Raw genomic sequence first — 57,671 nt, forward strand, 5'->3', positions numbered from 1 at the left:
CGAGCAGCGGACTTGTTTTAAATCAGTTTCTTCGAGATGCCTCACAGCCCTGTCGCTTGTCGCGGACATCTTCACACTCTGGCATATCACTTGCTTAGGGCTGTCCCGGGAAGCATCTGGAGGGCCAAAATCCGTGAAAACTCTTTTAGTGGGCAATGAAGTACCGCGCGTCGACGGCGAGGCGAAAGTCAGAGGCGCAGCCGTATATGGTGACGATATTGTGCTGAGAAACATGCTTTATGGCGTGTGTCGCTACGCCGATATCGCCGCAGGCCAAATCGCCTCGCTGGATATCTCGGAAGCGGAAAAACTACCTGGCGTGGTGAAAATCGCCACCTGGAAGGACATCCCAGGCCAGCGCTGTATCGGCGTGGTTATCCCGGACTATCCGCCTATCGTTGAGAGCGAAATTGCTTTTCGGGGGGACGTCATTGCCGTGATCGCGGCGGAAAGTTATGAAATAGCCTGCCAGGCCGCCGATAAAATCCGCGTAGCCTATACGCCCTGGACACCGATAACATCGGTGAGAGAAGCCATCAGGCCGGGGGCACGGCCCATCCACAGTGACAAAGAAAATAATATTATTAATCATCACCATACGATTAAGGGCGATATTGAGGCGGGCTTTGCGGCCTCCAGCTATATCTTTGAGCGCGATTTTGAGGTCGGCTTTCAGGAGCACGCCTATATTGAGCCGGAGTCGATCACCGTTGGCTACGACGATAATGAACAGATCGTCACGATTTATGGGTCAATACAAAACGCGCATCGCGTGCGCGGCATGGTGGCGAAATATCTGGATCTGCCGCAGTCGAAGGTTAACGTGAAGCGCTCCGTACTGGGCGGCTCTTTCGGCGGCAAAGACGATATTATCGATCATCTTGCCTGCCGCGCGGCGCTGCTGGCCGTACTGACTTCGCGCCCGGTAAAAATGACCTATAACCGCGAACAGTCAATGCGGGAAAGCTATAAACGCCATCCTTATCAGATGCATTACAAAATCGGTCTGGACGATCGGGCGCGTATCCAGGCAATAAAAATAGATATCCTTGCGGATGGCGGCAGCTATGCCGGGCAAACGCCTTTTGTCACCTGGCGTAGCTCCGTACAGGCTGCCGGGCCTTATAATATTCCCAACGTGCGCGTCGATATTACCGGCGTCTACACCAACAATAATTATACCTCCGCCTATCGCGGCTTTGGCGCGCCGCAGGTTATTTTTGCCAACGAATCGCTGATGGACGAGGTCGCGGAAAAAATGGGGCTGTCGCCCGTCGAGCTGCGCCTGAGAAACGTACTGCGCCAGAACGACACCAGCATGGCTGGGCAGGTTCTCAGCGAGCATCAGGTCTCCGCGCAGGAAGTCCTGCAAAAGGCTATCGACAAAACCGAGTTTTTGGCGAAGCGGGAGCACTATCGGCAGCTCAATCAGCTGGGCGGGCCGATTAAATATGGCATTGGGCTGGCGCTCAGTCATCGGGGCTGTTCGCTGGGCGCCGAGGGGCTGGATGCCTCTTCCGCGCTGATACAGATCAATGCCGACGGCAGCCTGAATCTTTCCACCTCCGTGTCTGAAAACGGCCAGGGATTGCAGACCACCATGTCGCTTATTGCAGCGGAAGCGTTTGGTCTGGATCTGACACAGATTCATTTCACCGATCCGCCGACCGCCATGATTGCTGATGGGGGATCTACCGTCGCGTCGCGCGGCACGCTAATGGGCGGACAGGCGGTGCTTAGCGCGGCGAATACCATCAAGCGACGCATGGCTAAAGCGCTGGCGCAAACGCTGGATGTAACCGATCCCGACGATCTGGTATGGGAAAACGGCACCGTATTTCACCGCCGACAACCCTCTAAGCGACTGCCGTTCCGGCAGGTCGTTGACGTGACCAAAGCTGCCGGTGCCAATCTTTCGGCTTACGGCTGGCACGTCGCGCCGGCTATCCACTGGGACGAAGAAAAAGGAAGCGGCAGCCCCTACTTTACCTGGGTTTACGGCTGTCAGGTCGCCGATATCGCGCTGGATACCCGCACCGGAAAAATTACGTTCAACAACGCCACGGCCGTGCATGACGTCGGCAAAGTGATCAACAAAGTCGGCTTTGAAGGGCAGGTCTACGGCGGTCTGGTTCAGGGCATGATCGGCTACGCCATGCTGGAAGAGTTCAATACAGAGCAAGGCGAGGTTAAGTCTGAGAACTTTGATACCTATCTGCTGCCCACGATTAAAGACGTGCCGAATATCGACATCGTCGCGGTAGAAAACCATGACAAGGCTGGCCCCTATGGCGCCAAAGTTATTGGCGAACCCGTGCTGGAGCTTGGCGGCGCGGCGCTAAATAACGCCGTGAGCTTCGCGCTTGGACGTCGCAACTATACGCTGCCGCTGACGCTGGAGCAGGTTCGCCTGGGCTACGCGTTGAAAAAACCGGTCCGCCAGAGCGAGCTACAGGCTGAATCGGGCGGTAAAAAACAGGTTTTACGGCTGAACACGCTACAAATTTACCGCCCGGACACGCTGGATGACGCGCTACGGGCGCTGGCCGACGGCCAGGCCAGGCCGATTGCAGGCGGAACGGATGTGCTGGTACAGGCGCGGCTTAGTACGGTGCCGCTGCCGCTGGTGGATATTTCAGGTTTGAAAGAACTACAGCGTATCGCCCTCTGCGATGAGGGCGTGACCATTGGGGCTGGCGTTTGCTTTAGTGATTTGACGGCTGACCAGCGGCTTCAGGAGCACTATCCGCTATTAATTACCGCCTGCAACACCATTGGTTCACTACAGCTCCGTAATCGGGCGACGCTGGGTGGCAATATCGTTAATGCCGCGCCCTGCGCAGACTCCGTACCGCCGCTGATTATCTATGACGCTATCGTCGTGCTGCAGAGCCAGCAGGCGCAGCGCCGCATGCCGCTGTCGGACTTTATTACCGCAGGCTATCGTACCCGGCTTCAGCCTGGCGAGTTGCTGACAGCGGTGATACTGCCCGCGCCCTATCGCGATCCTGGCCTTGAGCAACGCTATCTACAACTGGGTCGTCGCAATGCGCTGAACATTACCCGTCAGAGCTTTACCGGCCAGTTTACCTTCAATCATGCGGGGATGCTGGTTCGCTGTCGTCTGGTAGATGGCGCGCTGTTGAGTAAACCTCAACGCTTGATTGCGGTAGAGAAAGTTCTGACCGGACAGGCGTTGACGGTCGCACAGATAGAGGCGGGTGCCAGCGCGCTGGAAGCCCTGCTAATGGCGGCGATAGGCAACCGTTGGTCCGCCGCGTACAAGGTGCCGGTAGCGCTGGATATGCTGCGTCAAATGTTGCAGGAAGCCCGTGAAGCCGGGACAAAATAAGGAGCAAAAAAATGAACAGGATCGGGCTGACAGTAAACGGGGTTCAGGTTGAGAAAACGGTTGAGGGTAATCGCCGCCTGCTTGATTTTTTACGGGAGGATTTACAGCTGACCGGCACCAAAGAGGGCTGCTCGGTAGGCGAGTGCGGCGCCTGTACGGTGATCATGAACGGTAAGGCTGTCTGTTCATGCCTGGTGCTGGCGGCGCAGTGCGATGGTGCGACGGTCAGCACTATTGAAGCACTACACCAGGATGAAACCGGTAGAAAACTACAGCAGGAATTTGTGCGCCACGGCGGCGTGCAGTGCGGCTTTTGCACGCCGGGCGTGCTGATGAGCACCAAAGCGCTGCTGGATAAAAACCCTCGCCCGAGTGACCAGCAGATTGCAGAAGCGCTGGAGGGAAATCTTTGCCGCTGTACCGGTTACAAGCCAATTATTAAATCAATTAGGGCGGTGCTGAAGACGGAGTAAAGCCATTATGAAGGAATGTATTATGCTGGCGGCCGGACGCTCATCGCGTATGGGATGTTGGAAAATGCTGCTGCCATGGCAGGATACGACGGTGCTGGACATGGCCATCCGCAATGCGCTGGCGTTCTGCGACAGAGTTATCCTGGTTACAGGCTATCGTGCTGAAGAGCTTCATCAGCGTTACGCCCATTGGCCTGCCGTGGATCTTTGCCACAACGCCGGTTACCAGGCAGGGATGTTCTCTTCGGTACGCTGCGGTGCCGCCGCGCTTTCCGGCGGGCGCTTTTTCGTTGTGCCCGGAGATATGCCCGCGATTGATCCGACCATCTATGCACAGCTGTGGCGGCATCAAAGTCTCTGCTGCCAACTGCCCTGCTACGCGGGCAAAAATGGGCATCCGGTGCTTCTGCCTGCCGGGATGGCGGCGCGAATAACCGCAGCGCCTGAACAAAGTACGCTGCGCAAGCTGATTCAGGAATATGGCTGCATCAGCGTACCGATCGACAGCCCAACCGTTCACTGGGATTTAGACACGCCCGCACAGTATCAGCAACGCCTTAGCAACGCCTGCTGAAGCTCAGGCCTGCAGGCCATATTTTTTTATTTTCCGATACAGCGTCGCTACGCCAATGCCCAGCTCTTCCGCTATCTGCTTCTTATTACGGGTGCGCTGCAGCGCTTCTTCTATCAGGCTTTTTTCTACTGATTTCAGCTTTGCCCCTTCCTCTTCCTCTTTTTCGACCGGGCCGCAAACCGTTTTCGGCGGGTACGCCATCAACGGCACAGAACGAATTGTGGTATGGAACAGCGGAGGCAGTAAGGCGCCGTCTATTATCTCCCCTTCAGGAACGATATTGACCAGATACTCCACCAGATTGCTTAACTCGCGCACGTTGCCTGGCCACAGATAGCGTTGTAACAGCTCTATCGCTTCCCGGCTGATACCCGGATAGGCGCAGCCGATGCGCTGCGAGTGATGATTAAGAAAATAGTGCATCAAAAGTTCGATATCCCCTTCGCGATCGCGCAGCGGCGGCACCTCCAGCGGAATAACGTTCAGGCGATAGTAGAGATCCTCCCGGAACTTTCCCTCCTCAATAAATTGCCGCAGGTTTTGATGCGTAGCGGAAATAATTCGAATATCGACAGACACAGGGCGGCTTGCGCCAACGGGCAGCACCTCGCGGTTTTCTATCGCCCGCAGTAAACGAGCCTGCAGGCTCAGCGGCATATCGCCAATTTCATCCAGAAACAGCGTGCCGCCATTGGCTGACTGGATCAGCCCCGCCCGTCCGCCGGGCGCCGCGCCGGTAAAAGCGCCTTTTACATAGCCGAACAGCTCGCTTTCCAGCAGGTTTTCAGGAATGGCCGCACAGTTTATCGCCACAAACGGCCTGTCGTGCCTTTTGCTGAGCCTGTGGATAGCCCGCGCCACCACCTCTTTTCCGGTGCCGCTTTCCCCCAGTATCATCACGCTGGAAGGGCTGGAGGCGATGCGCATAATCAGCCGTTTCAGTTTGTGGATTGCTTTGGATTTTCCTACCAGCCGTTCAATGCCGGGCGGCTCGTTTTCAGTCAGCAAAGAAGCAGCCAGCGCGTCCTGATGAAAAGCCATTAAAAAGAGTTTTTGCTGACCGATATGATGTAGCTGCCCCGTCAACAGCATCTGCTGGTCGCCCATAATCACGCGGTGCTGGGTATGACCGTGAGCCGCTTTCCGCTGACGGCTGAGCGGCTCAATAGCCAGGGATCTTCCCGTTAAACTTTCGTGAGTGGCATCCAGCTGGCTGAGCGCACGATCGTTAACGGCTTTTACTTTACCGTCCCGATCCAGCAGGATCACCCCTTGATCCATACTGCCTAACAGCGTGTGCCAGACGGCATCGCTTTGCGTTTGCCGTGGCTGAGCGCTGGCGAGATTAGCCACCAGCAGTCGGGAAACGTGCCGCATATACTGCACAAACATATCCGCGTTATCGCTGAGTTTTCGGTGCTGCTCATTATTGACGGCAATAAGGCTGATGACGCCCAGACAACGGTGAGGGGCCAGGATAGGTACGCCGATAAAAGCTCGCTCTTTGCAAAACTGTCGGTGCTGACAGGCTTTGCACAGGGGGTTGTACCGCGAGTCGACGACAACCATTTCCTTTTGCGTTTCGATGACGTTTCTGAGCAGATGGTTATTGCTTTCCGGACTATGTCCGAAGCGATAACTGTAAGGGCCGGTGCCGGCAATGCGAATGAGGTGGCGATCGACAACCTCCACTTCCATTTCCAGCACGTTAGCCAGCAGGCTGCTGAAATTCAGAATGGTCGGCTGTATGGCCATCAGACCAGAGGGTAACGATGGAGCTTCATCCATGACGTGCATCCTTTTGTTCACAATCCCTTCTCTCATCCTGGAGAGTCATGTGCTGAATCTCATTTTGAGAGAAACAGCAGGCTTTATCATTTTGAGCGCTGAGAATCCAACGATCGCGTAACACCATACTCCGTCATGCCCTTGGCTGTCATGCCCGTTACCCTGCTCAAGCCCTCTTCATTAACCACATCGTTTTAAAATTGCTACATATCTCGCAAATTCGGCGACAGATCACGTTTTTCCGCCACCGATAGCCGCGTCTCCCACTCCTGGCACAGAAGTTGATTACAGCGGTCAGGCTTCCTGCCATGTCGTTAGCGGCAGGGATAACGTATCGCTATAAGGAATCGCTTAAATGGAAGAGACAGGCGCACTGCTACGGACCATTGGCCAGAGGAAAACTGGCCTGGCCAGTAAAGATTTTTTGCTTACCTGGGAGCAAACCCGCGAAGAACTTGAGCAAGTGCTGGATATTGCTCAGGTGATGAAAATCATGCGTGAGAAAAACATCGATACCCGGATTTTTAATAGTGGGCTCGGTATTTCAGTTTTCCGCGACAACTCCACCCGTACGCGTTTTTCCTACGCCTCGGCGCTGAATCTGCTGGGGCTGACGCAACAGGATTTGGACGAGGGCAAATCGCAGATCGCGCATGGCGAAACGGTACGTGAAACCGCCAATATGATCTCCTTTTGCGCGGATGCGATCGGCATTCGCGACGACATGTATCTGGGCGCGGGTAACGCCTATATGCGGGAAGTCGGTGCAGCGCTGGATGAGGGCTTTAGCCAGGGCGTTCTGCCCCAGCGGCCTGCCCTGGTCAATCTGCAATGCGATATCGATCACCCCACGCAGTCCATGGCGGATTTGGCCTGGCTTAAAGAACATTTCGGCGGGCTGGACCAGCTGAAAGGCAAAAAAATCGCCATGACCTGGGCCTATTCGCCCAGCTACGGCAAACCGCTTTCGGTACCTCAGGGCATTATTGGATTGATGAGCCGTTTTGGTATGGAAGTCACGCTGGCGCATCCCGAGGGCTACGACCTTATCCCCGACGTGCTGGAAGTGGCCCAGCGCAACGCCAAAGCGTCCGGCGGCAGCTTCCGTCAGGTCAGCACGATGGAAGAGGCGTTCCGTGACGCCGATATCGTCTATCCAAAATCCTGGGCGCCCTGGCAAGTGATGCAGCAAAGAACCATGCTGCTGCGCAATCAGGATACCGCCGGACTAAAAGCCCTTGAGCAGCATTGTCTGCAACAAAATGCGCGTCATCAGCAGTGGCACTGTACGGAAGAGATGATGAAGCTGACCCGCGACGGCAGCGCGCTCTATATGCACTGTCTGCCCGCCGACATCACCGACGTTTCCTGCGAGGCGGGCGAGGTCGCCGCCAGCGTTTTTGAGCGCTATCGCATTGCCACCTATAAAGAGGCCAGCTGGAAACCGTGGATCATCGCCAGCATGATCCTGGCCCGAAAATTTGCCGATCCCGCTGCCGTGCTGACCCGCCGCCTCCAGGAAGCGCAGCCAAGGATTAAATGCTGAAAAAACCACGGTTCCCGATCACTTTTTTGAGGAAAGGTCAGCTATGTCCAGCTTCGAGTTAAAAATGGTTATTGAAGACAACGCGGCATATGCGCCTGAACGTTCCGACCTGTTCAACCGCCGCACCGCCAGGGCCGCACGGGCTTTTCACAGCAAGCTGCCGGGCTATCGTCCGACTCCGCTGCTCTCTTTGCCCGCTCTGGCCGCCGCGCTCGGCGTTGAACAAATCCTGGTTAAGGATGAGTCGCAACGCTTTGGTCTGAACGCTTTCAAAATGCTTGGCGGCGCATGGGCTATTGCCCGCCTGCTCTGCAAAGAAACCGGCAGCGATATTAACGAATTTTCCTTTGCCGCCTTTCGTCAGCAGCAGCGCGTACCCATGACGTTTGCCACCACCACAGATGGCAACCACGGGCGCGGCGTTGCCTGGGCGGCGCGCCAGCTGGGACAACATGCCGTTATCTATATGCCTAAAGGCTCCTCGCCCGCCCGCGTCAAACATATTACCGACCTGGGCGCCGAGTGCATCGTTACCCAAATGAACTACGACGACACGGTGCGTCTGACCATGCGCAATGCCGAAAAGCAGGGCTGGAAAGTCGTGCAGGACACCGCCTGGGAAGGCTATAGCGAGGTACCCACCTGGATTATGCAGGGCTACGCCACGCTGGCGGATGAAGCCGTAGAGCAAATGCAGGCGCTGGGCACTTCGCCGACCCACGTTTTTTTGCAGGCGGGCGTGGGGGCAATGGCTGCTGGCGTGCTCGGCTATTTGTGCGACGTATACGAGGCCGCCAGCCTGCATGCCGTGGTCGTAGAGCCGGACAAAGCCGACTGTCTCTTTCGTTCCGCCAAACGGGGCGAAATGGTCAACGTGGGCGGCGAGATGAATACCATTATGGCCGGGCTGGCCTGCGGCGAGCCAAATCCGCTTGGCTGGCCGCTATTGCGCGGCTGCGCCCGGCAGTTTATCTCCTGCGAAGATCGCGTCGCCGCTTTGGGGATGCGCGTGCTGGGTAATCCGCTGGGCGACGATCCACGCATTATATCCGGCGAATCGGGCGCGGTCAGCGCAGGCGTGCTGGCTGCCGTTCTGCATCATCCTCAGTCGCAGGCGCTAAAAGAAAAATTCAGGCTTACCCCGGCTTCGCGCGTGCTGCTGCTCAGCACCGAAGGCGACACCGATCCTCAGCACTACCGGGAAGTGGTGTGGGAAGGAAAAGACGGCATTACCGCTTAATTAACAGGAGTTAACCATGAAATCCGTTCCGTTCGACGATATTCTTGCTCTGGCAAATAAATACCAGCCGGAAATGACGCGTTTTCTGCGTGAGATGATCGCCATTCCCAGCGAAAGCTGCGATGAAAAGCTTGTGGTCGCGCGCATACGTCAGGAGATGGAAAAAGTAGGGTTCGATAAAATCGAGATCGATCCCATGGGAAATATTTTGGGCTATATCGGTCACGGCCCACGCCTGCTGGCGATGGACGCCCATATCGACACGGTGGGCATCGGCAATCGCAAAAACTGGCGTTTCGATCCTTACGAAGGCATGGAGGATAACGAGCTGATCGGCGGGCGTGGATCCTCGGATCAGGAAGGCGGCATGGCGGCAATGGTTTACGCAGCAAAGATCATCAAGGATCTCCGGCTGGAAGACGACTACACGCTGCTGATTACCGGAACGGTTCAGGAAGAGGACTGTGACGGCCTTTGTTGGCAATATCTTATTGAGCAGATGAATATCCGGCCCGAATTTGTCATCAGTACGGAGCCTACCGACTGTCAAATCTATCGCGGACACCGTGGCCGCATGGAAATACGGGTAGAGGTACAGGGCGTCAGCTGCCACGGCTCTGCGCCGGAACGCGGCGATAACGCGATTTTCAAAATGGCGCCCATCCTGACCGAGCTGCAGGCGCTGTCCGGCAAGCTGGGCAATGACGAATTCCTGGGTAAAGGCACGTTGACCGTTTCGGAAATCTTTTTCACCTCGCCCAGCCGCTGTGCCGTCGCAGACAGCTGCGCCATTTCCATCGATCGTCGTCTCACCTGGGGCGAAACATGGGAAAACGCGCTGGAGGAGATCCGCGCTCTGCCTGCCGTTAAATCGGCTAAGGCAGAAGTCTCGCTTTATACCTACGAGCGCCCTTCCTGGACGGGGCTGGTCTACCCAACCGACTGCTACTTTCCTACCTGGAAAGTGGAGCCTGACCACATCACCGTCAAAACGCTTAGCGCGGCCTATCGGGGCCTGTTTAAACGCGAGCCGGTGGTGGATAAGTGGACCTTTTCCACCAACGGCGTTTCCATTATGGGACGTCATGGCATTCCCGTTATCGGCTTTGGGCCAGGTAAAGAGCCAGAAGCCCACGCGCCGAATGAAAAAACCTGGAAAGCGCATCTGGTCACCTGCGCCGCACTCTATGCCGCCACGCCTTTGACCTGGCTACAGCAGCAGGCCTGACGGCAACCGGCGTCGACAGGAGGACGGGGATGAAAACGTTACTGAAGGGAGGCACCCTGGTAGATGACGCCGGGGAATACCGCCAGGATCTGCTGATCATGCAGGGAAAAATCGTTCGTCGCGCGCCGCAAATCGAGGCGGACGAAACCATGAACATTATCGACGCTCGTGAGCTACTGGTAATGCCGGGCGGTGTGGATGTGCATACCCATTTTAATATCGACGTCGGCATCGCGCAGAGCTGCGACGACTTTTTTGCCGGTACGCGCGCCGCAGCCTGCGGCGGTACCACCACTATTGTCGATCATATGGGCTTTGGCCCGCCAGGCTGCACGCTGCACCACCAGCTGGAGAAATATCATCGCGACGCGGTCGAGGCAGTTATCGATTACAGTTTTCACGGCGTGATCCAGCATGTGACGCCTCAAATTCTGGAGGAGATCGCGCCGATGGCGCAGCATGAGGGGATCAGCAGCTTCAAATTTTATCTGACCTACGATTATATGCTGCATGATGAAGATGTCCTGAACGTGCTGCAGCGCCTTAACGAAGCGGGCGCGCTGGCCACGGTGCACCCGGAGAACGATGCGGCCATACGCTGGCGACGACAGCAGTTTAAGCAACAGGGGAAAACGGCGCCCGTCTGGCACGCTCACAGCCGTCCGCTGGCCTGCGAAGCGGAGGCGATCGCGCGCGCTATCAACCTGGCCAGGCTGGCGGACAATGCGCCTTTATATATCGTTCATCTCTCCAACGGCCTCGGGCTGGATTATGTCCGTATGGCGCGCGCCAGCGGCCAGCCGGTATGGGCAGAAACCTGCCCCCAGTATCTGCTGCTGGACATCAACCGCTACCTGCGGCCTGACGGGCTGAAATACATCCTCAGCCCGCCGCTGCGGCCATGCAGCGAGCGGGATAAATTATGGGTTGGTATCGCCAACGGCGCGATTGATACCCTGGCTACCGACCACTGCAATTTTCCTTACCGGCAACGCCAACAGATGGCGGCCAACGATTTTACCCGCTGCCCCAACGGCCTGCCGGGCGTAGAGAATCGCCTGGCCCTGCTTTTTTCCGAAGGCGTGATGAAAGGGCGTATCAGCCGTTCACGCTTTGTTTCGCTAACCAGCACGATGCCCGCAAAACTGTTTGGTCTGTGGCCGGAAAAAGGCAGCCTACAGCCCGGCGCGGATGCCGATCTGGTGCTTTTCGATCCCCGACGTCAGCAGATTATCCACCATGCCGATCTGCATGATAACGGCGACTATACGCCCTATGAAGGCTTCTGCTGTCAGGGCTGGCCGGTTATGACCCTTTCACGTGGAACAGTGGTCTGTCGGGAAGGCCGCTTTACCGGTCAGGCAGGACACGGCCGCTTTATTTCTCGCAAGCCATTTGTAACAGGGAGTCACCTATGAAAAAGAGGATAGTACTGGCGCTGGGCGGCAACGCGCTTGGCGCGGGGCTGATGGAGCAGATGCAGGCCGTGCAGAATACGGCGGAAACCATTGTGGCGTTGATAGCCGAAGGCCACGAGCTGGTGATCACCCACGGCAACGGCCCACAGGTAGGGATGATCCATCAGGCCTTTGAAGCGGCGGCCCACACGGCGGCGCATTCTCCGGTATTGCCGATGTCGGTATGTGTGGCGCTTAGTCAGGGATATATCGGTTACGATCTGCAAAACGCGCTGCGGGAAGCGCTGCTTAATCAGAACATGGATAAAAACGTGGTATCGCTGATCACGCAGGTGCGCGTGGACGCGCGCGATCCCGCTTTCACTCATCCCGACAAGCCGATCGGCTCTTTTCTGTCAGAAGAGGAGGCGCGCAAGCTGAAATCAACAGGGATGCTGCTGATGGAGGATGCCGGGCGCGGCTGGCGACGGGTAGTTGCCTCGCCCAAACCGTTGGAGATCGTCGAAGCGCGCGCGGTAAAAACCCTGCTGGAAGCCGGTCAGATTGTGATTACCGCTGGCGGCGGCGGCATCCCGGTGGTCGCCCAGGGAAATCATCTACAGGGCGCAAATGCCGTTATTGATAAGGATCTTGCCAGCGCGGTGCTGGCTCAGGATATCGATGCGGATATGCTGATTATTCTGACCGCGGTCGAAAAAGTTGCTATCGATTTCCGTAAGCCGACGGAGCGCTGGCTGGACACGCTGACGCCGCAGGAAGCTTTGCACCATATTACTGATAATCAGTTCGCGCCAGGCTCGATGCTGCCGAAAGTCGAAGCGGCCGTCGCGTTTGCCGAATCAAAGCCTGGCCGTCAGGCCCTGATTACGCTGCTTTCTAAGGCCAGAGAAGGGATTGTTGGCCAGACCGGCACGCTTATTCAACAGTAGCGGCAGAGCGCGCATCGGCGGCTGTTTCAGGCCTGCCCTGCCGCCGATGCGTCGGATCGGCGCGGCCACAATGCTTACCGCTATCTCTTCCGGCGCCAGATGTTCAATCATTCCCCCTCCAATCGTCCCGTCCGTTTTGCCCTATTCTCGCACCAGCATGGTGGCTACGTGACGCGGTGCAGAGCCGCGACTCTCGACGACATGTAATAGCGCAAAAGCGCGGTTTTCCTTCCCCAGACGGCTGGCTATAGCAGACAGGCTCACCTCCTTCTCCTGAATGTGGATCTTTTAGTCTGCTGCAACCGTTGTGCCGCTTTTTTCAGCGCGACGGGCAACTGGCCAGGGCAAGCCTTCTCATAATGAGAGCTTACGTTCTTATATTGCGAAGATTTCCCCATGTCGCGCCAGGCCTGGCCATTCTGGATGCTACTCATTCTCACTACCTGCTTTTCTACGGGCAGGCAGACGATGATTTTGCGAATAGTGTCACGAAACCTGCATGAAAAGACATCGCTAAACGCCTCTGGCTCACTTGTTGCTAAGCACTGACAAAACTGCATTTGTTTACACGAGCGGCATCGCTCAGCAGCATTAAGGAGCTACTTATGGGTGACATCATGCGTCCCATCCCTTTCGATGAACTTTTGATGCGAACCTGCGCGGAATATCAAGAGAATCGTTCGATTTTCGGCATCCCGGAAACGGAATTTTATCAACGGGATCCGCGTCGCCAAATCGCTTTGTTTGGCGAAAGCTGCGACACGCCTGTCGGCCCGGCCGCCGGGCCGCATACGCAGCTGGTGCAAAATATCATCGTGTCCTGGCTGACCGGCGGCAGTTTTATCGAGTTGAAAACCGTGCAGATCCTGGACAGGCTGGAGCTTGAAAAGCCCTGTATTGATGCCAGCGACGAAGCTTTTAACACCGAGTGGTCCACCGAATTTACGCTGAAGAAGGCCTGGGACGAATACCTGAAGGCCTGGTTTATCCTGCACCTGCTGGAAACGATTTATACGCCACGGCGCGACGGCGCAAAACGCTCTTTTATTTTTAATATGAGCGTCGGCTACGACCTGCAGGGCATAAAGCAGCCCGCTATGCAGACCTTTATCAATGAGATGCTGGACGCCGCTCAGAATGAGAAATTCGCGCTTTATCAACAAAAGCTGCAGCGTTTTATTACTCAGGGCGACTGGCAGCTGCTGCAAAAAGCCCAGCCCGCTGATTTACAGGCGTTGCCCGTACGCATTTCCAGCCGCATGGTCAACAGCGTGACGCTTTCCACCATGCATGGCTGCCCGCCTGACGAAATCGAGTCTATTTGTCGCTATATGCTGACAGAGAAGCAGCTGCACACCTTTGTTAAGCTGAATCCCACGCTGCTGGGATATCAGCGCGTGCGTCAGATCCTCGATAACAATGGTTTTGACTATATCGAGTTGAACGAGGCGTCTTTCAGCCACGATCTGCCGCTTGGGCAAGCATTGGGAATGCTTGAAAGATTAATGGCGCTGGGGCGGGAAAAACAGCGGACTTTCGGTGTAAAACTGACCAATACGCTGGGCGCTCGTAATCATAAGCATCGCCTGCCGGGCGAAGAGATGTATATGTCGGGGCGCGCCCTCTATCCGCTATCGATTAACGTTGCGGCGCTGCTTTCAACCCATTTCGCCGGCAGGCTGCCCATCTCCTATTCGGGCGGTGCCAGCCAGTACAATATCGCCGATATTTTCGCGACTGGCATCCAACCGATCACCCTGGCTACCGACCTGCTCAAGCCCGGCGGCTATCTGCGGCTGAAGACCTGCGCGCAAATCCTGGAAAACAGTCAGGGCTGGGAACGCCAGTGCATCGATGTTGCCGGGCTGCAAAAGCTGGCTGATGATGCCCTGTCCGCCCAATGGGCGCAAAAGTCATGGAAATCTCGCGAGCAGATAGACGTAGGCGGCCCGCTGCCGCTGACGGATTGCTATGTCGCGCCCTGCGTCACCGCCTGCGCTATTCATCAGGATATTCCGGAATACCTGCGGCTGGCGGGAGAAGGCCGTTATGTCGAGGCACTGGATCTTATCTATCAACGCAATGCGCTACCGGCCATTACGGGCCATATTTGCGACCATCAGTGTCAGAACAACTGCACCCGACTGGATTACGACAATGCGCTGAATATTCGGCGTATCAAAAAAATTGTGCTGGAAAAAGGCTGGGAGACCTATCGTCAACGCTGGCACAAACCGGCAGGCTCGGGCGATAAACACCCCGTTGCGATCCTGGGTGCCGGCCCGGCAGGGCTTGCCGCCGCCTTTTTTCTGGCGCGGGCGGGCCATCCGGTTACGCTGTTTGAGCGGGAAGCCACGCCAGGCGGCATCGTGCAGCATATCGTGCCGCGTTTTCGCATTCCGGCGCACCTGATTGAGCAGGACATTCAGTTTATTGCCGACCACGGCGTGAGGTTCGTTTTCAACTGTGACCCTCATCTGACGCTTGAGCAGCTTCGTCAGCAGGGCTTCCGCTGGATCTGCATAGGTATTGGCGCGAGAAAAAGCAACGCGCTGTCGCTGGCAGGCGGCAATCCGCACGTGTTCGACGCCTTTGGCTTTTTGCAGCAATTTAACCAGCAGCGAGTCGATCCGGCTATTCAGGGCGATGTGGCGGTAGTCGGCGCGGGCAATACGGCAATGGACTGCGCCAGGGCCGCGCTGAAGGTGCCAGCCGTGCGATCGGTAACGCTGCTTTATCGTCGGGAAGAGCGGGATATGCCCGCCTGGCCGGAAGAGATAGCGGAAGCCAGGCAGGATGGCGTGCAGTTTATGACGTTGGTGAATCCGGAAACTTTTACGCCTGACGGAGGCCTGACGCTGCGAGTGATGCAGCCCGGCGAACCTGACTCACAGGGGCGCCGTCGTCCGTTAGCCACATCACAAACGCTGAACCAACGCTTTGACGCCCTGATAGCCGCTACCGGAGAAAAACCGGACGGCGAAATACTCCGGCAAATCGGCCTGCCGCTCTCCGCTTCCGGGCAGGTTGACGTTGACCCGCATACGCTGGAAACCAGCCTGCCGAACGTTTTTTTAATCGGCGACGTACAGAGCGGCCCCGCTTCGGTCGTGGCCGCAATTGGCGACGCCCGTAAAGCGACCCGCACTATCCTCCAGCGGGAAAATATCCACTGCGACGACGAGCACAAGCGCTGGCTGAACAGCAATCCCCTCACCATTTATCAGCGACGCGGCATTGTTGCCGTACGGCAGATTGATGCAGACGACCAGGAAGCTTTTGCCAGGCAGGAAGCGGCCCGATGCCTGGAATGCAACTACGTCTGTGCGCGCTGCGTTGATGTCTGTCCAAACCGTGCCAACGTCGCGCTTGCCGTGCCGGGTTTCAGCAGTCGTCAACAGATCCTGCATCTGGATGCGCTTTGCAACGAATGCGGCAACTGCGCACAGTTCTGCCCGTGGCGGGGCAAACCTTATCAGGACAAGATTACCCTGTTCAGTCGTCAGGATGATTTTGACAACAGCAGCAACCCCGGATTTTTGTTGGATAAGCAGAGCGTGCGGCTACGCCTGAACAACCGTGTCTGGCAGCTAAACGTTGACGACCGGGGCGAAATCACGGAAGCGCTGCCTGAAGACTTAAAGACAATGGCCCGCATCATCAGCTACACGCGTCAGCAGCATTCTTATCTGCTGAGCAGAGTGGAGGAATAACCATGCTGCTGCTAAAAAACTGCACCCTAATAAATTTCAATCCCGCCCGGGTTGTCGAAAACGGTGATATCGCCATCGATGGCGAAAAAATTATTGCCGTCGGCGGCGATTTGTCGGCGGATTATCCTCATGCGCAATGCAAATATCTGCACGGCAAACTGGTTATGCCAGGGCTGGTCTGTGCGCATAATCATTTTTACTCCGGCCTCTCGCGGGGGATCATGGCGCCGATAGCGCCCTGCCCGGACTTTATCTCTACGTTAAAAAACCTCTGGTGGCGGCTGGATCGCGCACTGGATGAAGAGTCGCTCTATTACAGCGGCCTGATCTGTTCGCTGGAGGCCATCCGCCACGGCTGCACTGCGGTTATCGATCATCATGCTTCGCCAAATCTTATCAAAGGATCGCTGGCGATCCTGCGGCGCGGCTTTATTGAAGCCGGACTGCGCGGCATGACCTGTTTTGAAACCACGGATCGCAACGGCGGCCTGAAGGAGCTGGAAGCAGGCATCGCGGAAAATATCGATTTTGCCCGGCTGATTGACGCCCGGCGAAACGATAGCCTGGAAGAGCGCCTGGTGGAATGCCATATCGGCGCGCACGCTCCCTTCACCGTGCCGGACAGCGGCCTGACGATGCTGGCCGAAGCGAAGCAGGAAACGGGGCGCGGCCTGCATATCCACGTAGCGGAAGATCGTTACGATGTTTCACACAGTCACGACAGATACGGCATGGATCCTATTGCCCGCCTTGATAAATTCGGCCTGCTGGATGAGAAAACGCTTATCGCCCATGGACTCTGGCTCTCGGCCGATGAGATTGCGTTGCTGAACCAGCGTAGCGCCTGCCTGGCGCACAATGCGCGATCCAACATGAACAATCATGTCGGCTACAACCATCATCTGGCTGATTACCAGCTGGCGGCGCTTGGCACCGACGGTATCGGTGCCGACATGTTTGAGGAGCTGAAATTCGCTTATTTCAAACACCGGGACGCGGGCGGCCCGCTCTGGCCTGACAGCTTTTTGCGCATGTTGCATAACGGCAATATTTTGCTGGAGCGTAATTTTGCCCAACCTTTTGGTCAGCTGGCGGCGGGCTATACCGCCGATTTGACCATCTGCGACTACGTTTCACCGACGCCGTTGCAGGCGGAAAATCTCGCCGGGCATCTGGCTTTTGGACTTAACAGCGCGGCGGTGCACAGCGTCATTATCGCCGGCCGGCTGGTCTATGAAGATCGTCAGTTCCCCTCCGACATTGCACCGCTCTATGCGCGGGCGCGCAAAGCCGCAGCCAGGCTGTGGCAAAACATGGCAAAGCTGTAGATCTGTACGCCTTCGAATCGTAGCCGGGTGCGTTCCCAGCCGTAAGGGAGATACATTAATGAACGCTTCTGTCGCTCGTCCTGAACCGCTTCCGGTTTCTGCGCCGCCTGTCGATCGGGTATTGCCCGCCGGACACCCGACCCTCTTTGGCCTGGAGCATGTGCTGGTATGCCGTGCCGCTGGCCATCGGCACGGCGTCTGGCATAGCCGGTAAACGGATTATCGTGCCGTCCGGCTGCGCTTTGGTGGTCTGTCGCTTTGCCACCTCGCTGCCGCCGCAGCATTTCTTCCGCAGGCAGTGTGAAATCGCGGCCTGCAAGGCAGACAGTAACGGGGCTACTCCCCGATAAAGGACAACTGTTATGAGCATCGATCGCGTCAGGCCAGAAGATACACTTTATCCGGTAGGCAAATCCTTTGTCTGGGGATTGCAGCACGTATTGACGATGTATGGCGGCATTATCGCGCCGCCGCTGATTATCGGCTCGGCAGCGGGGCTGCATGCTGCCGAACTGGGCATGCTGGTCACGGCTGCGCTGTTTGTCAGCGGCTGTGCCACCTTATTGCAGGCGCTGGGCGTGCCCTTCTTTGGCTCCCGTTTGCCGCTGGTACAGGGCGTCTCTTTTGCGGGCGTGGCGACCATGATGGCGCTGGTGGCGGGAGACGGTGGCTTACCGGTAGTGTTTGGCGCAGTAATAGCCTCGTCGCTGATTGGCCTGCTGATTGCGCCGCTGTTTGCTCATGTCATCCGCTTCTTCCCTCCCGTCGTTACCGGGACGGTGATTACGGTCATCGGTCTGTCGCTGATGCCGGTTGCCGCCCGCTGGGCGATGGGTGGCGATGCCGACGCGCCGGAATGGGGATCGCCAGGCAATATCGGGCTGGCCGCGCTGACCTTAGGTCTGGTGCTGCTTTTTCATCGCGTGGGTAATGCCGCGATGAAAAGACTGGCCGTTCTGGCGGCAATAGTTCTGGGCACGCTGTTTGCCTTTGTCAGCGGCAAAGCGCATTTTACTGATGTCCTGCACGGCGAGATGATAGCGCTACCGGGTATCCTCAGCTTTGGGCTGCCGGTTTTTAACGTAGCGGCCATTCTGTCCATGACGCTTATCGTGCTGGTTCTGCTGACGGAAACCACTGCCGGACTGATCGCTATTGGCGAGATTATCGACACGGAGGTCGACGGCAAACGTATCGCCAGCGGTCTGCGGGCGGATATGTTAGCCAGCGCGCTCGCGCCGCTGTTTAACTCCTTTCCACAAAGCGCATTTGCACAGAACATCGGTCTTGTTGCCATTACCGGCATCAAAAGCCGCTATGTAGTGGCGGCGGGCGGCATTATCCTGGTGCTGCTTGGCTGTCTGCCCGTGCTGGGTCGGATAGTCGCAGCCGTTCCGGCTCCGGTACTGGGCGGTGCGGGCGTGGTACTGTTCGGTACCGTGGGGGCATCCGGTATTCGTACGCTGGCAAAAGTCGATTATAAAGACACGATGAATTTGGTAGTGGTGGCAACGGCTATTGCGTTTGGCATGATCCCCATTGTGATGCCCACGTTTTACGATTGCTTCCCGGATTGGATCAGAACGATTTTCCACTCCGGCATTAGCGCCGCCTGCGTGGTTGCCGTGCTGCTGAATATTGTGTTTAACACCATCAAAGGAACGCCAGACGTGCAGGAAAGTCAGTCCGGCTGAAAAATTCGTACAGCTAAAACCGGGTAGCAATTAACCTGAGGCCGCTATTTCTGGCATCTTATCCAGAGAGCAGCCAGCTGCAGAGGCTGGCTTCAGGAAAGAATAAATATTAGCCCCTGCGTATCGCCATGCTGTCAAAGTTGTGACGCAGTATTTTGATACCGATAGCCTGTGCCGACATATTTATATTCCTTATCCCTGACCGACACGGCTCAAACACGACCAGGAGCGACTGAGTGCGTGACCCGTACCGGCAAGCCATATCGTTTAGCGGAAAAACGGTCAAAACGGTCAGGATGGCCAGAACAGTCAGAAAGGTCAGAAAGGTCAGAAAGGTCAGAAAGGTCAGAAAGGTCAGGCTTGATGATTACGCCAGCAAGCACAACAGGAAGAGGTAAAATAGCCGGAAGCCAGGGTGAAAAGATAAAACGGGTGGCGAGCGGCCACCCGAAAGGGTTCTTAACCTTCTTTACGCGGGTAATCTTCGCTGTTTACCCAGGCATGATCTTTTTCCCAGCTGAATTTCCACAGGCGAACCGGCCCGGCCATTACGTTCAGGTAATAATTGTCGTAACCGGCGATAGTCGCTACCGGATGGTAGCCTCGCGGCACCATTACCACATCGTGGTTATAGGCCGCCATGCACTCATCCAGCGAGCGGTCGTCGGTATAGACTCGCTGCATCGCAAAGCCCTGTTCCGGATTAAAACGGTGGTAATAGGTTTCCTCCAGATAGGTTTCGGTTTCTGAATCCTCCCTGTCGTGCTTATGGCTGGGATAAGAACTGGTATCGCCCTCGTCGGTATACACCTCGACCACCAGCAGGCTGTCAGCGGGCTGGTCATCCGGCAGAATATTATGCACCAGCCGTTTATTGCGCCCTTTTCCGCGCCTCTCCACGCCCACGTCACCAGGCGCAATCAGGCGTGCCGGCAGGTTACCCTTGCCAGGCGCGCGACAGACCGCCAGTTCCAGATCGGAATCGGCCCGAACCTCTACCCGATCGTTATGCGGCACGTAAACGGAGTAAGGCGGCGTGCGTTCAAAAGGCGACATGCGTCTGCCGATATCCGGAAACTCTGCGTCGCGGGTTTTTACCGACGCCAGCCCGGCCACCAGCACCAGGCACAGCTCCTGACTGCCGCTTTCCAGCTGCAGGGTCTGGCCCTTTTTCAGCTGCCAGGCCTCGAAGCCGACATAGCGCCAGTTTGCGCTTTCCGGCGTAATCTGCTGGATACGTCCCTGCGCATCCGGACGTTGTGCTTTGGACAGCAATGACATGGTGCTCCTCCTTATGCGTTATCCCAGCGTTGGCATACTAAATTCAGAAACGGTCTTTTGTCCGCTCGGCCAACGAACGGTCGCGGTTTTCATTCGGGTGTAGAAACGCACGCCGTCCGGCCCATGAACGTTCAGCGCACCAAACACGGAACGCTTCCAGCCGCCGAAGCTGTGGAATGCCATCGGTACGGGAACCGGTACGTTAACGCCTACCATGCCCGCCTGCACCTCGCGTACAAAGTCGCGACCTGTATGACCGTTACTGGTAAAGATCGCGCTGCCGTTGCCGAACTCATGGCTGTTAACCAGTTTTAGCGCCGTCTCGTAATCCGGCGCGCGCATGATGCTCAGCACCGGGCCAAAAATCTCTTCGCGCCAGATAACCATATCGGCAGTGACGTTATCAAAAAGCGTTCCGCCTACGTAGTAACCTTCCGCATAGCCCGGCACCTGGAAATTACGCCCATCGACAACCAGTTTCGCGCCTTCCTCTACCCCTTTGTCGATATAACCCAGCACTTTTTTCTGGTGTGCGGCGGAAACTACCGGCCCCATTTCGTTTTCTTCACTGCCTTTCTGCATGCCGGGCCCGACACGCAGAGCCTTGACCAGCGGCGTCAGCGCGGCAATCAGCTTATCGGCCGTATCATCGCCCACCGCGACCACTACCGGCAGCGCCATGCAGCGTTCGCCCGCAGAACCAAAGGCACCGCCCATAATGGCATTGACCGTGGCGTCTAAATCCGCGTCCGGCATGACAATCGCATGGTTTTTGGCCGCGCCGAAGGCCTGCACGCGCTTGCCATGTGCGCTTGCGGTTTTATAAATATGTTCTGCCACGCCCGAAGAGCCAACAAAGCTGACGGCCTGAACGCGCGGATCGGTATAAAGCTGTTCAGCATCTTCATTGGAACAGTGAATAACGTTAAAGACGCCATCCGGCAGGCCGGCTTCCGTCAGCAGTTCAGCCATACGCACGGAGGCGGAGGGATCCAGCGCCGGCGGCTTAAGCACAAAGGTGTTGCCGCAGGCCAGCGCGATAGGGAACATCCACAGCGGCACCATCGCCGGGAAGTTGAAAGGCGTAATGCCGGCGACGACGCCCAGCGGCTGCATCAGCGAATAGCTGTCCACGCCTGTCGCGACGTCCGCCGAATTTTCGCCTTTAATCAAATGAGGAATACCGCAGGCAAACTCCACGACTTCCATACCGCGCGTCAGTTCTCCCAGCGCGTCTGACCAGACTTTACCGTGCTCGCTAACGATTAGCGCAGCCAGCTCGTCGCGATGCTGCTCCATCAGGGCCTTGAAATTAAACAGGACGCGGGCGCGGCGCAGCGGTGATGTGCGGGACCAGCCTTCAAAGGCGTTATGCGCGACTTCGATGGCGTGAGCGACCTCTTGTGCCGTGCTTTGCGTCACCTCACGCACCGGTTTGCCGGTCGCCGGATCGTAAACCGGAATTGTTTCGTTACTGGCGCTCAAAGACGTTTTTCCGCCGATAAAGTTTCCTGTAATAGTCATGTTCTGGCCTCTTAAATGGTGGTATTCCCTGTGGGCGGCTGCCTTTTAGCGGACGGCCCAACCGGACAACTCCCGAATGCGTGCAAAGACACTATTATATTGGAATAAATTTTTCAAATATTCCACTTTAGAAAATCTGTTTTTAGCGGCATAGATCGCATTTTTCTTTTTGCGCTGCCAGCTGATTTTATGCTGCGTCAGCGCGGAGCGTTAAAATAAAGAATCCAGTGCTGATGGGGGCCAGGAGCTTTAATAGAGGCTTTTTTCCTCGCGCATTCATTTGATTTCACTTGCTCCGGAAGGAGCGGGATTTCATGTATAAAGCCTGCTCAAAACGAAATTTTGCGAGGAAGATCTAAAAATTTAAGTTTCATCATTCCCCATTAATGAAATAAATGTTCTTCTGTTGCACAACGTTCGACAGGTCGCGGTACAGGCTGAAAGTTCAGGTTATCGGGGCTGGTCTGATTGCTGATGGTGCAGGCCAGGCAAAGCCCTTGCCAACAGTCCGACATTTATCTCTTTTACTTTGCAGGAGCTGCAAGATGGCGATTGATCCAACCCGTATCTGTATTAACCGTAAAATTGCTCCCGGCCTTGGCATTGAGCAATTTTTCAAACTGGTTCACGGGCTCGGTCTGAATAAGGTTGAGCTGCGCAACGATATGTCCAGCGGCAAGGTGACGGACAATCTGAGCCACGAAGAGGTGCGCGAGCTGGCGCAGCGATACGGTCTGGAAATTGTTACCATCAACGCTGTCTATCCTTTCAACCAGGTGGACGAAGCCCTGCTGGCAAAAACGGAAGCGCTGCTGAAGGACGCCAGGGGCGTAGGCGCAAAAGCGCTGGTGCTCTGTCCGTTAAATGACGGTACGCCAATTTCTGCGGAAGAAACTATCAGCGCGCTGAAAAAACTGGCGCCGCTGTTTGAGCAATATGGCATTGAAGGCCTGGTTGAGCCTCTCGGCTTTCCGATCAGTTCATTGCGTTCCGCCGTCCACGCCCAGGCGCTAATCCGCGATGCCAACGTGCCTTTCCGCCTGTTAGTGGATACCTTCCACCATCATCTGTACGAAAAGGCGGAAGCGGAATTTGAAAACGGGATCGATATCGACAATATTGGCCTGGTCCACCTTTCGGGCGTCGAGGATACAAGGCCAACGGCGGAACTGACCGACGAAGAACGCATTATGCTGAGTGAAGGTGACCTGCTGAGAAGCGTGGCTCAGGTACAGCGCCTGGAACGCATGGGGTATCGGGGCGTGTACGCGCTGGAACCTTTTTCTTCTGTTATGGAAAACTGGCGCGCTGCGGATATTGAGCGGGAAATCCGTCAAAGCATTCAGCTGTTGCAGGCATAAAATTTTTTAGCGCGCGGCCCGGTGCTGTGGCTGCGCTCTGCCCCTGATTCCCTCTCTTTTATCTGTGTCGTATCTTGCGGTCTGATGGCCGCCCTTTTTTTAGCGCTTTTGCGGTATCAACAGCTTTCCCACGCAGCACGCGGCGTCGACAGCTTTCCGCGTGACGAGCGTTATCAACAACCTTCCCGCGCAACATGCATCATCGACAGCCACTCAACGCCGCGCCCTGGCGCCTGATCAAAAAGTCTTTTGCATAATATTTACAATGTTCAACCGTATCTGGCGCCCTGCGCAACGGAAACGCTGCTCAGGCGCTTTCCGCTGTTGCATGACGGGCCTTCAACGTCAGCAACATCGCCAGACAGACCAGCAGCGCGCTAACCAGATAAATAACCGGGACGCCGGCATAGCTTATTACCAGCCCGGCCAGCGGCCCGGTGATGCCCAGCGCAAGATCCATAAAGGCCGTATAGGTTGCCAACGCGCTGCCCTGATTCTGCGCGGGCACGGCCTTCACCGCCACCACGCCAATCGCCGGGAAAACCAGCGAGAAGCCGGCACCGGTCAGCAGCGCGCCCAGCTTTGCCATCCACGGATCCGCCGCACCCCAGACCAGAAATAAACCAACGGCTTCTACCGCAAAGCAGACCGCCGCCACCATCAGTCCACCGTGCCGGTTAATGGCGTTGGGAAACAGCAGGCGCGTACCGACAAAAGCGCCGCTGAACAGCGTCAGCGCCCAGGCCGCACCGTCCCAGCCTTTGTCCTGGTAGAAGAGCGTAATAAAGGTAGCGATCACGCCAAAGCCGGCGGATCCCATCGCCAAAAGGGTACCGAAGCGCCAGATCTTGCCCAGCACGGCGCGAAAAGGCAGCGGCCTGCCCTTGCTGCTTTTGACGGCAGGTCGCGGCAGCGCCATCAGCACCGCCAGCAGCGCGATAGCCGTTACCACGCTGGCCAGCAGCAGCAGGCCGCCCCAGCGATAAATGCCCACGCCCAGCGGCGCGCCAATCGCCATCGCGCCATAGGTGAAAATGCCGTTCCAGGAAATTACGCGTCCTATATGAAGCGATCCCACTACGCCGACGCCCCAAAGCGTGGAGCCGGTTCCGGCAAAACTTTGCCCTATGCCAAGCACGATCCGGCCAAAGCAAAGCAAAAGCAGGCTAACCATCGGGAGCGTTGCGGTTAACGCGGCAAGCGCATAGCACAGCCCGCTGATCAGACAGCCGCAAAGCCCAGCCACCACGACTCTTTTCGGGCCCAGCAGGTCGGCAAAGCGCCCCGCGTGCGGACGACTGACCAGCGTGGCGAAATATTGCAGGCTTACCACTAATCCAGCCCAAAATGTGCTGTAGCCCATCACATCGTGGACATAGCCAGGCAGCACTGCCAGCGGCAGGCCAATAGTCAGATAAGCGGCGAAATTGAAAATCACAACGGAAATGATGCGCAGATTCAGACGTAAAGCGCCCGGAGCCTCCGGGGCGGGTTGTTCAGGCATAGCGAAGAATATCCTGTCCGAAATGACATGAATAATAACTATAACCTGATTTCCCGGCCCGCAGGCGGCCAGTGCATAAATTATGCGGCACGCTATTTTTAACACGGCCTGCAGCCAGACCAGCTATTGCTGACGTATCCTGCTCTGCGTTGAACAAAATATCCCGGTTCTGAGACCTTTCCTGAAATCAGAAGCCTGCCGGAAAACAGTCGCTACACTTAATCACAAAAAGCCTGAAGGAGAAGGAATGAACGCACCACAGCAGGAGAAGATGGGGCAGAATATGCTGCTAAAAATGGCGACGCTGGTCGTGGTTTTAGCCGGCATCAAGGCGGCATCGGCTATCCTGGTTCCCTTTTTACTGGCCCTGTTTCTGGCCATTATTTTAAACCCGCTGGTTACCATCCTGATGCGGCGCGGCGTCCGGCGCGGTATGGCTATCAGCCTGGTGATCGCGGCGGTGCTGGTTGCATTCGGGCTGCTGGTGGCGATGATTGCCGGTTCGGCGGATGAGTTCTCTACCGTTTATCCGCAGCTTCAGCAGCAAATGACGCAAAGGCTGGCGCAGCTTCAACATATTGCCGCGCCTTTTCATATTAATCTTTCTACCAACAGCCTGGCGGCGCGGCTCGATCCCAACGCCATTATGGGCATGGCGACGCTGATCCTCAGCCAGTTTTCCGGCGCGCTGACCAACCTGGTGCTGCTGATTATGACAGTGGTGTTTATGCTGTTTGAAGTGCATCACCTGCCCTACAAGCTGCGTTTCGCGCTGATCAATCCTAAAATTCGCATCGCCGGGCTGCATAAAGCGCTGAAAGGCGTTACCCATTACCTGGCGCTGAAAACGCTGATTAGCTTGATTACCGGGTTTTCCGTCTGGCTGGTGCTGATGCTGCTGGATGTGCAGTTCGCGCTAATGTGGGGCGTAGTGGCGTTCGTTTTAAACTATATTCCCAATATCGGCCCTATTATTGCCGGTATTCCGCCCACGCTACAGGCGCTGCTGCTAAACGGCGTGTATGAAGCGGCGCTGGTCGCAGCGCTTTTCAGCGCGATCCATATGGTGTTTGGCAATATGCTGGAGCCGCGCGTGATGGGAAAAGGGCTGGGGCTTTCCAGCCTGGTTGTGTTCCTGTCGCTGATTTTCTGGGGCTGGCTGCTGGGGCCGGTAGGAATGCTGCTCTCCGTACCGCTCACCAGCGTGTGTAAAATCCTGATGGAAACCACGCCGGGCGGCAGCAAACTGGCGATCCTGCTGGGCAACGGCAGACCGCCGAGGACGGCAAAACCCAAACTGCAAAAATAGTCGTCAGCGCGCGTCAAAGACGCTGGTATCGGTTATTGCCCGCACCTCAACCTTGTTGGGCAAGATAGCCAGCGAGGAGAAGAGATCGGCAACCTGCTGAACTTTAGCGATATCCTCTGCCGTAACCGGCCGTATGCCATGAGAAATACGGCCGGTAATGCCTTTCGACACTTCCGGCGGCAGACGAGTCAGCGACGAATAAACCTTATTATACTCAACCGGATGCGCTATCCCCCAGGCGCGAGCCTGCACCAGTCGGCGCGCGAAATCGGCGATAGCCAACCGCTTTTGCGGATCTTTTAGCGAGCTGCCGGTAGCGGTGACAAACGAGAGCGAGGTGGTCAGCCCTTTGCTGTCGCGCAGCAGCCGCGCGCCGTGCTGTTCAGCAATGCCAAGATAGGGGTCGAAAGTGGCCCAGGCGGCAATTTGGCCGGAATTAAAGGCGGCGCTGGCGTCGGTCGGCAGAACAAAGCGTACGGAAACCGCCGTTTGCGGCACTCCGGCCTCTTCCAGCGCTTCATAGAGCAAATGCTGCGAGATGCTGCCGCGTGCGGAGGAGACCATCACCGTTTTTCCGGCCAGATCCCTGACGCTGTGCAGCGGTGAATCAGCGGGTACTATCAGCCCATTGCTCGCGCTGTCGCCCACGTTGGTGGCGATAATTTTCAGATCGACGCCGCCCGAGGCCGCCATCAGCACCGGCAGGTCGCCTGCGTAAGAGGTATCCACTGCGCCAGCCCGCTGGGCTTCAAACAGCGGCGCGGCGCCCTGAAAGTTGGCCCAGCGGTAGTCATAAGGCGCGTCTTTCATTACGCCGGAAGCCTCCACCAGCGACCGTAGATTCCGCGCCTGGTCGCCCAGTACCAGCGTCACTTTTTCCGCTTTTGCCGCACTGGCTATCAGGCTTATGCCCAGCAGCAGCGCCAGCGCGCTTTTTCCCGCTTTCATCTTTTTTCCTTAAAGCGCGTTACGCGCCAGCTGACGAATATAGGCATCCCAGTGCAGCAGATACTTTTTATTTTTTATGCCGTTATCAAAAACCCGCGCGGCTTTTTCGGCCACGCTGTCGGGCACAATGCTCAGCTCTGCGCCGCCAGACTGGGCCGCCAGCTGCGCCACGCACGCTCTTTCCAGGTAATAAAGGTTGTAGAAGGCCTCTTCCAGATTTTCACCGCAGGTCAACAGGCCATGATTACGCAGGATCAGCGCGTTCAGATCGCCCAGGTCGGTGACGATACGCTGCTGTTCATCCAGATCCAGCGCGATGCCTTCGTAATCGTGATAGGCCAGCCTGCGGTAAAAACGCATACTGTGCTGCGAAATCATCAGCAGACCGTTTTTCTGCGCCGCCACGCCAATGCCCGCCGCCGTATGGGTATGCAGCACGGCGTGCGTGTGCGGGCGGGCGCGGTGAATAGCGCTGTGGATAACGTAGCCAGCCGGGTTGATGCCTGAGCCGACAGGATCGTCAATGATTTCGCCGTCCAGATCGACTTTCACCAGCGTTTCCGGCGCAATTTCGTCGAAGGTTTGTCCGTAAGCGTTGATCAGGAAATGCGGCTTGTCGCCCGGCACCCGCAGCGAAAAGTGGGTGTAGATATGATCGGTCCAGCGCAGCCGCGCGGCCAGCTGGTAACACTGGGCCAGTTTGACGCGAGCCTGCCACTCCGCGTCGGTAATACGCGCGCGAAGCGATTCGGCGGAATGCAGTGCGCCACTCATAAAATCCTCCTGAATACAGCGTGATGGAAGCCCGAAGCCGGGCCAGGGCATCCTGACACAGAAGAAACGTATGGCGGAAACGATCAATCTGAGAATAAATTGCATAAAATTAGCTAAGCGACGGCGCACCTGATTTTTTTTTCCGCGCCATGCTACCTTTACCTTTTCAGGCGGCGCAGGGATGCCGCTAACAGAGGACAATGAATGGATCGGCCGAAAAGAAGCAGTGAAAAAAGAGGCGTGCTGCTGGCGGTCGCTGGCATAGTGCCGCTGCTCCTTTGTCTGATCTTTACTTTTATCGACGCCAGACAGATCGTTAAGCGCCAGCAGGCGGCGACGGCGGGTATGCTGCTGGCGCATGCCGAAGCAATCGGCGACCGGGCCTGGGATACCCTTGACGAACTTCAGGCGTTTCCGAAAAGACCCTGCGAAGAGATCAATGACGAGCTGAGAAAGTATGCGGCGCTGTCTCCCTATTTTCGCTCAATAGGCGTTATGCGTGAGGGTCGCATAACCTGCTCTTCCGCATTCGGCGGGATACATAACGATATCGCTACCGTTATTCAGCGTCAGCCGCCGACGGATCGAAAAGCGAAGTGGATGCTTTCGTTAAGCCAAACCTGGGCGGTGAGAGACAGGCCCGCCGTGATTTTTATGCACGATACGCCCGCGCATTCCGGCGCTTTTGTGATCGTTGACGGCCAGTATTTGCTGGATGTGATGAGCGCGGTCGGCAAAAGCCAGCATAACAGTATCCGGCTACAGTTCGGTGGCGGCTTCGCCTTGCGCAGCGGCGCAAACGGCAATCAGCCGTCGGGACTGCTCCAGCCCGTGACGCTCAGCGAACGTTCCAGCCGCTACCCTATCGGCGTCGAGGTGACCTCGCCCGCCAGCGATATTGCCTTTACCTGGCGTCAGGGTCTGTTTACCTTCGTGCCGATGGCGCTGATCCTGTCGCTGCTGTTGATGACCGTGACCAACAACTGGCTGAAGCGTAAACTTTCTCCCCGCGACCAGCTGCGGAAAGCCATACTGCATCGCGAATTCTCCGTTAATTATCAGCCTGTTTATCATATGGTTACAGGTAAAGCCAGCGGCGCTGAAGTGCTGATGCGCTGGCAGCGGCCCGACGGCCACTGGGTAAGGCCAGATATGTTTATCACCGCGGCGGAAGCGGAAGAGATGATCATACCTTTGACCCGCCATCTGATGGAGCTGGTGCTGGAGGATGCCAAACAGTGGAGCCTGCCGCCGGATTTCCGTCTGGCGCTTAACGTGGCCGCCGCGCACGTCCAGCACGACGATTTTGTCGAGGATATCCGCTATTTTGCTCGTGGCATGGCGATACATCGACCGGATATCACGCTGGAACTGACCGAGCGCAGCCTGCTTTCCGACGGAGAAGACGTTGTGCAAAAGCTCCAGCTGCTGCGTAATGAAGGTATTCATATCGCCATTGATGACTTTGGCACCGGCCACTGCTCGCTCTCTTATCTGCAAACCTTCCCGCTGGATTACCTGAAAATCGACCGCGGCTTCGTCAATGCCATCGAATCAACCACGGGCGAAGCGCCGGTGCTGGACGCCATCATCACGCTAAGCCACAAGCTGGGGCTGAAGATTGTGGCGGAGGGCGTAGAAAACGCCACTCAGCTTCATTATTTGCAGGCGCGCGGAGTAGTATTTATTCAGGGATATTATTACGCCCGCCCAATGGACAACCGGCTATTTATGTCCTGGATGCAGCAGGAAGGTCAACGCCCGCTGGTTTAAATAGTCGGATACAGGCTGAATTAACGCCGACGGCGAAAAAGCGTAACGATTTTCAATTTCATTTACGTAGCTTTAGCGCCGCCCGCAATGCAATCCTGACGGCGTCGTCTTCGGGGAACGTTTTTTGTTCGCTATGGGTTATCCCTGCCTCTTCGTACCGGGCTTTCGTCCGTTCATTAATCCTGGCCAGCATTGTGATAATTTGAGACGAAACCTGCTGGTGCTCCTGATATATATCCCAATAGCTTTTTCGCTGATATTTCAGGAAGCGATACTTTAATATAAACCTAATGTTATCAATACATTGAATAAATTTCATTCGCATCAAGCCTGGCCACTTAGCCATTAGCAAAGCGCGTTCTTCAGACCCTGTTTTGTCTGTAATTTCTCCACTCTCAGGCTTTATCTGTTTTTGTGAATAAACCCTACCGTTATTAAGGAGAAAAGTTTGCTGAGGCCGGAAGAATTTTAAATTAGCTTCTGTGCTTTCCAGCCAATAGTTTTTAAAATGAACGTGTTTTTTATTATTCATTACCCCCCCGCAAGACTGCGAACGGCAGTATTACCGATCGAGCCAGCAGGCGCAATACTAATATTGGCAGGTAGCCTGACTTAATCTCATTATAAAAAAGTGGGCAATGTCTTCTTATTCCCCCTCACCTGGCTGGCCTTCGCCGTGAATTTTTCTGGCGTTTTCGGCTGCGTCGAGGGCGCGGTTGCGTCCGTTAACCGCTGGTTACACAATCTAATTTCAGGTAGAAATTATGTTACACAGCGCAGAAACGATATACTGAAAGCAGACGGATATTTGTTAACGAACGAACAAATTTGCTACTTATCTCCGTCGACAGGGCGAAAGCCCGTACGCTATTCGCTCTGCTTTCCCGCTGCGGCGGCGCGAGCGGAGCGGAAGATTTTTCCGGGAAACAGTCAATTACAGGGTGCTTTATATGAAGCTACGTAGGAAGCGTGTTAAGCCGATTGGCTTAAAAGACGTAACGATCATTGATGATGCCAGGTTACGCAAAGCCATTACCGCAGCGTCGCTCGGTAACGCTATGGAGTGGTTTGACTTTGGGGTATACGGCTTTGTCGCCTATGCGCTGGGCCAGGTATTTTTCCCCGGCGCCGACCCTGGCGTGCAGATGATTGCCGCGCTGGCGACCTTCTCCGTTCCTTTCCTGATCCGCCCGCTTGGCGGCCTGTTCTTTGGCGCGCTGGGCGATAAGTATGGTCGTCAGAAAATCCTTTCCATTACCATTGTCATTATGTCGGTCAGTACTTTCTGTATCGGCCTGATACCTTCTCATGCCTCTATCGGCATCTGGGCGCCCATCCTGCTGCTGCTGTGTAAAATGGCGCAGGGCTTCTCGGTAGGCGGCGAATATACCGGTGCCTCTATTTTTGTGGCCGAATACTCGCCTGACCGCAAGCGCGGCTTTATGGGCAGCTGGCTGGACTTCGGTTCTATCGTCGGCTTTGTGACGGGCGCAGGCCTGGTGGTGCTGATTTCTACCGTGGTCGGCGAAGCGAATTTCCTTGACTGGGGCTGGCGTATTCCGTTCTTCGTGGCGCTGCCGCTGGGCCTGATCGGCATCTATCTGCGTAACGCGCTGGAAGAAACGCCTGCGTTCCAGCAGCACGTTGAGAAACTGGAACAGGGCGATCGCGAAGGTCTGGCCGACGGCCCGAAAGTGTCGTTTAAGGACATCGCTACCAAACACTGGAAAAGCCTGCTGGCCTGTATCGGTCTGGTGCTGTCTACCAACGTCACCTACTACATGCTGCTGACCTATATGCCCAGCTACCTGTCGCATAACCTTCACTACTCCGAAGATCACGGCGTAATGATTATTATCGCGATTATGATTGGTATGCTGTTCGTGCAGCCGGTAATGGGCCTGATGAGCGATAAGTTCGGCCGTCGCCCGTTTGTGATTATCGGCAGTATTGCGCTGCTGCTGCTGGCGATCCCGTGCTTTATGCTGATTAACAGTAACGTGATGGGCCTGATTTTCGCCGGTCTGCTGCTGCTGGCGGTGATCCTGAACTGCTTTACGGGCGTAATGGCTTCGTCGCTGCCGGCGATGTTCCCTACCCATATTCGCTACAGCGCGCTGGCCAGCGCCTTCAATATATCTATTCTGGTAGCGGGCCTGACGCCAACGCTGGCGGCGTGGCTGGTGGAGTACACCGCCAACCTCTATATGCCAGCCTACTATCTGATGGTGGTAGCGGTTGTGGGTCTGATTACCGGTATCATGATGAAGGAAACGGCCAATATGCCGCTGCGTGGTGCAACGCCTGCCGCCTCTGATATTGCCGAGGCAAGAGAGCTGCTGCAGGAGCATCACGACAATATCGAGAGCAAGATCGAAGATATTAGCGAGCAGATCGCCGAGCTGGAAGAGAAGCGTAAGCATCTGATTAACCAGCATCCCCGCATTAACGAGTAAGCCTACAGGTTTGCATTAGCAAGTCAGTTTAAAAGCCCGCAGCCGCGGGCTTTTTCTTTCACCTTCCGCTTTTTTCGCCGCTTGTCCAGTAGGTGCCGGTTTCCGGCAGCGGCAAAAATTCCTCGTTCATTTCACGCAGCGTGTCGGCCGGTTCCAGATCGTGGAACAGCTGCGGATGCAGCGTTTTAGCAATAACCTCGACCGCCAGCAGATGCCACGGGCTCAGATAAAAATTGTGCCACACGGCTAAGGTTCGGCCCTGACGAATGGCCGCCAGCTGGGCGATAACCCGCTCGCTCGCCAGCGCCTGCGAAAAACTTTGCTTTGCCGTGGCCGACGCGACCTGTGGGCCAAGCTGTAGCCGATGCGGCTGCTGCGCATCGCCCAGGCCGGTTGCCAAAAAGAAATCGGGACGGGCAGCCAGCACCGCCTCCGCGCTTAGCTGACCAAATACGCTGCTAAACTGACCGGCCGCAATATTGTCGCCGCCCGCATACGCCAGCAGATCGGCCAGATTGCCGTGTCCCACCGTGGTACAGCACACTTCCCGCCGCCCTATATGCAGTTGCAGCATCACGCGCGGCCTGACTGGAGCCGCCTGACGCAGCCGGTCATGAATTAGCGCCATATGCCGTTGATAGAAGGCGATAAAGCGCTGCGCTTTCTGCTGGTCACCCAGCGCCTCACCCAAAATTTTCAGGCTCGGTACGGTATTTTTCAGCGGATCTACCCGCGTATCGACGTAGATAACCGGAATGGCCGCCGCGTCCAGCTGCATCAGCGTGCTGTCCTGCGCCGCAGGCTTTTTGGCGTAAAGCGGCAGGATCACCAAATCCGGCCGCAGCGCGATGATTTTTTCCACGCTGAGCTGGCCCGGATTAGCACCGCCAATCAGGGGAATTTTTTTGATGGCGGGGAAAGCGGCACTGTAGCGTGCCCAGGTCTGCCGATCGTAATGCGGCAGATCGCCAGGCCAGCCCGCCACGCGCCGCAGCGGGTTGCCCTGTTCCACCAGCGCCAGCGTATAGAGCAGCCGTCCTTCGCCCAGTACGATGCGCTGCGGATTGTCCGGCACCGTGACCTTGCGCTGCAAAATATCGGTAAGCATTTTTGCCTGCGGCGCGTTGCAGACTAACAGCAGCAGCAGGATAGGCCATTTTTTCATGAGGTTTCCCATTACGATCAGAAATCAACGGACGCGGAAACCACGATTTCACGCGGGGCGCCTTCGCTAACACGCAGGTTGCCGCCGCTGGATCCGTAATACGCTTTATCAAACAGGTTGTTGACGTTGATCTTCAGCTGAGTATGTTTGCCCACCAGCTTGCTGTCCCAGGCGGCGAAAGCGTCCGCCACCGTATAGTCCGGCATCGTGAAGCTGTTTTCCGGGTCGCCCGCGCGGGAACCGACGTAGCGCCCGCCGCCACCGACGCGCACCTCGCCCGGTAGCCAGGAGAAACGCATGGCGTGCGTCAGGTAGAGACTGCCGCTGTTGGTTGGCGCGTTGACCAGCCGATTGCCCTCGTTAGCCGGATTAACGTCATCCTCAACGATTTCCGTTTTATCGTGGCTATAGGTGGCTATCATGTTCCAGTCCGGCGCCAGCTCACCGTTGATCTCCACCTCCGCGCCGGTAGAGCGCGCCTCAGGAATGTTGCGCGTACTGCCGTTGATTAACACCGACATATCCTTCTCGTCAATGCGATACAGCGCCAGCGTGGCGGACACAGCGGGCAACATTTGCCACTTTGCGCCCACTTCATAAGTCGTGCCTTTTTCCGTCGAGGCGACGTTGCCGTCGTCATCGGTTTGCGTTGAAGGGGTAAACGATTTGCTGTAGCTGCCGTAGAGTGAAAGATCGGGCCGCGCCTTATACACCAGCCCTGCCTGCGGCAGAAAAGCATCGCCGCGATCGTTGAGCGTGCTCTGCGGATCGGCCCAGCCGCTGCTGGCGGTTTGGGTGTAGCGCTGATAGCGGGCGCCCGCTACCGCTATCCATTTATCGGTCAGATGGATACTGTCTTTGGCAAACAGCGAACGGCTGTAAAGGTTGGTGCGCAGATTGCTCTGCGCGTCGGCCACCGTGCTGGCGTTGATCGGCGGCTCTTCGCCATAGATCGGATCGTACATGTTGAAGGTTTTTGACACCTTGCCGCGATAGGACCAGGCCTTGTAGGTTTCATTCTGCTCGTAGTCAACGCCCAGCATAATATCGTGCTGCATGCCCCAAATCTGCGGGCTGCCACCTATGTCCCAGGCAAGATAAGTGGTCTGGTGATTGAAGCCGCGGTTCGCGTCCGCGCGGCGAGAGACAATGCCGGTGGCGGCGTTGACCGCCGTAGCGCGGACTTCGTTACTGTCGTAGCGACGCTGCATCCAGGCGTAGTTGAGATGGGTTTCCCAGGTTTCATCCAGGCTATAGGCGTAGCTGATATTCAGGCGCTTGTTTTTCCCCCAGGCGTGGTTGGCACTGTCGTCCAGACGCTGGTTATAGGGAATATTTACCGCTTTTTTATTGATAAACGCGGTGCCGCGATCGACCGGAATATCAAACTTATATTCGGTATAGCTGATGTTGAAAGCGGCTTTTTCGCCATACCAGCTCAGCGATGGCGACAGCAGTGTATGTTCATTAGCGCCAAAATTACGCCAGTAATCCTCGCGCTGGCGCTCGGCAATCAGGCGAAAGGCAAAGCCGTCGCCCAGCGGCCCGGTGATGTCCACGCTGCCCGCGCCGCCGCCGACGCTGGTGGTTTCGCCGGCAAGATGCGTGTGCCATTCATACTGCGGCTTTTTGCTGACCAGGTTGATAATGCCGCCAGGATTCTGAATGCCGTACAGTAGCGAGGCCGAGCCTTTCAGCACTTCCACATGATCGATGGTGCTGTCCATCGACAGCCCCTGGTTGCTGCGTACGCCGTCGATAAAGATCGAGCCGTCAGAGTTGCTGCCGAAGCCGCGCTTGACGAAACCGTCCTCAATCGCGCCCAGCGTGTTGCCCTGGCTGACGCCGCTGACGAACTTCATGGCGTCGTTCACGCTTTTCACCTGGTAATCTTCTATCACCTGCGGCGTAACCACGCTGACGGACTGCGGCGTTTCATTTCGCGGCAGCGGCATTTTGCTGGCCGCGGTCGCGGTATCCTGGCTGTAGCTGCCTGGCTCGCCGGTGCCGTCGGCGGTCACGGTCAGCGTCGGATCTTTTGCGGTGCCCGCTGCCAGCGCGGCCGTGCTGAACAGTAAGCCAGGTAACAGCAGGGGAATTTTCCCGGTAAAATGCCCAACGGCAAAAGGAAGAGCGAAAGGTGTTTTCATCAATAAACGCGCAGGTAGAGTTATAATTGCTGCGGATGATAATAATTTTCATTACCGTTAGCAATTTCAAAAAGCCGTCTGGCGCAACAAAAAAGGGCCCGCAGGCCCTTTCAGCAACCGCTGAAGCGGTCAGAACTTGTAACGTATCCCCATGTTGCCGGTATAGCCTTCCGTACCCGGCCCAAAGCTGTGGGCATATTTTACCTGAGCATACACGCTGAAGTGCGGATTCAGCTGGCTGCTGACACCGGCGCCCGCCTGCCAGTAGCCACGACGTACGTCCGGCCGCATTGTTTCGTTATTCATATCAACGCCCGGCGTGTGGCCCAGAAACTGCACCACGTCTGCCTGTAGGTAAGGCTTCAGCACGGGATTATCGTAATAGAACCGCAGACCTTCGCGCAGCCGGGCGACCATCAGGTTCTGATCCTTCAGCTTAACGCCGCTGGAATAGGTCTGGCTGATGTTCATGTACTGGCCCATCGCCTGTAGCTGGGGTTCCAGCCTGAACCGGTCGCCTAAAGTCAGCGGGATACCGGTTTCCACCGAGGCGACGACGCCGTAGCTGTCCATTTTGGCGCGGGTCAGGCTGGAGAACTCGTTGCTGTAGCGCGTGAGCTGCACAACGTTATCCAGATAAGCGCCGCTGTCGTTCCATGCCGTCAGATAGCCGCCGATGCCGTAAGCGTTGGTGGTCACTTTACCCACGTCAACGGAGAGTTCCGACCTCAGGCTGCGCGCGGTATCTTTATTGTTACTGCGCTGATGGCCAAGCGTCATCATCGGGCCAGCCGTCAGATGCCAGCCGTCGGCAAACTGACGCGTGACGACATCGCCGCCCAGCTGGACGAAAGTGGTATTCACGTTGAAAGCAAAGCGTCCGGCTGCATACCTGTCGTGACGGCCTGAGACTCGCGCCCAGGCCGTGCCGCCCTGGTAAGCGCCGAGGCGTTCGTGCCAGGTACCGATGGTGTCAAATCCGTAGGTCGAATTCAGATAAGGCGCGATAAGGTAACCTGCTGTTTCCGGGCGGTAAGCAATAACTTCCGGCTCTGGCGCCGCCGCGTCATTACCTGTTTCGTCGCTCTTATCCGTATCCGGTTCAACAACCTCATCCGTATCCGGCACATCAGGAATAATGGGATCCTCATCAATCTCTGTGGCGTCATCCGGTGGCGGAACGGGCGTCAGCGAAGATTGCAGGTACCAGTCCTTGTCACCGATTTTATTCAGGAAGTACTGATAATTACCGGCCACCACGGCGTTTTTCTGATCAAAGGTCGCGGCATCAGCATCGCCTTCCACGCGCACCAGCAGAATACCGCTGTGGGTCAGCGCGCCCGTGCCGCCTTTGTTGTTGACGCTGACATCATAGCTGCCCGAAGCGTTGCCGTTTACCAGCAGCCTGTCGCTGGGTGAATCGTCGCCGCCCAATTGGGTATTAAACGCAAACGAACCGGAGCCGGCCAGATCGCCTTTCACGGCGAGCGAGCTGAAGCCCGAAGCGTTATTGAACACCACCGAGGCGCCGTCCATCGTCAGCGTGTTCAGGTTGGAATCGGCCGTTACCAGCCAGCTGCTGGCGCTGTTGAGGATTAGCTGATTAACGTTTTGCGTCGCCCCGCTCAGCGTGGAGCCGTCGTTCAGCGTCAGGTTAACGAGGCTATCGTCGCTGACGATAACATCGCCCAGCAGCTGCGAGGCGCCGTTCGCCGTCACGTTCACCGTCGAAAGAAAAACCTCGCCTTTGTCATTAACGTTTGCGCCAGCGCTGAGCGCCGTACCGTTGCCGCCATAAACAAGGCTACCGTTGCTGAGCGTCAGATCCAGCGCGGAGCCTTTAACCAGCACGCCGCTTCCCGCTTCGCTACGCAGCGTTGTGTTATTCAGCGTGACTGCGCTGCTCAGGGTATCGGAATAGATGTTCGCGTACAGCCCGGCCGCCTGCGGTCCTTTTGATGCTGTAGCCGTTCCCGTATTGGCGATGGTGCTGTCGGTCATTTCTATATTGCCAAGGTTGGCAATTAAACCAAACGCGTTGTTCCCGGAAGCGGTAACGGCGACGTTAGCGGCGGTAACGGTTGCCGCACTTCCGGCATAGATGCCCCCGGTGCCTTCGCCGGTAGTGACAATTTCGCCGCCGGTAATAGTAACCACGCTGCTGGCGGTAGCGGCAACGCCATGCGCCTCTTTACCGCTGGTGGTAATGGCTGGATTGACCAGCGTTGCGGTGCTGTTTGTCATAGCCAGGATGCCATAAGCACTGTCGCCAGAAGTATTTATCTGCGTGTCGTGCAACGTTAATTTGCCGGAGCGAATAAGATAGGTGCCAACTGAAAACTCGCCGGCCGTAGTGATAGCGCTATTAGTCAGCGTCAATACGCCAGCGTCAGAGGCGACTGCGCCATACGCCTGGGTGTTACTTGTCGTTATGTTGCTGTTGTTAAGGTCTATTATGGCTCCCTGGGCAGTCCTCACGCCGTAGCCCTGTTCGCCAGAGGTATTAACCGTTATCCCGTCGCCCGTGACGTTTCCTGCAAAAGAATAGCTTACCGTGGCATAAAGACCGTAGCTCCCACTACCTGAGGTAAGTAGCGTAGCGTCAGTCAGATTAACTTTGCCACCCGCCATAATCCCATGGGAACTGCCGCCGTGGGTGAGGATATTAACGCCGGTGGCGTCCAGTATAGTGCTGCTGAGCGGCATATAAATGCCGTGGGAGTAGACCTTAGAGGTTTGAAACGTGCCGCCGTTAATGGTAGCGCTATCGCCCTGCCCGCTTATTTCAAGGGCGTTATGCGCATGATTGTTATCATTCACTGTTGTCGTGATATCAACGTTATTTAGGGTTGCATGACCGCCCAATGTACGGATGCCGACATAGGCCGCATTGATAGTGCTGTCGTTTAAGATCAACGTGCTGTTTGTACCGTTGCCGATCTCAATAGCCGAAAAGTATTCAGAAGCGGTATCGATAGTGATATTGGTGCCGGTAACATGGCCTCTGCGCGCAAAAATAGCCTGAATGGCTTTGTCACCGGTCAGCGTGAAATGGATATTATTTAGCGTGGCGTTGCCATACACGCCTTCATGTGCATAGACTTCAATGCCGGCAACAGGACTAGTAATAGTTAGTCCATCAGCTTTCAGCACCCCGCCCGATACTTCGATAGCGCCGTCAATTGTGTTAGTCGTAAGCGTAGAATTAATAATAGTAACATCACTGTTTTTGGCCCGGATCCCACGGCTTTGACTGCCCAGTGTAGCGATCGTGCTGTCGGTGATGGTCAGCGTGCCAGAATCAGCATAGACCGCCGTGGAGTTTTCTTCGCTGGTTGATAACGTCACGCCATTCAGATTCAGGCTGCCCTGTTCGGTTACCCTGGCCCCTCTCGTCCCGGCGTGCGAAGTAGTAAAAGTCAGGCCGCTGTTGGTAGTAAGCTGGCTGCCCGCACCCGATACCACCAGCGGGACATCGTTTTGTTCCACAGAGGAATAATCGGAAGTAACCTGTAGCGTGGATCCATCGGTGACAACCCACGGCGAAGCCGCCGCAGCGTAAAGTGGTAAAGACAGCATAATACCGGGGATAAAAGGCCTTAATATCATAGCCATAATGCTTCCTTTCGTTAATATCCATAATAACTATAAATACATCTACCGTATCTGAGGGAGCGCGCTGTCTGCCGGAGAGGGTTTATATAAAAAGGCTGAAAGTAAAAATGGAAATATAGCAATGCTTCCTGCGCCATAATGCCAGCAGATCCGGTCATCCATGGGGTTATATTAGTTGATCCTATTAACAGCAAGAAGGCTTTTTTTTAAAAAAATATTTTATATAATCAGAAGTGTTACTCAATACTGCAACAGGAAACAATGGAAATTAACCTAAAAAGGCATGCTTGTTATGGAGTGAAAACTCCAGTAAGCATCTTAATGACGGACTTAATATAGCCGCGTGAGCGGCAACGTTATTTTATTTATGGTATCGCAGACCAGGCCTGTTTAAGGCATGCCTTTCCCGAAAAAATTACATTACCTGATAACACAGTGTTGTTATTTAAAAGAAGACAGCAGGAAAGTAAAAAGGGAAATAACCAGTCCCGCTGTTTTACATTTTTTAAAATTTATCACCCTTTTTCCAGGCGGTAAGCGTGATATTAAGCCGAATAAAGGGGCTGCCAGCCGCGCGCCGCTATCCCTCTGGCCGACTATGTCCGTTAATCAGGCTGCGCTGCTTGTGGCAACAGCCGCCCGACCTGAGTAACAGAGACTGGCCGGGAGGTCATTTACAACGCCTGCGCGCATGCCCAGGCGGAACTCCAGGCCCACTGGAAATTGTAGCCACCAAGCCAGCCGGTAACATCCACCACTTCCCCAATAAAATAGAGGCCCGGCACGTCCCGCGCCTCCATCGTTTTTGACGAGAGCGCGTCGGTATCGACGCCGCCCAGCGTCACTTCGGCAGTGCGGTAACCTTCCGTACCGTTGGGCTGCACGCGCCAGCCGTGCAGCGTTTCTGCCAGCTCTGCCTGCTGTCGGCCGTTCAGCTGTTTCAGGGTACATTCCGGCACCATGCCCAATAGCTGCAGGCATTCCACCAGCCGGCGAGGCAGTACTTTAGCCAATGTATTTTTCAGGCTTTGATTCGGATGGATTTCGCGCTCTTCGCTGAGTAAAGCATTGAGATCGCTTTCCGGCGAGAGGTTGATGGTGACGAATTCGCCAGGCTGCCAGTAGCTGGAAAGCTGTAGCACCGCCGGGCCGGAAAGCCCGCGATGGGTAAACAGCAGCGCCTCTTTGAACACGGTGCCGTCTTCCGCCGTCATTACGGCAGGCACGGCGACGCCGGAAAGCGTTTGCAGCTGCTCAAGCAGCGGTTTGTGTAGCGTAAACGGAACCAGTCCCGCCCGCGTGGGAAATACCTTCAGGCCGAACTGTTCGGCAATTTTATAGCCGAAAGGCGAAGCGCCCAGGCCGGGCATGGAAAGCCCGCCGGAAGCGATAACCAGCCTGTCGGCCTGCACTACGCTGCCGTTCAGCTCCAGCGTATAGCCGTTGTCGCGCGTGACCTTCAGCACTTCGCTGCGCAGCCGCAGCGTCACCTGGCCGGTTTCACACTCTTTCAACAACAGGTCCACGATTTGCTGAGCGGAGTCGTCACAAAAGAGCTGGCCCAGCGTTTTTTCATGCCACTGAATGCCGTGCCGATTAACCAGGTCGATAAAATCCCACTGCGTATAACGCGCCAGCGCAGATTTACAAAAATGGGGATTATGCGACAGATAGGCCGCAGGCTCGGTATAAAGGTTGGTGAAATTACAGCGGCCGCCGCCCGACATCAGGATTTTGCGTCCCGCTTTTTTGCCGTTATCCAGCACCAGCACGCGCTTGCCTCGCTGCCCTGCCTGGGCGGCGCAAAACAGGCCAGCCGCACCCGCACCGATAATGATAACGTCAAATTTTTCCACACTGCTCTCCGGCCTGCTGCTTAAAAAACGCTGATTGTAATGACAAGGCGCGCTTCCCGCCAGCGTCACAAAAGCGTCATGCGCGACCGCGTTTATAACTGAATGATTTTCATACGCTTCAGGGCCGCTATTTACTCCGCCTGACGCATTAATGTCAAAAAAAGTCTATATTTCACTTTCCCCAGGCGCGGTTTCTCGCTGATAATGCGCCGCGTTCATGTCCTCCAAAATGGCGTAACGCTTATGCTACATCTGTTTGCTGGTCTTGATTACCATACCGGCCTGTTACTCGTCCTTGCCCTGCTCTTTGTTTTGTTCTACGAAGCCATTAACGGCTTTCACGACACGGCAAACGCGGTGGCTACCGTTATCTATACCCGAGCAATGCGATCGCAACTGGCGGTGGTCATGGCCGGCGTATTTAACTTCTTTGGCGTACTGCTGGGCGGGCTAAGCGTTGCTTATGCCATCGTTCATCTGCTACCCACCGATCTGCTGCTTAACGTCGGGTCGGCTCACGGTCTGGCCATGGTCTTTTCCATGCTGCTGGCCGCTATCATCTGGAATCTCGGCACCTGGTATTTCGGCCTGCCTGCTTCCAGCTCCCATACCCTCATCGGGGCCATTATCGGCATTGGCCTGACCAACGCACTGCTGACCGGCACGTCGGTCGTTGATGCGCTGAACATCCCAAAAATGATCGGCATTTTCCTGTCGCTGGTTATCTCTCCGATTGTCGGCCTGGTGCTGGCTGGCGGCATGGTGTTTATTCTGCGCCGCTGCTGGAGCGGCAATAAAAAGCGCCGCCGTATTCATATGACGCCTGCGGAACGCGAAAAGATCGACGGCAAGAAAAAGCCGCCGTTCTGGACCCGTATCGCCCTGATCGTCTCGGCTATCGGCGTGAGTTACTCTCACGGCGCTAACGACGGTCAGAAAGGCATTGGCCTGATTATGCTGGTGCTGATTGGCGTGGCGCCTGCGGGCTTTGTCGTCAATATGAACGCCTCCGGCTATGACATCACGCGCACGCGCGATGCGGTCAATCATCTGGAGCAGTATTACCGGCAGCACGGCGATTCGCTGACGCAGATGGTGCAGATGGCGCCGCCTGCGCTGCCGACGCCGGAAGAGAATCCGGGTAGCCCGAAAGAGTTTCACTGCGATGTTTCGCGCGTGATGCCTGCTATCGAGCGCACCCAGAGCCTGCTGAATAACCTGCAAAGCTACGACGCGTTAAACGTCGAGCAGCGTGGCCAGCTGCGTCGCCTGTTGATGTGTATCTCGGATACCGCCGATAAAACGGCCAAGCTGAAAAGCGTTTCTGCTGAAGATCAGCGTTTCCTCGGCAAGCTGAAAGGCGACATGCTGAATACCGTGGAATACGCACCGGTCTGGATCATTATCGCCGTTGCCCTGGCGCTGTCGCTGGGCACCATGGTGGGCTGGCGCCGCGTCGCCACCACTATCGGCGAGAAGATCGGTAAGAAAGGCATGACCTACGCTCAGGGGATGTCCGCACAGATGACTGCGGCGGTTTCTATCGGTGTGGCCAGCTACACCGGGATGCCTGTTTCAACGACCCACGTGCTCTCCTCTTCCGTTGCCGGCACCATGCTGGTAGACGGCGGCGGCGTGCAGGGCCGCACGATTAAAAACATTCTGCTGGCCTGGGTCTTTACCCTGCCGGTATCCATCGTGCTGTCGGGTAGCCTTTACTGGCTGGCGCTGAAGCTGGTGCCGTAATCCAGCGAAAAGTAAGCTCAGGGCGGGGAAATTTCCCCGCCTTTTTTTATGCCTCAATGCCAGATAAGCAGGCCGATCAGGCTGATAAAAACCAGTCCGCACAGCGCGCTGGTCAGCAGAAACTGGCCGCGTACCCGTTCACAGCGGCGAATAAATTCTTCGTCGTGATGGTCGCGGTAGCGCTGCATCCAGATATAGCGTACCAGCCGCACCTGTTTGCCGGGCTGGCCGTGAGAGGTAAAAAAGCCCGCGCCGTCAACGTACTGATAAAGCAAAGGATCGCAGCCGCGAAGCACCACCAGCAGCGCGCGCAGGGAAGAAAAGTAACGCGCCATATTTACCAGACAAACCACGCAAAGAGCCCAAAAAAGTGCAATCGTGCTAATCATGCTCCCCTCCACGACGATACTCTGCCAGCCGCCGTCATGATGCTTAAACAGAGTGTAGCCAACCCCAGGACCGGGCTATGGTAACGGCAACGTTGCCGTCCAGCGTTTTTATTCTCTTCTTCAGTTTAGGAGATGGAAGGAAATTTTTTCCAGCATGCGCGAGTCTGGAGATAAAAAGAGGCGCAGATTCATTTTGATCCCGCTCGCAAAGGTGAGGCGCTGACCGGGATTTGTTAACATTTTTCGCTATACTGTAAAGATAAAAAACGCGTCGCGACAGGCGCGGGGAACCCTGCCACATCGCATTAATTCAATGTGTTATGATGCCAGACTGCCTGCATGTATGCAGCCGCACCGAATGGAAGGAGTAGCATTATGTCTTACAAACACATTCTGATTGCCGTGGATCTTTCACCAGAAAGTAAACTGCTGGTGGCAAAAGCGGTATCTATGGCCCGCCCTTACGACGCCAAAGTGTCGCTGATCCACGTTGACGTTAATTACTCCGATCTCTATACCGGCCTGATCGACGTAAACCTGGGCGATATGCAAAAAAGGATTTCCGAAGAAACCCACTCCGCGCTTTCCGATATTTCAAACAGCGCTGGCTACCCGATTTCCGAAACCCTTAGCGGCAGCGGCGATTTGGGTCAGGTACTGGTGGACGCCATCAAACGTTACGATGTGGATCTGGTGGTTTGCGGCCATCATCAGGATTTCTGGAGCAAGCTGATGTCCTCGGCCCGCCAGCTGATTAATACCGTGCATATCGATATGCTGATTGTGCCGCTGCGCGATGAAGAAGAGGATTAAGGTTTCTTTATCGTGCGATAAGCCGCTTCCGCTGGTTCAGGGGAAGCGGCTTTTTACTGCCTGCTACTGCCCGGTGTTCAGCGGCGGATAGATATCAAAACGGTGGCTTTTGGTGACCACGGCGGACTGCGTGGCGACGCCTGCCAGCGGCGGCGCATAGTCGGGCCGCTTGACCACCACGCGTTTTTTCGCCAGCCGTCGCGCCGGTTCCAGTAGCCCGTCGGCATCGTCATCCGCGCCTACCAGCGTCTGAAACACGCGCATCTCTTTCTTCACCAGCGCGCTTTTTTGCCGGTGCGGATACATGGGATCGAGATAAACCACGTCCGGCTTTTCGCCGATCGCTGCCAGCGCCTCCAGGCTGGAAGCGTGCACCAGCGTCAGGCGCTCCCGTAACCAGCCGCCGATTTCCGCGTTGCGGTAGCCGCGCTGCAGGCCGTCGTCCAGCAGTGCAGCGACCACGGGATGCCTTTCCAGCATCTGCACGCGGCAGCCCAGCGAGGCGAGGACAAAGGCGTCTCGTCCCAGTCCCGCCGTGGCGTCAGTCACCACCGGCAGATAGCTGCCCTTGACGCCGACCGCTTTCGCGACGGCTTCGCCGCGCCCGCCGCCAAAGCGACGCCGATGCGCCATCGCGCCGTCGACAAAGTCCACAAAAATGCCGCCCAGCTTCGGCTCATCGCGTTTGCGCAGCTCCAGACGGGCGTCGGTCATCACCAGCGCCATCGGCGCGTCTTCGTCGTGCTCTAACTGCCAGCGTGCGGCCAAAACAGATAAGGCGCCGTCTCCGGCGCCCGTTTCGTCAATCAGGCAGATCTTCACTCAGCAGGTTCCTGAATGCCGTAGTGCGCCAGCATCGCGTCCAGCTGCGGCTCGCGGCCACGGAAGCGTTTGAACAGCGCCATCGGCTCTTCGGAACCCCCGCGCGTCAGGATATTGTCCAGGAAAGACTGGCCCGTTTCGCGGTTGAAAATGCCCTCTTCTTCAAATCGCGAATAGGCATCCGCCGCCAGCACGTCCGCCCACAGATAGCTGTAGTAACCCGCCGCGTAGCCGCCAGCGAAAATATGGCTGAAGGCGTGCGGGAAGCGGCCCCATGACGGGGCTGGCACCACGGCCACCAGCTTTTTAATCTCTTTCAGCATCTCCAGGATCTGCGCGCCCTTCGCCGGATCGAACTCGGCGTGCAGGCGGAAGTCGAACAGGCCGAACTCCAGCTGGCGCAGGATAAACAGCGCGGCCTGGTAGTTTTTCGCCGCCAGCATTTTGTCCAGCAGCGCCTGAGGCAGCGGCTCGCCGGTTTCATAGTGGCCGGAAATAAAGGCCAGCGCCTCCGGCTCCCAGCACCAGTTTTCCATAAACTGGCTTGGCAGCTCTACCGCATCCCACGGCACGCCGCTGATACCGGAAACCCCCGGGGTGTCGATACGGGTCAGCATGTGGTGCAGGCCGTGACCAAACTCGTGGAACAGCGTGGTGACTTCATCATGGGTAAAGAGCGCCGGCTTGCCGTTCAGCGGGCGGTTGAAGTTACAGGTCAGATAGGCGACCGGTTTTTGCAGGCTGCCGTCGGCACGACGCATCTGGCCGACGCAATCGTCCATCCACGCGCCGCCGCGTTTGTTTTCACGCGCGTAAAGATCCAGATAGAAGCTGCCGCGCAGCTCGCCACTCTCGTCGAACAAATCGAAGAAGCGCACGTCAGGGTGGTAAACATCCACATCTTTACGCTCTTTAGCGGTAATGCCGTAGATACGCTTAACGACTTCGAACAGGCCGTTGACGGCGCGCTCTTCCGGGAAGTAAGGACGCAGCTGCTCGTCGCTGATGGCGTACAGGTGCTGCTTCTGTTTTTCACCGTAGTAGGTCAGATCCCACGGGTTCAGCTCGTCGATCCCGTGCTCTTTTTTCGCGAAGGCGCGCAGCTGCTCCAGCTCTTTTTCCGCCTGCGGACGGGCGCGCTTCGCCAGATCGGTCAGGAAGTCGGTGACCTGCGCCGGGTTCTCGGCCATTTTGGTCGCAAGGGATTTTTCGGCATAGGAAGAGAAGCCCAGCAGCTGCGCCAGCTCATGACGCAGCGCCAGCGTTTCCGCCATCACTTCGCTGTTATCCCACTTCCCGGCGTTCGGCCCCTGATCGGAGGCGCGGGTGGAGTAGGCGCGATACATCTCTTCGCGCAGCGCCTGGTTGTCGCAGTAGGTCATAACCGGCAGATAGCTTGGAATATCCAGCGTCAGCAGCCAGCCTTCCTGCTCTTTGGCTTCCGCCTGCGCTTTGGCCGCGGCCAGCGCGCTTTCCGGCATTCCGGCCAGCTCGCTTTCGTCGGTAATCAGCTTGCTCCAGCCCATTGTGGCGTCGAGCACGTTGTTGCTGTAGGTCGAACCAAGCTCGGACAGGCGAGCGGCGATTTCACCGTAGCGCTTCTGCTTCTCTTTCGACAGGCCGATGCCGGACAGTTCGAAATCGCGCAGCGCGTTATCTACCGCTTTTTTCTGCGGCGCGCTCAGCGCGTCAAAGCTGTTTTCTTTCAGGTTGCGGTAAGCCTGGTACAGGCCTTCGTGCTGACCCACCCAGGTGCTGTATTCCGACAGCAGCGGCAGCGTTTGCTCATAGGCCTGACGCAGCTCCGGGCTGTTTTTGACCGAGTTCAGATGGCTGACCGGCGAGAACAGGCGGCTCAGGCGATCGTCGGCTTCTGACAGCGGCTGCACCAGGTTATCCCAGGTATAAGGCGCGCCTTGGGCGACAGCCTTTTCCACCGCCGCACGGCACTCTTCCAGCGCGGTCGTTACGGCTGGCACCACGTGTTCTGGCTTAATAGCGGAAAAAGGCGGAAGCGTAAAAGAAGTCAGCAACGGATTGGTCATAGCGCAGTCCTTGTTATCGATGTATGGGGCGCGTTGCCGCGCGCGATTAAGCTAACATGAGGTTAAGTGTAGCGAAAATCAATGGGGCACCGGCGGGCTTAAAAAAGGCAATTGCCTGCAAAGCGCAGCGGGAGCATACTTTTTCCGCAATTTATTCTGTTGACTCACAGGGAGCGTCTTTATGTGGTACTGCCTTGCCGCATCGTTGTTCTTTCTGCCTTTTTACCGCCGCGTTTCGCTGACCCTGCTGGCTGTCTCGCTGATTGTGGGCGTCAGCAATCATACCGTGCAGCTACCGGCGCTCGGCGCGCTGGCGGCAATGGGCGCCGTCGCCTTTTTTTGTTACAGGCAGCAGGCGCGAAACGCTTTGGGCGCGGTCGGAGAAGCCTTGCTGTTGCTGAGTGCGGTTGCGCTGATGCTGCATCTTGTGCCGGGCTTTAATAATTTGCGCATCGTTTCCGGCGTGCAGGTTGGGCCAGAGAGCGCGCCTTTTACCTTCTATTACAACTTTGACAAGGCGCTGATCCCCTTTGTGCTGCTGGGCTGCCTGCCAACGCTGCTGAAACGTCCGGCCGCGCCGCCCGCTAACCGGCTGTGGTGGCTGGTTTTGCTGCTCTCTATGCCCACGCTGCTGCTGATCGCCACGCTGGCTGGCGGCCTGCAAGTGGAGCTGCATCAGCCGGCCTGGCTCGGCGCTTTTATGCTGGCTAACCTGTTTTTTGTTTCGCTGGCCGAAGAAGCGCTGTTTCGCGGCTACGTGCAGCAGCGCCTGAGCCAGCGGCTCGGCAACGTGTGGGCGCTGCTGATTACGGCCGTGCTGTTCGGCCTGGTACATTACCCAGGCGGGCCGATGCTGGTCTTTTTTGCCGCGCTGGCCGGCGTGATTTACGGCCTGGCCTGGCTGTGGAGCGGACGCGTCTGGGTTTCCACGCTGGTGCATTTTGCTTTTAATCTGTTGCAGCTGCTGTTTTTTACCTATCCCTTCTGGCTGCATCAGCCCGGATAGCGCATTTTTTCCGCCAGACGGTTATACTGGGCAGGAATCGTGCCGCTCGTGCGGCACACTTGCTTTTTTCCCACCGGACAAATCCCACGACATGCTGAGTTATCGCCACAGTTTTCACGCCGGCAACCACGCCGACGTTCTCAAACATACCGTTCAGAGCCTGATCATTAACGCGCTTAACGAGAAGGATAAACCCTACCTCTATCTCGATACTCACGCGGGCGCCGGACGCTATCAGCTGGGCAGCGAACATGCCGAACGGACCGGAGAGTATCTGGAAGGGATTGCCCGAATCTGGCAGCAGGACGACGTGCCGGAAGAGCTGGAAAGCTACCTTTCCTGTGTGAAAGCGCTTAATCCTAACGGCAGGCTGCGTTTTTATCCCGGCTCGCCATTGATTGCGCGCCATCTGCTGCGCCCTTACGACAAGCTGAACCTGACCGAGCTGCATCCCAGCGACTATCCGCTGCTGCGCAATGAGTTTCAGAAAGACGAGCGCGCGCGGACGGAAAAAGCGGACGGCTACCAGCAGCTGAAATCCAAACTGCCGCCGCCGTCGCGTCGCGGTCTGGTGCTGATCGATCCGCCTTACGAAATCAAAACGGATTACCAGGCGGTAGTGAAAAGCATTCAGGAAGGCCACAAGCGCTTCGGCACCGGCGTGTTCGCCCTGTGGTATCCGGTGGTACTGCGCCAGCAGATCAAACGTATGTTTGCCGAGCTGGAAGCGACGGGCATTCGCCGCATTCTGCAAATCGAACTGGCGGTACTGCCGGACAGCGATCGCCGTGGCATGACCGCATCGGGCATGATCGTGATTAACCCGCCGTGGAAGCTGGAGCAGCAGATGAAAAACGTGCTGCCGTGGCTGCATAAGCAGCTGGTGCCAACGGGCACCGGCCATACCAAAGTCAGCTGGATCGTGCCGGAATAAGCCCGGCCTGCCGGTCGGGCGCTGCCCGACCGCGTTAGCTATAGCGGAAACAGCGCAAAATCGTGCGCCATTTCGGTAGCCGGAAAAATCGCCCGACACTCCGCCAGCAGTCGTTCCGCATCCTCACGCAGATAGCGCGAGCTGAGATGGGTAATAATCAGCTTTTTCGCCCGCGCGTCCTTTGCCATGGTGGCCGCCTGCACCGTTGACGAATGGCCGCGACCGTTGGCTTTCTCCTCCATGGCGGCTTCCAGCGTCGCTTCATGCACCACGACGTCAGCCTCAGCCGCCAGCGCGCTTGCCGCCGCCGTGGGCGCCGTGTCGCCGAAAATCGCCAGCGTCCGCCCTTTAATCGCCGGGCCAAGATAGCGGCTGCCGTCCACTACGCGCCCATCCTCCATCGTGACCGTTTTGCCCAGCTTGAGCTGTTGGAACAGCCGTCCGGGCTTGATGCCGTCCGCCAGCAGCCGTTCCGCGTCCAGCGTGCCGGGCCTGTCATGTTCTTCGATGCGAAAGCCGTAGCACTCCACCGGATGCGTCAGCGGAAAGGCCGTGACGCGGAAATGCTCGTCGCTGAAAAGCTCTCCGGCGCCGATTTCCACAATCTCCAGCGGAAAAGTCAGCCACGAGCCGCTCAGGCTGAGGGACATCTCCACAAAGGTTTTGATGCCTGGCGGCCCGTAGAGCGTGATCCCCTCGCTGATGCCGTTCATCGAGCGGCTGGTCAGCAGACCAGGCAGGCCGAAAATATGATCGCCGTGCAGGTGAGTGATAAAAATCTTTTCCAGTTTGCCGGGCTTGACCGCGCTGCGCAGGATCTGATGCTGCGTTCCTTCGCCGCAGTCAAACAGCCAGCTGCCGCTGCGTACGCCCTGTAAATTTAAAGCGATGCTGGTAACGTTGCGCTGGCGGCTTGGCGTCCCCGCGCCGGTACCTAAAAAAAGCAGTTCCATTTCGTCTCTCTTTGCCGGTTTTTAAATCAAAAATAGCGATTTACGTCACGCTTTATGCCGTTTATCCGCGCTTCTGACGCGCCCGCCCTATCACAATCATAGACGCAAACTTTGCGGCATTTGGCCGTCAGGCGTTACACTAGTGCCAATTAATTCGACCCTTATGGAACTCTTTCGATGACCAGACATTATGACTACCTTGCTATCGGCGGCGGCAGCGGCGGCATCGCTTCCATTAATCGTGCGGCCATGTATGGACAAAAATGCGCGCTGATCGAGGCGAAAGACCTTGGCGGCACCTGCGTGAACGTCGGCTGCGTGCCGAAAAAAGTGATGTGGCACGCCGCGCAGATCGCCGAAGCGATTCATCAGTATGGCCCTGACTACGGCTTTAATACCACCGTCAACAGCTTTGACTGGGCGACGCTGGTTAAGAACCGTAGCGCCTATATCGACCGTATTCATACCTCGTACGATAACGTGCTGGGCAAAAATAACGTAGACGTCATCAAAGGGTTCGCTCGTTTTGTCGACGCCCATACGGTGGAAGTGAACGGTGAGAAGATCACGGCGGATCATATTCTGATCGCGACCGGCGGCCGTCCAGTCCATCCGTCTATTCCGGGTGCGGAATACGGTATCGATTCTGACGGTTTCTTTGACCTGGACGCGCTGCCAAAACGCACTGCCGTGGTCGGCGCTGGCTATATCGCCGTTGAGATCGCAGGCGTGGTTAACGCGTTAGGCTCTGAAACTCACCTGTTCGTGCGTAAACACGCGCCGCTGCGTACCTTCGATCCGCTGATTGTGGATACGCTGGTGGAAGTGATGAACGCGGAAGGCCCGACGCTGCATACCGAATCGATTCCGAAAGCGGTGATTAAAAACGCCGACGGCAGCCTGACGCTGCAGCTGGAAAACGGCAAAGAGCAGACCGTAGACTGTCTGGTCTGGGCCATCGGTCGTGAACCCGCTACCGACAACCTGAATCTGAGCGTGACCGGCGTTGAGCTGAACGAGAAAGGCTATATCAACGTTGATAAGTATCAGAACACCAACGTGAAAGGCATCTACGCCGTGGGCGACAACACCGGTGCCGTCGAGCTGACGCCGGTAGCCGTAGCCGCCGGTCGTCGTCTTTCCGAACGCCTGTTTAACAACAAGCCGGACGAGCATCTGGATTACAGCAACGTGCCAACCGTGGTCTTCAGCCATCCGCCTATCGGCACCGTGGGCCTGAGCGAGCCGCAGGCGCGCGAGCAGTATGGCGATGACGAAGTGAAGGTCTATAAATCCGCCTTTACCGCTATGTATACCGCCGTAACGCAGCACCGCCAGCCGTGCCGCATGAAGCTGGTTTGCGTGGGCAAAGATGAGAAGATCGTCGGCATCCACGGCATTGGCTACGGCATGGATGAAATGCTGCAGGGCTTCGCGGTGGCGCTGAAAATGGGCGCGACCAAGAAAGACTTCGACAATACCGTGGCTATCCACCCAACCGGCTCGGAAGAGTTTGTCACCATGCGCTAACGGCGCATCCCATAAAAAAAGGCCGGCCTTCGCTGGCCTTTTTTATTGCCCGTTTGCCAGCGCCTTTAACGAGCAGCTGTTGATAAAACGCGGCAGGGTGTCCGCAGGCAAATAGCGCAGCTGCCCGTTTTCCGCCTTTAACAACGCCTGAAAAGACATGGCCGGAAACCCGTTAAAAACCATTGTCAGCGCCATCACCGGGCCGTCAGCAAGCTGCCGTTCCGAAACAATCGGCTGGCTCATCCGCCAGCGACGGGCCAGATCGGATTTAACGACGTTAAGCTGCCAGGCAGGGTTTTGCGCCTCCAGCGTCGGGTTATAGCGCCCATAGCGGATGCGATAAGCACGCTGCCTTAGCGAGCTGGCCTCCGGGGACTGAAGCTGCTTATCCAGGCTAATTTCGCAGCGCAGCTGGTAGCTGTTGGCAAAACGGTTTTTTCCGTCGGCTTCGGTAAGCAGCGATGTCATCACGAAATCGATCGCCAGCGTATCGGTTATAACCGCTGTCGGACGGGTATTCTCATTCTGCCAGCGATCCGGCGCGACGCGGGTCAGGATCATCAGCGGCGCCTCCTGCGTGCTCAGGCGGGCCATAATCGGCGGCAGGCTGATGTAGCCGTTAGGCACGGGTACGGGCACGCTGAGCGCCTGCGGTACCGGATCCGGCCTGGCGCCGTTTAGCGGCAGCCGCCAGATTTTGACCAGCGGCGGATGGTTTGCCGGTTTTCCGCTCTCTACCCGCCGCAGATCGGCTGCCGACCACGCCAGCGCCAGCAGCGCCGTGCCCTGCGCTTTACCCAACCGAACCGACGATAGCGGCTCATCCGTCTCTGCGGCATTTAAAAAGAAGCGCTGGATCTCTCCCGTGTGGCCGTTGCCCAGCCTCTGCCGCGCTACCGCCACGCGCGTGGCGTAATCTTCCCCGCTGTCATCGCGAATAAACTGCCTGCCGTCTGCCGAAACCCCTACGCCGCGAGCAAAAACCAGCGCATGAGTGATATGGCCGACGTCGTCCCGTTCAAACAGCATATCGTGTGACAGGAAGCGATACTGATTGTGGACGGAGGTTGACGGGCCGTTCAGCGCGTAATCGGTCATGGGCTTTCTGACATCGCCCGGCATAAACGCGTTCTGCTCGATTTTTACCGTGGTTTTGTTGCTGCTCAGTACGCCGCGATGGGTCAACGAAACCAGCACCGGCTGGTTATCAATAACGGCCAGCTTATTGATTGAGGCGTCGGCATCCTGCGAACAGGCATCCTGAGCACAGCCGGGAAAGCTCAGCGCATGGCTCGACTTCTGCGGCGTTTCCTGCCGGGCGATGGCAAACGGGATCAGGTGAACGCTGGTATCGCTATAGGAGTTACGAGCCAGGGAAACCAGCGGCGGCAGCGCGGCATCTTCACCTGAGGGCCTGTCCGTTACTATCGGCGGCGTGACCACCAGCACGCCGGGAAAAGGCAGCGCGCTGACGCGGCTGCTTTCCGGCGGCGTCGCCAGCACGCGCATTTTCACGGTGTTGCGCCGAAAGTAGAAGGTGCGAACGCCAAAATCCCGCCCCGGATCGCCGACGGTTTCCTCGGGTACGGCACGTCCTACAATGTAATCGTCGGCCCTGGCCGGCTGCGGATCGTACTCAAACCAGGTCGAGCTTCTTCTGCTGTGAAAAGAGCCTGCTCCGCCCAGCGTTACGCCCAGCAGCACTTCTTTCGCCTCGTGTTCGCAAGCCGCGTACGCCGACAGCGGATCCTGAGAGTTTCCCTGCCGGTTGATCTGACGGCATAAACGATAGGCGGACTGCTGGAGCTGGCTGTCGCAGTCCGCCTGGGTATAACCGTAGGTCGCATAGCCATGGCGGTAACAGAGGTCGTGCATCACGCAGGCCTGACGAAAGCGCAGAGAAATAGCCGACCCGTCTTCCGCAGGACTGAAAGCGATTTTTTCCATCAGTTTCGGGATGGAGCAGTTCAGCCCCGTGCCCTGGCCGCCCAGAATCGCTTCCGTAGCCAGCGAAGCGCGGTAGGTGGTAAAGGTGGAAGGCGCTTCCGTCTCTTCCGGCTGCGCCAGATCCGGAAAAACTTTTTCAGCGGCCATGCCGCTAAATAAACGGCAGACGATAAGCGTCAGGGCCAATAATATGAAGCATCCTGCCAGTAAAGTTAGCCAGCGATGGGAATGAATAAATGCTTTTAGCCTGGCCATAGTGGACGCCCCTTGTTAAGTCTGCCGCTGCGTTGGTAGTAAGGCGATTAGGGCCTTTTTCTGAGGATATTGAAGGGAGTATAGGCACGCTTATATTTACGCAGGGAACGACCTGCAGGGGAAAAGGTAATTTCAAAATAAAAAACGAATGTGGCGGCCGCGTACGCGATCAATCACCAGCGGCGAAGGGAAATAAAAGCCAGCCGGGGCTGGCTTTATCCGTGCTTAAAACGAAAGCGTAACGCCCGCGTACCAGGCGCGGCCAGGCTCGTTATAGGTCGAAGCCCCTTCGTTTTCACGATAAATACGCTTGTCGAACAGGTTGTTGATGCCCGCTTTCAGCTGTACATCCTTTATTACGGCATAGTTCACGCCAACGCCCACGATAGAGTAAGGCGCAACTTCTTTATCGGAAAGTGAACCATTTTCGGTATTACTTTCAGCGTATTGACGAGGTTTTTGCTTGCCGTAGAACGTCCAGTTCAGGTTGGTAGAAAGCTTGCTGGTCACCTTATAATCCAGCATCGTATTAATGGTGTATTCAGGAATAATCGACAGCGGATTGCCGGTGTCTTTATTTTCCGAAGTGATCATATAGGTCGCATTGGTACGCCATTCCAGCATTTCTTCGATCAACGGAATAGTCAGGTTACCTTCCAGTCCTTCCACCAGCGCCTTGCCGCCGTTTTCCCAGCGCAGAACATGATAACCATCCGAAGCTATGCCAATAAAATCCGTGCCGGAGACGATTTTATTTTTGTAGTCGTTACGGAAATAGGTAATGCCTGCCGCATAGCCCGCGTTAGCAAACTCCAGACCAACCTCTTTATTGATGCTGATTTCCGGATCCAGATCGTCGTTGCCCATCAAATAACATTTGCTGTCGATCCCGATCGGGCAGCCGTTGCCCCGCGTTTTTAGCAAATAGCCTTCGCTGGACTGATAGAGGTTAGGCGCTTTAAATACACGCGCGATACCGGCTTTCAGCTTGAAGTGTTCACCTAATGCCTGAGAAGCATTGAGGCTGGGGCTGTAGTTAGCGCCAAACTTGCTGTGATAGTCAACGCGTAAACCGGGGATCAGGTTGGTGCCGACGACCGGCTCAATGTTATCTTCCAGATAAAACGCGCTCATCTCCGCGCTGTTTTTAGCGCTGCGGTTGTCCGTGATGCCACTGCCCGATACGCCGCTGGCATTGGTAGCGCGCATCGAAGCGGGGTCGTTCAGCACTTCGCGGTTCCACTCTGCTCCCAGCGTCAGCGTTTGCTCCAGCCATTTTTCCAGCGGGATAGTTGCTTCGCCGCTGGTGCGGTAATTTTGCAGACGGCTGGTGTCATAAGTCTCGCTGTCGATCATTCCCTCTACGCGACCTGTCGTGCCTTCATGCAGACGGGTATTGTTGGTTTTCTCGTAGTAGAAACCGACTTTTGACTGCCCCCAGTCCCAGACGCCATTGTGCGTAACGCCATAGGTCTGACGATACATGCGGTTGGTTTCCTGGCCGTACAGCGTCGGCACCAGATCGCTGATATTGCCGTTGCTGTGCTGCGTATCGCCCGCATAGATATTGCCCTGGCGGCTGTAGCCCACATCGAAATCGACAATTTGCGTCGGCGTCATTTTCCAGGAGAGCTGCGCGTTAATATCTTTGTTGCGTACCCCTTCCCGACCCGCCGCGTGGCTACCGTTTTCTGCGGTATTGATATCGTAAGCATCGGCGTCGGTTTTATTGATATTGCCATACAGCCGCGCGGTCAGCGCTTCGCCCGCCAGCGGGCCGCTCAGGCTGAAGTTGGCGCGTCTGGTGGCGCCTTCCTTGTCGTTTTCCGGCTGGCTGGTAAACAGCGACAGTGAACCGTGCCAGTCGTTGGTGGGGCGTTTGGTGATGATATTGATCACGCCGCCCGCCGCGCCGGAGCCGTAGCGCGCCGCCGCTGGCCCGCGCAGTACTTCTATACGCTCGACCATCTCTGCCGGCACCCAGTTGCTGTCGCCGCGCGTATCGCGTTCCCCACGCCAGCTGTAGCGCACAGAATTGCGCGACCTCGTCGGTATGCCGTCAATCAGGATCAGCGTGTTTTCCGGCCCCATGCCGCGAATATCGATTTGTCGATTGTTACCGCGGCTGCCTGTGGCGCTGTTGCCGGTCAGGTTTACGCCGGGCATCTTGCGGATAATGTCGGAAAGATCGTTAACGGGCGGCTCTTTGGCAATATCTTCCGCAGTAATGACAGAAACGCCCGGCTGCTGTTTTAGCTGCTCTTCAGCAGAGCGGGTCACCACCATTTCCGCCTCGTCATCTTTGACTGCTTCTGTTTCAGCCGTCCAGGCCGGGCCGCTTGCAAAGCAGGCGATAACCATCGCCAACGGCTTGATTTTAAAACTCTTTGTATCAACCATTAATCATATCCCTGATTATTCATCATGATTTAGTAAATGCGCATGATAACGATAACTATTCTCTTTTGAATAATAAAGGATGAACTTCACAATTTACTTTTCCTTGCAAAGCAGCGGGTAAAACAGGTTTTGATGGCAGGGGCGTCACTGCCAGCAGCAGTAGTCAGACTACGCGTTATCTAAGCCAGGCGGATCTCCATCATTATTTCATCGCTTGTTAAATATTTTGCTTTCTCTTTCTGGCGTAATTGAGGCTAAGGTTAACGAGTCAACCCAACCATAAGCTGAGGAAACACGCATGAGCACGTTCAGGACGCAGGATGGTACGCAGATTTATTACAAAGACTGGGGCAAGGGTAAGCCGGTTCTGTTCAGTCACGGCTGGCCGCTGGATGCCGATATGTGGGACAGCCAGATGAATTTTCTGGCCGAACGCGGCTACCGCGTTATTGCCTTCGACCGTCGTGGTTTTGGCCGTTCCGATCAGCCATGGGAAGGGTATAACTATGACACTTTCGCATCCGATATTAATGACCTAATCGAACATCTCGATCTGCACGATATTACGCTGGTCGGCTTCTCGATGGGTGGCGGCGACGTGACCCGCTATATTGGCCGCTATGGCACCGAACGTGTTAGCGCCCTGGCGCTGCTGGGTGCGGTTACGCCGATTTTTATCAAAACCGATGACCATCCGGAAGGCGTGGACAAATCTGTTTTTGACGATATCAAGGCAGGATTACGTAAGGATCGCGCGCAGTTTATCAGCGATTTCGCCACGCCCTTTTACGGCCTCAACAAGGGAATGACGGTATCGGAAGGCGTAAAAACGCAGACGCTGAATATCGCGCTGCTGGCTTCGCTGAAAGGCACTATCGACTGCGTGACCGCTTTCTCAGAAACCGATTTCCGCCCGGACGTGAAGAAGATCGACGTGCCGACGCTGGTTATTCACGGCAGCAGCGACCAGGTCGTGCCTTTTGAGGCTACCGGCAAGCTGGCCGCCGAAACCATCACGGGCGCGCAGCTAAAAATTTACGACGGCGCACCGCATGGCTTCGCCGTTACGCATCAGCAGCAGCTTAACGAGGATCTGCTGGCTTTCCTGCAAGCCCGTTAACGCTTTCACGAGAGGACGATAAGGGGCTACGGCCCCTTTTTATTTATCCTGTGGACGCAAAGAGATTTCGCCGCCAACCCAGGATTTGCGCACGCCATCCTGCTCCAGGATCAAGCCGCCCTGCTGATCGATGCCTCTGGCGATGCCCGGTATCTCGCGGTCGCCTATCAGCAGCTTCACCGGCCGGTTCAGGAAATTATCCAGCTTACTCCAGCGCTCAATAAAAGGTGCCAGGCCTTCACGCTCAAAAAGCTGAAGGGATCCGCGCATATTATTGACCAGGCTGGCAGCCAGCTTGTTTCTGTCTATGGTGACACCCGCTTCCTCCAGGTTAATCCACGCCTGATTAACTACGCTGGCGTCCGGCGAGCGCATCGCCAGGTTTATGCCTGTGCCGATCACGATATTCGCCGCATCGCCCGCTTTTCCCGTTAATTCCACAAGAATGCCGGCGAGTTTACGATCGTTCAGGTAAAGATCGTTTGGCCATTTTACCCTGACATCGCTTGCGCCCAGCGCCTGTAAGACTTCCGCCGTCACAATGCCGATAACCAGACTTAACCCCATCGCAGCCAGCGGGCCTTGCTCCAGCCGCCAGTACATAGAGAGATAAAGGTTGGAGCCGAAGGGAGAAAACCACTGACGCCCACGACGACCGCGACCCGCCTGCTGATATTCCGCCACGCAGGCATCGCCGGATTGCAGCGTAGTC

At 56.4% G+C, this 57,671-nt stretch carries 41 protein-coding genes (1 of these 41 running past the window's edge); 22 read left to right on the forward strand and 19 right to left on the reverse strand.

Annotation, left to right across the window (positions count from 1 at the left end):
- Nucleotides 1–133: 133 nt before the first annotated feature.
- The 3 genes from ACA373_RS18910 to ACA373_RS18920 are packed head-to-tail and all read left to right on the forward strand — an operon-like array spanning nucleotide 134 to nucleotide 4,399.
- Entirely contained in the window at nucleotides 134–3,352 is a 3,219-nt protein-coding gene (locus ACA373_RS18910) for a molybdopterin cofactor-binding domain-containing protein (RefSeq protein WP_370734957.1), read from the forward strand.
- Between the two features lie 11 nt (nucleotides 3,353–3,363).
- Nucleotides 3,364–3,825, forward strand: a complete 462-nt coding sequence (locus ACA373_RS18915; protein WP_370734958.1) for a (2Fe-2S)-binding protein — start codon at nucleotides 3,364–3,366, stop codon at nucleotides 3,823–3,825.
- 7 nt (nucleotides 3,826–3,832) lie between these two features.
- Entirely contained in the window at nucleotides 3,833–4,399 is a 567-nt protein-coding gene (locus ACA373_RS18920) for an NTP transferase domain-containing protein (protein ID WP_301251889.1), read from the forward strand.
- A 3-nt stretch (nucleotides 4,400–4,402) separates the two neighbouring features.
- Here the strand turns inward: ACA373_RS18920 and ACA373_RS18925 are convergent, their stop codons facing one another.
- On the reverse strand, nucleotides 4,403–6,187 hold the full coding sequence (locus ACA373_RS18925) for a sigma 54-interacting transcriptional regulator (RefSeq protein WP_370734959.1): 1,785 nt from the start codon (nucleotides 6,185–6,187) through the stop codon (nucleotides 4,403–4,405).
- A gap of 355 nt (nucleotides 6,188–6,542) precedes the next feature.
- Between ACA373_RS18925 and ygeW the strand changes: the two genes are divergently transcribed.
- Genes ygeW through arcC form a run of 5 tightly spaced genes read left to right on the forward strand, consistent with a single transcriptional unit; the run spans nucleotide 6,543 to nucleotide 12,548 of the window.
- The gene (ygeW, locus tag ACA373_RS18930) at nucleotides 6,543–7,733 is read left to right on the forward strand and encodes a knotted carbamoyltransferase YgeW (RefSeq protein WP_253457422.1); all 1,191 of its coding nucleotides are present in this window, start codon (nucleotides 6,543–6,545) and stop codon (nucleotides 7,731–7,733) included.
- Nucleotides 7,734–7,776: 43 nt separating this feature from the next.
- Nucleotides 7,777–8,973 (forward strand): diaminopropionate ammonia-lyase, encoded by a 1,197-nt coding sequence (locus ACA373_RS18935; RefSeq protein ID WP_370734960.1) that lies wholly within the window; start codon nucleotides 7,777–7,779, stop codon nucleotides 8,971–8,973.
- Between the two features lie 16 nt (nucleotides 8,974–8,989).
- Nucleotides 8,990–10,201, forward strand: coding sequence for a YgeY family selenium metabolism-linked hydrolase (locus ACA373_RS18940; protein ID WP_301730936.1), 1,212 nt, complete (start codon nucleotides 8,990–8,992; stop codon nucleotides 10,199–10,201).
- A gap of 29 nt (nucleotides 10,202–10,230) precedes the next feature.
- On the forward strand, nucleotides 10,231–11,619 hold the full coding sequence (hydA, locus tag ACA373_RS18945) for a dihydropyrimidinase (protein WP_253457414.1): 1,389 nt from the start codon (nucleotides 10,231–10,233) through the stop codon (nucleotides 11,617–11,619).
- Entirely contained in the window at nucleotides 11,616–12,548 is a 933-nt protein-coding gene (gene arcC, locus ACA373_RS18950) for a carbamate kinase (RefSeq protein WP_253457411.1), read from the forward strand. Before hydA ends, arcC begins: the two co-directional genes overlap by 4 nt.
- A 141-nt stretch (nucleotides 12,549–12,689) precedes the next feature.
- On the opposite strand, the gene ACA373_RS18955 is transcribed toward arcC, so the two are convergent.
- Nucleotides 12,690–12,812 carry an XdhC family protein gene (locus ACA373_RS18955; RefSeq protein WP_301730938.1) on the reverse strand — a complete coding sequence of 41 codons (123 nt, stop codon included), beginning with the start codon at nucleotides 12,810–12,812 and terminating at the stop codon, nucleotides 12,690–12,692.
- A 341-nt stretch (nucleotides 12,813–13,153) separates the two neighbouring features.
- On the opposite strand from ACA373_RS18955, the gene ygfK reads away from it, so the two are divergent.
- The 4 genes from ygfK (at nucleotide 13,154) to ACA373_RS18975 (ending at nucleotide 19,283) form a co-directional block, all read left to right on the forward strand.
- Nucleotides 13,154–16,261, forward strand: a complete 3,108-nt coding sequence (gene ygfK / locus ACA373_RS18960) for a putative selenate reductase subunit YgfK (RefSeq protein ID WP_370734961.1) — start codon at nucleotides 13,154–13,156, stop codon at nucleotides 16,259–16,261.
- 2 nt (nucleotides 16,262–16,263) lie between these two features.
- On the forward strand, nucleotides 16,264–17,589 hold the full coding sequence (gene ssnA / locus ACA373_RS18965) for a putative aminohydrolase SsnA (protein WP_301251895.1): 1,326 nt from the start codon (nucleotides 16,264–16,266) through the stop codon (nucleotides 17,587–17,589).
- Nucleotides 17,590–17,647: 58 nt separating this feature from the next.
- Nucleotides 17,648–17,803: a hypothetical protein gene (locus ACA373_RS18970; protein WP_253457399.1), complete on the forward strand. Its 156-nt coding sequence runs from the start codon at nucleotides 17,648–17,650 to the stop codon at nucleotides 17,801–17,803.
- A gap of 148 nt (nucleotides 17,804–17,951) precedes the next feature.
- Nucleotides 17,952–19,283: a nucleobase:cation symporter-2 family protein gene (locus ACA373_RS18975; protein ID WP_253457395.1), complete on the forward strand. Its 1,332-nt coding sequence runs from the start codon at nucleotides 17,952–17,954 to the stop codon at nucleotides 19,281–19,283.
- A gap of 459 nt (nucleotides 19,284–19,742) precedes the next feature.
- Here ACA373_RS18975 and iolB read toward each other — a convergent pair whose 3' ends face one another.
- The gene (iolB, locus tag ACA373_RS18980; RefSeq protein WP_253457391.1) at nucleotides 19,743–20,564 is read right to left on the reverse strand and encodes a 5-deoxy-glucuronate isomerase; all 822 of its coding nucleotides are present in this window, start codon (nucleotides 20,562–20,564) and stop codon (nucleotides 19,743–19,745) included.
- Nucleotides 20,565–20,582: 18 nt separating this feature from the next.
- Nucleotides 20,583–22,088: a CoA-acylating methylmalonate-semialdehyde dehydrogenase gene (locus ACA373_RS18985; RefSeq protein ID WP_253457389.1), complete on the reverse strand. Its 1,506-nt coding sequence runs from the start codon at nucleotides 22,086–22,088 to the stop codon at nucleotides 20,583–20,585.
- Nucleotides 22,089–22,633: 545 nt separating this feature from the next.
- Between ACA373_RS18985 and ACA373_RS18990 the strand changes: the two genes are divergently transcribed.
- Nucleotides 22,634–23,449: a TIM barrel protein gene (locus tag ACA373_RS18990; protein WP_370734962.1), complete on the forward strand. Its 816-nt coding sequence runs from the start codon at nucleotides 22,634–22,636 to the stop codon at nucleotides 23,447–23,449.
- A 307-nt stretch (nucleotides 23,450–23,756) separates the two neighbouring features.
- Here ACA373_RS18990 and ACA373_RS18995 read toward each other — a convergent pair whose 3' ends face one another.
- Entirely contained in the window at nucleotides 23,757–24,953 is a 1,197-nt protein-coding gene (locus tag ACA373_RS18995) for an MFS transporter (protein WP_370734963.1), read from the reverse strand.
- A gap of 247 nt (nucleotides 24,954–25,200) precedes the next feature.
- On the opposite strand from ACA373_RS18995, the gene ACA373_RS19000 reads away from it, so the two are divergent.
- On the forward strand, nucleotides 25,201–26,262 hold the full coding sequence (locus ACA373_RS19000) for an AI-2E family transporter (RefSeq protein ID WP_253457379.1): 1,062 nt from the start codon (nucleotides 25,201–25,203) through the stop codon (nucleotides 26,260–26,262).
- A 3-nt stretch (nucleotides 26,263–26,265) separates the two neighbouring features.
- Here ACA373_RS19000 and ACA373_RS19005 read toward each other — a convergent pair whose 3' ends face one another.
- A complete protein-coding gene (locus tag ACA373_RS19005) occupies nucleotides 26,266–27,210 on the reverse strand; it encodes an ABC transporter substrate-binding protein (protein ID WP_370734964.1) in 945 nt (314 codons plus the stop codon).
- A gap of 9 nt (nucleotides 27,211–27,219) precedes the next feature.
- Nucleotides 27,220–27,984 (reverse strand): class II aldolase/adducin family protein, encoded by a 765-nt coding sequence (locus ACA373_RS19010; RefSeq protein WP_369896126.1) that lies wholly within the window; start codon nucleotides 27,982–27,984, stop codon nucleotides 27,220–27,222.
- Nucleotides 27,985–28,188: 204 nt separating this feature from the next.
- Here ACA373_RS19010 and ACA373_RS19015 point away from each other — a divergent pair, with 204 nt between their 5' ends.
- Complete coding sequence (locus ACA373_RS19015; protein ID WP_301253339.1) at nucleotides 28,189–29,757, forward strand: EAL domain-containing protein; 1,569 nt, start codon at nucleotides 28,189–28,191, stop codon at nucleotides 29,755–29,757.
- A gap of 58 nt (nucleotides 29,758–29,815) precedes the next feature.
- Here the strand turns inward: ACA373_RS19015 and ACA373_RS19020 are convergent, their stop codons facing one another.
- Nucleotides 29,816–30,289, reverse strand: coding sequence for a hypothetical protein (locus ACA373_RS19020; protein ID WP_301253340.1), 474 nt, complete (start codon nucleotides 30,287–30,289; stop codon nucleotides 29,816–29,818).
- Nucleotides 30,290–30,707: 418 nt separating this feature from the next.
- On the opposite strand from ACA373_RS19020, the gene proP reads away from it, so the two are divergent.
- Nucleotides 30,708–32,213, forward strand: coding sequence for a glycine betaine/L-proline transporter ProP (proP, locus tag ACA373_RS19025; RefSeq protein ID WP_253457366.1), 1,506 nt, complete (start codon nucleotides 30,708–30,710; stop codon nucleotides 32,211–32,213).
- 58 nt (nucleotides 32,214–32,271) lie between these two features.
- Here proP and ACA373_RS19030 read toward each other — a convergent pair whose 3' ends face one another.
- From ACA373_RS19030 to ACA373_RS19045, 4 genes are all read right to left on the reverse strand, one after another.
- Nucleotides 32,272–33,378 (reverse strand): ABC transporter substrate-binding protein, encoded by a 1,107-nt coding sequence (locus ACA373_RS19030; protein ID WP_370734965.1) that lies wholly within the window; start codon nucleotides 33,376–33,378, stop codon nucleotides 32,272–32,274.
- A 17-nt stretch (nucleotides 33,379–33,395) separates the two neighbouring features.
- Nucleotides 33,396–35,528 carry a TonB-dependent siderophore receptor gene (locus ACA373_RS19035; RefSeq protein WP_370734966.1) on the reverse strand — a complete coding sequence of 711 codons (2,133 nt, stop codon included), beginning with the start codon at nucleotides 35,526–35,528 and terminating at the stop codon, nucleotides 33,396–33,398.
- Between the two features lie 129 nt (nucleotides 35,529–35,657).
- Nucleotides 35,658–39,143 (reverse strand): autotransporter outer membrane beta-barrel domain-containing protein, encoded by a 3,486-nt coding sequence (locus tag ACA373_RS19040; protein WP_370734967.1) that lies wholly within the window; start codon nucleotides 39,141–39,143, stop codon nucleotides 35,658–35,660.
- 674 nt (nucleotides 39,144–39,817) lie between these two features.
- Nucleotides 39,818–40,999, reverse strand: coding sequence for an NAD(P)/FAD-dependent oxidoreductase (locus ACA373_RS19045; RefSeq protein WP_253457354.1), 1,182 nt, complete (start codon nucleotides 40,997–40,999; stop codon nucleotides 39,818–39,820).
- 243 nt (nucleotides 41,000–41,242) lie between these two features.
- Between ACA373_RS19045 and pitA the strand changes: the two genes are divergently transcribed.
- The gene (pitA, locus tag ACA373_RS19050; RefSeq protein ID WP_253457351.1) at nucleotides 41,243–42,745 is read left to right on the forward strand and encodes an inorganic phosphate transporter PitA; all 1,503 of its coding nucleotides are present in this window, start codon (nucleotides 41,243–41,245) and stop codon (nucleotides 42,743–42,745) included.
- A 53-nt stretch (nucleotides 42,746–42,798) separates the two neighbouring features.
- On the opposite strand, the gene uspB is transcribed toward pitA, so the two are convergent.
- Complete coding sequence (gene uspB / locus ACA373_RS19055) at nucleotides 42,799–43,134, reverse strand: universal stress protein UspB (RefSeq protein WP_125289981.1); 336 nt, start codon at nucleotides 43,132–43,134, stop codon at nucleotides 42,799–42,801.
- A 375-nt stretch (nucleotides 43,135–43,509) separates the two neighbouring features.
- On the opposite strand from uspB, the gene uspA reads away from it, so the two are divergent.
- Nucleotides 43,510–43,947, forward strand: a complete 438-nt coding sequence (gene uspA / locus ACA373_RS19060) for a universal stress protein UspA (protein ID WP_125289982.1) — start codon at nucleotides 43,510–43,512, stop codon at nucleotides 43,945–43,947.
- A gap of 63 nt (nucleotides 43,948–44,010) precedes the next feature.
- Here uspA and rsmJ read toward each other — a convergent pair whose 3' ends face one another.
- Together rsmJ and prlC are read right to left on the reverse strand one after the other, a co-directional pair.
- Nucleotides 44,011–44,769 (reverse strand): 16S rRNA (guanine(1516)-N(2))-methyltransferase RsmJ, encoded by a 759-nt coding sequence (rsmJ, locus tag ACA373_RS19065; RefSeq protein WP_253457348.1) that lies wholly within the window; start codon nucleotides 44,767–44,769, stop codon nucleotides 44,011–44,013.
- Nucleotides 44,766–46,814 carry an oligopeptidase A gene (gene prlC / locus ACA373_RS19070; protein ID WP_301253344.1) on the reverse strand — a complete coding sequence of 683 codons (2,049 nt, stop codon included), beginning with the start codon at nucleotides 46,812–46,814 and terminating at the stop codon, nucleotides 44,766–44,768. The genes rsmJ and prlC overlap by 4 nt, the downstream gene beginning before the upstream one ends.
- Before the next feature lie 181 nt (nucleotides 46,815–46,995).
- On the opposite strand from prlC, the gene ACA373_RS19075 reads away from it, so the two are divergent.
- Complete coding sequence (locus tag ACA373_RS19075; RefSeq protein WP_370734968.1) at nucleotides 46,996–47,820, forward strand: lysostaphin resistance A-like protein; 825 nt, start codon at nucleotides 46,996–46,998, stop codon at nucleotides 47,818–47,820.
- Between the two features lie 91 nt (nucleotides 47,821–47,911).
- Nucleotides 47,912–48,754, forward strand: a complete 843-nt coding sequence (locus ACA373_RS19080) for a 23S rRNA (adenine(2030)-N(6))-methyltransferase RlmJ (protein ID WP_253457340.1) — start codon at nucleotides 47,912–47,914, stop codon at nucleotides 48,752–48,754.
- Between the two features lie 38 nt (nucleotides 48,755–48,792).
- On the opposite strand, the gene rnz is transcribed toward ACA373_RS19080, so the two are convergent.
- On the reverse strand, nucleotides 48,793–49,707 hold the full coding sequence (rnz, locus tag ACA373_RS19085; protein ID WP_301253346.1) for a ribonuclease Z: 915 nt from the start codon (nucleotides 49,705–49,707) through the stop codon (nucleotides 48,793–48,795).
- A gap of 177 nt (nucleotides 49,708–49,884) precedes the next feature.
- Here rnz and gorA point away from each other — a divergent pair, with 177 nt between their 5' ends.
- Nucleotides 49,885–51,237, forward strand: coding sequence for a glutathione-disulfide reductase (gene gorA, locus ACA373_RS19090; protein ID WP_301253347.1), 1,353 nt, complete (start codon nucleotides 49,885–49,887; stop codon nucleotides 51,235–51,237).
- Nucleotides 51,238–51,279: 42 nt separating this feature from the next.
- Here gorA and ACA373_RS19095 read toward each other — a convergent pair whose 3' ends face one another.
- Together ACA373_RS19095 and ACA373_RS19100 are read right to left on the reverse strand one after the other, a co-directional pair.
- Nucleotides 51,280–53,370 carry a hypothetical protein gene (locus ACA373_RS19095; RefSeq protein WP_370734969.1) on the reverse strand — a complete coding sequence of 697 codons (2,091 nt, stop codon included), beginning with the start codon at nucleotides 53,368–53,370 and terminating at the stop codon, nucleotides 51,280–51,282.
- Nucleotides 53,371–53,664: 294 nt separating this feature from the next.
- The gene (locus ACA373_RS19100; RefSeq protein ID WP_301289648.1) at nucleotides 53,665–55,839 is read right to left on the reverse strand and encodes a TonB-dependent siderophore receptor; all 2,175 of its coding nucleotides are present in this window, start codon (nucleotides 55,837–55,839) and stop codon (nucleotides 53,665–53,667) included.
- 298 nt (nucleotides 55,840–56,137) lie between these two features.
- Here ACA373_RS19100 and ACA373_RS19105 point away from each other — a divergent pair, with 298 nt between their 5' ends.
- Nucleotides 56,138–56,959 carry an alpha/beta fold hydrolase gene (locus tag ACA373_RS19105; protein WP_301253350.1) on the forward strand — a complete coding sequence of 274 codons (822 nt, stop codon included), beginning with the start codon at nucleotides 56,138–56,140 and terminating at the stop codon, nucleotides 56,957–56,959.
- 39 nt (nucleotides 56,960–56,998) lie between these two features.
- On the opposite strand, the gene birA is transcribed toward ACA373_RS19105, so the two are convergent.
- On the reverse strand, nucleotides 56,999–57,671 hold the 3' portion of the coding sequence (gene birA, locus ACA373_RS19110; RefSeq protein ID WP_370734970.1) for a bifunctional biotin--[acetyl-CoA-carboxylase] ligase/biotin operon repressor BirA. The gene runs 293 nt beyond the window's last position; 673 of the gene's 966 nt are visible here — the last part of the coding sequence; its start codon lies beyond the right edge, outside the window; it ends in the stop codon at nucleotides 56,999–57,001.

The organism is Erwinia sp. STN24 (assembly GCF_041320675.1).
GTDB classification, from domain to species: Bacteria; Pseudomonadota; Gammaproteobacteria; order Enterobacterales; family Enterobacteriaceae; genus Erwinia; species Erwinia aeris.

What these genes read in the sequence shown, in the direction of transcription:
- ACA373_RS18915 (WP_370734958.1), top strand. Translation starts at nt 3,364, where the DNA reads ATGAACAGGATCGGGCTGACAGTAAACGGGGTTCAGGTTGAGAAAACG.
- ACA373_RS18920 (WP_301251889.1), top strand. Translation starts at nt 3,833, where the DNA reads ATGAAGGAATGTATTATGCTGGCGGCCGGACGCTCATCGCGTATGGGA.
- ACA373_RS18925 (WP_370734959.1), bottom strand. Translation starts at nt 6,187, where the DNA reads ATGGATGAAGCTCCATCGTTACCCTCTGGTCTGATGGCCATACAGCCG.
- ygeW (WP_253457422.1), top strand. Translation starts at nt 6,543, where the DNA reads ATGGAAGAGACAGGCGCACTGCTACGGACCATTGGCCAGAGGAAAACT.
- ACA373_RS18935 (WP_370734960.1), top strand. Translation starts at nt 7,777, where the DNA reads ATGTCCAGCTTCGAGTTAAAAATGGTTATTGAAGACAACGCGGCATAT.
- ACA373_RS18940 (WP_301730936.1), top strand. Translation starts at nt 8,990, where the DNA reads ATGAAATCCGTTCCGTTCGACGATATTCTTGCTCTGGCAAATAAATAC.
- hydA (WP_253457414.1), top strand. Translation starts at nt 10,231, where the DNA reads ATGAAAACGTTACTGAAGGGAGGCACCCTGGTAGATGACGCCGGGGAA.
- arcC (WP_253457411.1), top strand. Translation starts at nt 11,616, where the DNA reads ATGAAAAAGAGGATAGTACTGGCGCTGGGCGGCAACGCGCTTGGCGCG.
- ygfK (WP_370734961.1), top strand. Translation starts at nt 13,154, where the DNA reads ATGGGTGACATCATGCGTCCCATCCCTTTCGATGAACTTTTGATGCGA.
- ssnA (WP_301251895.1), top strand. Translation starts at nt 16,264, where the DNA reads ATGCTGCTGCTAAAAAACTGCACCCTAATAAATTTCAATCCCGCCCGG.
- ACA373_RS18970 (WP_253457399.1), top strand. Translation starts at nt 17,648, where the DNA reads ATGAACGCTTCTGTCGCTCGTCCTGAACCGCTTCCGGTTTCTGCGCCG.
- ACA373_RS18975 (WP_253457395.1), top strand. Translation starts at nt 17,952, where the DNA reads ATGAGCATCGATCGCGTCAGGCCAGAAGATACACTTTATCCGGTAGGC.
- iolB (WP_253457391.1), bottom strand. Translation starts at nt 20,564, where the DNA reads ATGTCATTGCTGTCCAAAGCACAACGTCCGGATGCGCAGGGACGTATC.
- ACA373_RS18985 (WP_253457389.1), bottom strand. Translation starts at nt 22,088, where the DNA reads ATGACTATTACAGGAAACTTTATCGGCGGAAAAACGTCTTTGAGCGCC.
- ACA373_RS18990 (WP_370734962.1), top strand. Translation starts at nt 22,634, where the DNA reads ATGGCGATTGATCCAACCCGTATCTGTATTAACCGTAAAATTGCTCCC.
- ACA373_RS18995 (WP_370734963.1), bottom strand. Translation starts at nt 24,953, where the DNA reads ATGCCTGAACAACCCGCCCCGGAGGCTCCGGGCGCTTTACGTCTGAAT.
- ACA373_RS19000 (WP_253457379.1), top strand. Translation starts at nt 25,201, where the DNA reads ATGAACGCACCACAGCAGGAGAAGATGGGGCAGAATATGCTGCTAAAA.
- ACA373_RS19005 (WP_370734964.1), bottom strand. Translation starts at nt 27,210, where the DNA reads ATGAAAGCGGGAAAAAGCGCGCTGGCGCTGCTGCTGGGCATAAGCCTG.
- ACA373_RS19010 (WP_369896126.1), bottom strand. Translation starts at nt 27,984, where the DNA reads ATGAGTGGCGCACTGCATTCCGCCGAATCGCTTCGCGCGCGTATTACC.
- ACA373_RS19015 (WP_301253339.1), top strand. Translation starts at nt 28,189, where the DNA reads ATGGATCGGCCGAAAAGAAGCAGTGAAAAAAGAGGCGTGCTGCTGGCG.
- ACA373_RS19020 (WP_301253340.1), bottom strand. Translation starts at nt 30,289, where the DNA reads ATGAATAATAAAAAACACGTTCATTTTAAAAACTATTGGCTGGAAAGC.
- proP (WP_253457366.1), top strand. Translation starts at nt 30,708, where the DNA reads ATGAAGCTACGTAGGAAGCGTGTTAAGCCGATTGGCTTAAAAGACGTA.
- ACA373_RS19030 (WP_370734965.1), bottom strand. Translation starts at nt 33,378, where the DNA reads ATGAAAAAATGGCCTATCCTGCTGCTGCTGTTAGTCTGCAACGCGCCG.
- ACA373_RS19035 (WP_370734966.1), bottom strand. Translation starts at nt 35,528, where the DNA reads ATGAAAACACCTTTCGCTCTTCCTTTTGCCGTTGGGCATTTTACCGGG.
- ACA373_RS19040 (WP_370734967.1), bottom strand. Translation starts at nt 39,143, where the DNA reads ATGGCTATGATATTAAGGCCTTTTATCCCCGGTATTATGCTGTCTTTA.
- pitA (WP_253457351.1), top strand. Translation starts at nt 41,243, where the DNA reads ATGCTACATCTGTTTGCTGGTCTTGATTACCATACCGGCCTGTTACTC.
- uspB (WP_125289981.1), bottom strand. Translation starts at nt 43,134, where the DNA reads ATGATTAGCACGATTGCACTTTTTTGGGCTCTTTGCGTGGTTTGTCTG.
- uspA (WP_125289982.1), top strand. Translation starts at nt 43,510, where the DNA reads ATGTCTTACAAACACATTCTGATTGCCGTGGATCTTTCACCAGAAAGT.
- prlC (WP_301253344.1), bottom strand. Translation starts at nt 46,814, where the DNA reads ATGACCAATCCGTTGCTGACTTCTTTTACGCTTCCGCCTTTTTCCGCT.
- ACA373_RS19075 (WP_370734968.1), top strand. Translation starts at nt 46,996, where the DNA reads ATGTGGTACTGCCTTGCCGCATCGTTGTTCTTTCTGCCTTTTTACCGC.
- ACA373_RS19080 (WP_253457340.1), top strand. Translation starts at nt 47,912, where the DNA reads ATGCTGAGTTATCGCCACAGTTTTCACGCCGGCAACCACGCCGACGTT.
- rnz (WP_301253346.1), bottom strand. Translation starts at nt 49,707, where the DNA reads ATGGAACTGCTTTTTTTAGGTACCGGCGCGGGGACGCCAAGCCGCCAG.
- gorA (WP_301253347.1), top strand. Translation starts at nt 49,885, where the DNA reads ATGACCAGACATTATGACTACCTTGCTATCGGCGGCGGCAGCGGCGGC.
- ACA373_RS19100 (WP_301289648.1), bottom strand. Translation starts at nt 55,839, where the DNA reads ATGGTTGATACAAAGAGTTTTAAAATCAAGCCGTTGGCGATGGTTATC.
- ACA373_RS19105 (WP_301253350.1), top strand. Translation starts at nt 56,138, where the DNA reads ATGAGCACGTTCAGGACGCAGGATGGTACGCAGATTTATTACAAAGAC.